The sequence below is a fragment of the Microbulbifer sp. SE14 genome, from assembly GCF_059834885.1.
In genome coordinates, this window is record NZ_JCBAJA010000023.1 from 1 (window position 1) to 57184 (window position 57184).

Sequence of the window (57184 nt, forward strand, 5' to 3'; positions counted from 1 at the left end):
ATAACCGTGATCTTGCCAAGCCGTTTAAATGGACAAAGGGCGCCGACACAATACTGGCCTCAGTGCAACGAGCCAAAAATATGTTACCTAATTAACCGCATGGTCCACTAGAGCACAGTAATTCTCGAGGTGCAGCTCAGGCGGGCCTATCGTTTGAATAGCAGCAACCATACTCGAGCTGCTCCGCCGCATCCGGCCGCCCTCCCGGCGTAAGGTCAAACAGAGTCCAGAGCGGCTCGACAGTGCCCAGGTGGCGCATATCCTGCCCCGGATCAGCCTGTTCGAATACCAGCTCTGATGCCCAGTGCAGCCGGATGGTCCCGTCGGGCCAGCGCTTGAATACGGTCAGGATCGGGACCTGCTGGCCGTCCGCGTCCTCGCCGCGATAGTCCCGCTTGAAGGTGTTGTCCGCAGCCGACAGCAGCCGGATGTGCTTCCACCCCCTGTCCCGCGCGAAGGCCGCGACCCGCTCGATCGGGGCCTTTGCGACCACGGCGAGGTTGCCGCCGAGCCCCTCGAAATGGGGCACAGTTCCCTCCCACATGTCGATAAGCGCGGTGCACGACGGGCAGGGCCCCTCGGCCAATGGAATTTGCGCCATGGCGCCCTCCGTCGGCCCCGGTCGCTTGTCCTGGATATGGCGGGGAAACATAAAGTGGTAGAGCAGCAGGGTATCCCCGTTGCGGAACAGTTCGGACAAGCGCACCTTTGAAGGCGCGCCCTTCTCGCCGATACAGTCGAATAGATAATCTTCGGGCACCTCGCCGCCAGGCGGTAGTGCCCTCAATTCGGCGGCGACGGCCTCCATCTCCCGTCGCAACTCTACCTCGCGCTGCAGCAGTGCATTGCGTGCGCTCCGGTATTCCGGCGACTCGTTAGGGAAAGTCACGCTCATAGTCTTTTCCTTGCGCTTCAGCTCTCACCCTGGACGGTTGTGACGCCCGGCACATCCGGCCCCAGTTCTCGGATATTCAGGTTAGCAAAATCCTGAACGGGCCAGGCACACCGGCATGCCACCTGATGACGAAGCGGAACTGATCATGGCCATATACGCGGATATCTAAATCAATGGCTATCAGATAGGCTTCTATGGTCAGATATACCCCTGTGGCCTTACTTCTGGATAGCCCGTCAGGTAGCCATATGAGTATTCACGTAACTCGCTTAACAACCAGTGATGCCGAACTCGCAACCAACACCGTCTCGGTCATGGCTCAAGTCTTTGGCGAGGGGACGGGAGCGCCTCAAAGCCATATCGAAAATCTGCTCGCAGGAGACAGTTTTTGGCTTTTGGCAGCAATTGACGGAGGCGAGCCAATTGGCGGCCTCACCGCTCATGTGCTTCCGATGACAAAGGAATCCGGCCGGGAGCTGTTTATTTACGACCTGGCCGTAAGCCCCTCCCATCAAAGACGGGGAATCGGACGTGAGCTGGTTCAGCATGCCTGCAGACTGGCCAGGGCCGAGGGCATTTCTGTCGCCTTCGTACCGGCAGACAATGAGGATCAGCATGCCCTCGATTTCTATGAAGCGATTGGCGGTGAAGCCCAGCCTGTTACCTTTTTTAACTTCGAACTCTAGGTACCCGTATTGTCAGGGATTCCTATCGTCAACCGGAAATCTTAAGAGGCCATATGGATATCAACTGGCAGGGTCTGATAACGGGGGCGATCACCGTCTTGGTCATTACCTATTTCACCAAGAAAGCGAGATTCGGAATAGAGGACGGACAGCTGAAATTCGGCCTGTTTATTAAAGGCCTAGGCCTTGCCTGCTTGATTTTTTCACTGGTACCGCTGGTTGTCCTGGTCACGGAGAACTACCAGGTTGAGAAGCCCGGGGAGACCGTTGCGCTTGTCGGGCTGGCCGTCGGCTTTGGGATTGGCGCCATCTATACCCTGGCGGAAGGCTTTCTCGTAAAAGGCCAATTCGACGATAAAGGCATCTACTTCTCCACGCCCTGGACGGGAGTGAAGAAAGAGGCCTGGCCGGATCTGGAGTCGGTAGCCTTTAACGGCTGGTGTTACTGGTATCTGCTCAGATTCAGGAGCGGAAAGATTATCCGGATCTCTTCCTATCTCGGTGGCTACGGCTATTTACTGGCTATGCTCCAGGAAATGGGGCACGACGTCTAGAAGGCGAAGGCAGCACTATGGCTGCCCTGAGCGTCAGATATTCCCCGCCACACCATTGGCAATCTGGAAGCCGATCCGCGCCGCCGTGCGTGCGGCGTGGTCCTCGATATCGAAGTAGGGATTGAACTCTGCCATATCGGCGAGACAGACCTTGTTCGATTCCAGCACCGTATCCAGCAGCGGCTCCAGCAGTTCCAGCGGCACGCCGCGGCCGGCGGGGGCGCTGACCGCGGGCATTACCGCGGCCGGCAGTACGTCCAGGCAGACAGTCAGGTAGACGAAGTCGACTCCGCCGATAAATTCGCGGATCTGCTGCTGCACCTTTTCCAGGTTCCAGCTGGTGATCTCGCGGTCGCGAATCACCCTGGCCCCCAGTTCGTCGGCGCGGCTGTAGAGGGCCGGGGTGTTGGCACTGTCGGCGGCGCCGACGCAGAGGTAGTTGAAGGGGCGGCCGTTGATCTCGCACTGTTCGGCGATCTGGTAAAAGGGCGTGCCCGAGGAGCCCTTGGGCGCGGGGATGCGCAGGTCCAGGTGGGCGTCGAAGTTGATGATGCCGAGGGTCTTGTCACGCTGCTGTTCGCGCATCCAGCGGGCCACGCCCTGGTAGCTGCCGAAGGCGATCTCGTGGCCGCCGCCGAGCACCAGCGGGAAGTGGCCGCCGGAGAGGAGTTCGGTAATGCGCGCGCCGAGCATCGACTGGGCGGATTCCAGGTCTTCCTTTTCGATCTTGACGTTGCCGGCGTCGTACAGGGGTGCGTCGAAGGTGGCGGGCAGGTTGGCCATGGCCAGGCGCAGTATGCGCGGGCCCTTGGCGGCGCCAATGCGGCCCTTGTTGCGGCGCACGCCCTCGTCGGAGACGAAGCCGAGAATCGCCAGGCCTGGTTCGCTGTCCAGCTGCAGCGGCGAGATGCGCTGGTGCCAGCGCTCGCCGGCCTTGCCGTCCTCGGTGTCGGTGCGGCCGCTCCACAGGCGCATATCAGCCAGCTGTAACATCTCTGCCTCCTACTGTTTTACCAGCGAAGAATATCTGTGCCGGTTTCAGCGCGCCCACTTCGTAGGCCAGCTGGTCGGGGGTATCCATCGGCCAGAGCGCCATGTCGGCGCGCAGGCCGGGGCGCAGCACGCCGCGGGAGCAGCAGAGCCCCAGGGCGCGCGCCGCCGAGCGGGTGACGCCGGCGAGGGCCTCGGCGGGGGTCAGGCCGAACAGGTTGCAGCCCATGTTCATCATCAGGCGCAGGGATGCGATGGGGCAGCTGCCCGGGTTCAGGTCGGTGGACAGGGCCATGGACACACCGGACGCGCGCAGCTTTTCCACCGGCGGTATCTGGGTCTCGCGCAGCGTGTAGAAGGCGCCGGGCAACAGTACCGCGACGGTGCCGCTCTCGGCCATGGCTGCCACATCGGCGTCGGTGATGTATTCGATATGGTCGACGGACAGGGCGCTGGCCCTGGCGGCCATGGCGGTGGCGCCGGTGCGCGCCAGTTGTTCCGCGTGCACCTTTACCGGCAGGTCGAGTTTTTTCGCGCAGTCGATGACCCGCTGGCACTGCTCGACGGAGAAGGCGATGGATTCGCAGAACATGTCCACGGCGTCGGCCAGCTGTTCCTTGGCCACCGCCGGCAGTATCTGCTCACACACCAGGTCGATATATTCGTCCGCGCGGCCGTCGTATTCCGGCGGCAGGGCGTGGGCGGCCAGGCAGGTGGTGGTGATTTCCACCGGGTGGTGCTGGGCCAGGCGGCGGGCGGTGCGCAGCTGTTTCAGTTCGGTGTCCAGGTCGAGGCCGTAGCCGGATTTGATCTCCACCGTGGTCACGCCCTCGGACATCAGGGCGCGCAGGCGCGGCTCGGCGGCGGCGTACAACTGCTCGGCACTGGCCGCGCGGGTGGCGCGCACCGTGGACAGGATGCCGCCGCCGGAGCGCGCCACTTCCTCGTAGCTCTCGCCGCCGAGGCGGCGGGCGAATTCAGACGCGCGGTGGCCGCCGTATACCAGGTGGGTGTGGCAGTCGATCAGGCCCGGGGTCAGCCACTGGCCCTCGCCATCCAGGGTCTTGTCCGCGGCGCAGTCCGGTAGCTCCCCGCGCGGGCCCAGCCAGACGATCTTGCCCCCGGTCACTGCCACGGCGGCGTCCTCCACGGCGCCGTAGCCCCCGCGGATCGAGGGGTCCATGGTGGCGGCGTGGATATTGGTAATCAGCAGGTCACAGCGTTCTGTCATAGATACTCTTTTCCCGACACCGGGGCGACCTTTCGGGTGCCGGCGGCGCGGTTTTCCTTTTTCTAACCATAGTCGCTCGGTCAATCGACCGGGCGGTTTCTAGATTTGGTGGGTTCGCCTCTACATGTCCGGTGCAGTGGATGGCGATGACCCGGCGCAACGGATCGCGATGGCTTGACAGTGATCGGCGGGGCGACCATAGTAGCCAAGTTCTTGTATATACAACCATATACAAGCTGATACAGCACTTTACCGAAGTCCATGAATACTGCAACTCCCAATACCGGCGAGCCCCGCTACGCGGCCATCAAGCGCCACATCCGCCACCAGATCGAGACCGGCAGCTGGCCGGTGCACTTTCGGGTGCCGTCTGAAAACGATCTCGCCCGGGAGTTCAGTGTCAGCCGCATGACCGCGCGCCGCGCCCTGACCGAGCTGACCGACGAGGGCGTGCTGATGCGCTCCCAGGGCCTGGGCACCTTCGTCGCCGAGCCAGTGCCGGCGGGCTCGCTGCTGGAGGTGCGCAATATTGCCGACGAGATCTCGGCCCGCGGCCACAGTTACAGCAATCGCATTCTATTGTTGCAGGAGTGCGAGGCCGCGGCCGATGTGGCCCGCGCGCTGGGCATGCCGGAGGGCGCGCGCGTCTTTCACTCGATCATAGTGCACTGCGACAACGAGCTGCCGATCCAGTGGGAGGAGCGCTTCACCAACCCGGCGCTGGCGCCCGACTACCTGCAGCAGGATTTCAGTGCGACCACCCCCAACGCCTACCTGTCCCGGGTGGCACCTCTGACCGAGGCGGATACCACCGTGGAGGCGATAGCGGCGGAGCCGGCGATCAGCGAGGCGCTGGCGATCGAAGTGAACAGCGCCTGCCTGCAGATCTGGCGGCGCACCAAGAGCAGCACCGGCACCGTGAGTTTTGCGCGGCTGGTGCATCCGGGGAATCGTTACAGGTTGGGTGCACAACTCAGGTTCTGACGAATTTGCATTCGCCCGACCCCGCTGCCGCCGGCTGGTTTTGTGCCGGCGGCGGCACGGGCGAACACAAGCTTCGCCCCTAGGGGGCAGATTTTCGCTGTAGGAGCGGCCGTTGGCTGCGATCGAGTTTTCCGGTTTCACCCGAGTCAGATCGCGGCCAACGGCGGACGGCCGCCCCGCCGCTCCTACAAAGTATAAGTTAACGCCTTCGAGAAAATATTTGCGAGGTAATTATGACCACCGATAAACGCCACGACCCCAGCCGCAAAATCGCCGCGCCCACCGGCACCCGGCTGAATGCCAAGAGCTGGCTCACCGAGGCGCCGCTGCGCATGCTGATGAACAACCTGCATCCGGACGTGGCCGAGCGTCCGGAAGACCTCGTGGTCTACGGCGGTATCGGCCGCGCCGCGCGGGACTGGGAGTGCTACGACAAGATCGTCGAGGTGCTGAAGCGCCTGGAGGACGACGAGACTCTGCTGGTGCAGTCCGGCAAGCCGGTGGGCGTGTTCAAGACCCACGCCGACGCGCCGCGGGTGCTGATCGCCAATTCCAACCTGGTGCCCCACTGGGCCAACTGGGAGCACTTCAACGAGCTGGATAAGAAGGGCCTGGCCATGTACGGGCAGATGACTGCCGGCTCCTGGATCTATATCGGTTCCCAGGGCATTGTGCAGGGCACCTACGAGACCTTCGCCGCGGTGGCGCGCCAGCATTTCGACGGCGAGTCCAACGGCCGCTGGATCCTGACCGGCGGTCTCGGCGGCATGGGCGGCGCCCAGCCGCTGGCGGCGACCATGGCCGGTTTCAGCATGATCGCGGTGGAGTGCGACGAGACCCGCATCGACTTCCGCCTGCGCACCGGCTATGTGGACAGGAAGGCCACCAGCCTCGACGAGGCGCTGCAGATCATCGAAGCGGCGAAAGAAAAGGGCGAGGCGGTTTCCGTCGGCCTGCTCGGCAACGCCGCGGATATTTTCCCGGAAATCGTCGCGCGCAATATCCTGCCCGACTCGGTCACCGACCAGACCTCCGCCCACGACCCGCTGAACGGCTACCTGCCTAAGGGCTGGACCCTGGCGCAGGCCGCCGAGATGCGCAAGTCCGATCCAGCGCTGGTGGTCAAGGAGGCGAAGAAATCCATGGCCATCCAGGTGGAGGCGATGCTGGAGCTGCAGAAGCGCGGCGCGGCCACCCTGGACTACGGCAACAATATCCGCCAGATGGCCTTCGAGGAGGGGGTGAAGAACGCCTTCGATTTCCCCGGCTTCGTGCCCGCCTATATCCGCCCGCTCTTCTGCGAGGGCGTGGGTCCTTTCCGCTGGGCGGCCCTGTCCGGCAACCCGGAGGATATCTACAAGACAGACGCAAAAGTTAAGGAACTGATTCCGGACAACCCGCAGCTGCACAACTGGCTGGACATGGCCCGCGAGCGCATCCAGTTCCAGGGGCTGCCGGCGCGCATCTGCTGGGTGGGCCTGAAGGACCGCGCGCGCCTGGCGCTGGCCTTCAACGAGATGGTCGCCAACGGCGAGCTGGAAGCGCCGGTAGTGATCGGCCGCGACCACCTGGACTCCGGCTCCGTGGCCAGCCCCAATCGCGAAACCGAATCCATGCTGGACGGCAGCGATGCGGTGTCCGACTGGCCGCTGCTGAACGCGCTGCTGAATACCGCCAGCGGCGCCACCTGGGTGTCCATCCACCACGGCGGCGGCGTGGGCATGGGCTTCTCCCAGCACGCCGGTGTGGTGATCGTCTGTGACGGCACAGAAGCGGCGCAGAAGCGCATCGCCCGCGTGCTGTGGAACGACCCGGCCACCGGTGTGATGCGGCATGCGGATGCGGGTTACGAGATTGCGAAGCAGTGCGCCAAGGAGCAGGGGCTGGACCTGCCGATGCTTTGATCGGGACTCGGGACTCGGGACTCGGGACTCGGGACTCGGGACTCGGGACTCGGGAAAAATCGTAGGGTGGATAAGCTTCAAGCGCATCCACCGGCCGATGCGGCGGATGCGCTTGAAGCTTATCCGCCCTACGGACATGGGAATATAAAGTTATTTCGGTGAAAGAATTTATGTACAAACTGGAAATCGATCCCGGCCAACTGAGCCTGGCCCAACTGCGCCGCGTCGCGCGCGAGCCGGTCACACTGTCACTGGCCAAAAGCGCCTACCCGGCCATCGAGGCCTCCGCCAAGACCGTCGCCCAGGTGCTGAGCGAGGGCCGCACCGTCTACGGCATCAACACCGGTTTCGGCCTGCTGGCCAACACCCGTATCGAGAAGAAGGACCTGGAAAACCTGCAGCGCGCCATTGTGCTCAGCCACGCCGCCGGCACCGGCAACTTTATGGATGCGGCCACCGTGCGCCTGCTGATGGTGCTGAAGATCAACTCCCTCGCGCGCGGCTTTTCCGGCGTGCGCGCCGAGCTGATCGAGGCGCTGATTGCGCTGGTCAACGCGGAGGTTTTCCCGGCCATCCCGGAGAAGGGATCGGTGGGCGCCTCCGGCGACCTGGCCCCGTTGGCGCATATGAGCGTGGTGCTGCTGGGCGAGGGCGAGGTGTTTATCGACGGTGTGCGCAAGCCCGCCAAAGAGGGCCTGAAAAAGGCCGGCCTGGAACCGATGACCCTGGCCCCGAAGGAGGGCCTGGCGCTGCTGAACGGCACCCAGGCCTCCACCGCCTTTGCGCTGCTGGGCATGTTTGCCGCGGAGGACCTGTTCGCCGGAGGTCTGGTGGCCGGCGCCCTCTCCCTGGAAGCGGCCAAGGGTTCGCGCCGCCCGTTCGATGATCGCATCCACGCGGCGCGCGGCCAGAAGGCGCAGCGCGAGGTGGCGGCAGCCTACCGCGAGCTGCTCGGCGATAGCAGCCAGATCGGCGAGTCGCACCAATTCTGCGAAAAGGTGCAGGACCCCTATTCCCTGCGCTGCCAGCCGCAGGTGATGGGCGCCTGCCTGCAGCAGATCCGCTTCGCCGCGGAGGTGCTGCTGTCGGAGGCCAACGGTGTGTCCGACAACCCGCTGGTGTTTACCGACGAGGAAAACCCGGAATACTCCGACATCATCTCCGGTGGCAACTTCCACGCCGAACCGGTGGCCATGGTGGCCGACAACCTGGCCTTGGCGCTGGCGGAAATCGGTGCGCTGTCCGAGCGTCGCATGGCGCTGCTGATCGACACCAACCTGTCCGGCCTGCCGCCCTTCCTGGTGGAGAACGGCGGGGTCAACTCCGGCTTTATGATCGCCCAGGTAACCTCCGCGGCACTGGCCAGCGAAAATAAATCCCTGGCCCACCCGGCCAGCGTCGACTCGCTGCCGACCTCCGCCAACCAGGAGGACCATGTGTCCATGGCCACCTTCGCCGGCCGCCGCCTGCGGGATATGGCCGACAACACCTGCGGCATTCTCGCGGTGGAACTGCTGGCCGCCTGCCAGGGCCTGGACTTCCGCGCACCGCTGAAGACCACGGACAGGCTGGAAGAGGCCAAGGGCATGCTGCGCCAGCGGGTGTCCTTCTACGACAAGGACCGCTACTTTGCGCCGGATATCGAGGAGGCCAAGCAGCTGCTGGCCAGCGCGGCCTACCTGAAGTTTGTGGACCCCCAACTGCTGCCCAGCTGTCACTGATCTCTAACTTTTCCAAAAAGGCGCCGCGTTCAACCGGCGCCTTTTCTTTTTGGACCTTCTCCTCCTGCGTTCGCTTTCCAAGCACCGGGCAGTGTGCAATGCTGCCCGCGGAGTAACGGATGTACACCGAAGAATAATGCAGGAATCAGCCATGAAAAAATCAATCGGATTTTTAGCGGTAATCTCACTCTTTGCACTGATCAGTGCCTGCGGTCCCAAGGGCGATTCGACAGCCGAAATCAAAAACGAAGAGACCCTAGCCGATAGCAAGCCGCAGCAGGTCGAGTTGATCGACCGACAGCTGCTGTTCGGCAACCCAGACCGTTTCCAGGGACGCCTCAGCCCGGACGGCAGCAAGATGAGTTTTCTTGCCCCGCTCAACGGGGTGATGAATGTATGGGTGGCCCCTGCCGGCGATATCGAGGCCGCCGAACCGGTCACCCGGGACACCGGACGCGGTATCCGAGTGCACTTCTGGGCGCTGGACAGCGAGCACCTGCTGTATACCCGCGACCAGAACGGTGACGAAAACTGGCACCTGTACAGCATCGACCTGGAGAGCAGGGAAATCGTCGACCTGTCCCCCTACGAGGGTGTGCAGGCGCAGATGGTGGCCCAGAGCGAGTCGCACCCGGGTATCGTGATCGCCGGTATGAACGATCGCGATGCGCGCTGGCACGATCTGTACAGGGTGAACCTGAAGACAGCCGAGCGGGAACTGATCCTGGAGAACGACGGCTTCGCCACCTTTTTCTTCGACAATGACCTGCAGCTGCGCCTGGCCACCGAGTCGACGCCGAGCGGCGGTTTCAATGTGTTCGAGTGGCGCGACGAGGAGTGGCTGCAACTGTTCGAGATCCCCGTCGAGGATACCTTCACTACTGAGATCCTCGGCTTCGATGCCGCCGACAGCGGTATCTATATGCTCGACAGCCGCGAGAGAGACAAGGCGGCGCTGGTGCACCTGGATCTGGAGTCCGGCGGTACCGAGCTGCTGGCGGAGTCCGAGCGGGCCGATATCTCCAAGGTATTTTTCCACCCGCGCAATCACGAACCCATCGCCTACGCGGTTAACGTGCACACTAAAAAGTGGACGGCGCTGAAAGAGGATTACGCGAACAATTTCGCCGCGCTGAATGCCAAGGTGGAGGGCGATTTCGAGATACTGGGCTCCACACTGGACGCCGCCAGATGGGTGCTGTACACGGACCGCGGCAACGCCTCTCCGGTCTACCAGGTGTTCCACAGCGGAGACAACAAGCTGGAGCAACTCTTCGCCACCAATCCGAAACTGGATGGCCTGCCGCTGGCAAAGATGTATTCGCAGACGATCCGCTCACGGGATGACAAGGAACTGGTCTCCTACCTGACCCTGCCGGTAAACGCCGATAAGGACGGCTCCGTGTCCGCGCCGGTGCCCATGGTGCTGCTGGTGCACGGCGGTCCCTGGGGGCGGGACAATTTCGGCTACTCCGGCACCGTGCAGTGGCTGGCCAACCGCGGCTACGCGGTGCTGCAGGTGAACTTCCGCGCGTCCACCGGCTTCGGCAAGGATTTCGTCAATGCCGGCAACGGCGAGTGGGCCGGTGCCATGCACGACGACCTGATCGACGCCGTCGACTGGGCCATCGAGAAGGGCATCACCACGGCGGACAGGGTCGCGATCATGGGCGGCAGCTACGGCGGCTATGCAACCCTGGTGGGCCTCACCTTTACACCGGAGAAATTCGCCTGCGGTGTGGACATTGTCGGTCCCTCCAACCTGAATACGCTGCTGGACTCGATTCCGCCCTACTGGGAGAGCTTCAGGAATACCCTGCACGCGGCGGTGGGCAATCCGGAGACGGAAGAGGGGCGGAAAATGCTCGCGGAGCGCTCGCCACTGAACCGCGCCAACAAGATAGTGAAGCCGCTGCTGATAGGCCAGGGCGCCAACGACCCGCGGGTGAAGCAGGCCGAGTCGGACCAGATAGTCGCGGCCATGAAGGAAAAGGACATACCGGTGACCTACATCCTCTACCCGGACGAGGGTCACGGCTTCCAGAAACCGGAAAACAAGCTCTCTTTTTTCGCCGCCTCCGAGGCCTTCCTGGCGGACTGTCTCGACGGTCGCTACCAGCCGATAGGCGAGGATCTGGCCGACTCCAGCATCCGGGTGGTGCACGGCGCAGACTTTGTGCCCGGCCTCGCCCAGGCACTGGATAAGGCGAAAGTCATCGCCACCAATATGGAATCCGCCGACTAGATTCCCCATTTCCCGGTGGCGCCGCCCGGCGCCACCGGTGCCTGCCTCCAGATACCCCGCCATTAAAAAGCCCGAGTTGAGGAAATTTGCGCCAAGCCTGCTAGGCTGATTATTAGACGTTTTACCCGCCAACAGGCGCGGAGGTCTGAATGAAACGGCTGCCCGAGAGGCTGCTGCTGTCCGGCGCCTGCTGCGCGCTGGTCGCCGCGGCCGCCCTGACGCTGCCGGCCTGCAACGGCAGCGGTTATACCGCCCGCAGCACCACCGTAACCGGCAGGGCCTACTACCGGGTCGGCGGACCCTACTATCACTGCCACCCCAATGGCGTCTGCCACAATGCGCGCCACCCCGACTACTACTGGAGCGGCGGCTACTACCGCCCCAGGCCGCCCTATTACTACTACCCGCCGGTAAGACCACGGCCCAGGCCCTACTGACGGGGCATGAATCCCAACCCCGGCGAGCGACACGCAAGTGCCGCAGGGAATGCCGTAATCAACGGAGCTTCCCTTAATCGGAGATTGCGTATGAACAGAGTCCTCAAAACCAGTCTGGTCGCCGCCACGGTCTGCACCGCCCTCACCCTGGGTGCCTGCGTGACCGATGGCTACTACGGGGGTGGCTACTACTCCACCTATCCCTATTCGCGTCCCTACGTCTATCCATCCAGCAGTGTCTACCTCTACTACTCGTCGCCGCGCTATTACCGCTACCGGTATCACCCGCGCTATCGCTACTACCGCTACGGTCGCCCCTACTATCGCAGTGACTACTATCGCTACCGCGGCCACCAGTACTACCGCGGCCGTCCCGGCTACTACGGCCGCCCGGGCTACCGCAGCCGCCCTCACTACCGCAGCCCGGGACGGTCGTATCACCGCCCCAGCGGCAGGCACCGCCCGGCCTATCGGCGCTGAGTAGCCACAGGCTCCCCCCTCCCCGCCGCTGACAGCGGCGGGGGTTTTCCCGTGAAGTCCTGGCGATGAACAGATTCCGTAGACACGGGGTGATTCTCGCCGCCGTTTGCGTCGCGATCGGACTGAGCGCCTGTACCAGCGGTGGTTATTACCATTCCACCGGACCCGCAGTTACCGGTGCGCGCCCCTACGCCTATCCCTCCAGCGGGACTTATTATTCCGGTGGCGGCGGACGCCATATCCCCAGCAGCAGGTACCGCGGGGAGGGGCGCGGCAGAAAACGATAGGCCCTGCTCTCATACCTTGGTCATACAGACCACCCCCGCCGCCGCTGTTAGCATTTTCGAAAATGAGCAGCGAAACCCTGCGATTTGCACCTGCCAACGCGTTGGATTTTGCAGAGCCGGATAACAGCCGCGGGAGTACTCAGTGCAGCGGGAACAGAAACAACCAGTCTTGATTACCGGATCCACCAGCGGCATTGGCCTGGCCATAGCCCACGGCATGGCCCGCGCCGGTCACGCGGTAATGTTGCACGGCCTGGTCGGGTCCGAACAGGGAGAGCAGCTGCGGCGGGAATTCCGCGCAGAATACGCTGTGGACTGCGGCTTCAGCGCGGCAAATATCGAATCCGAAGCCGGCTGTGCACAACTGGCGGCGGAGACCCGCGAGGCCATCGGCAACCCCGGTATCCTGGTCAACAACGCGGGGGTGCAGTTCACCGCCGAGGCCCACGAATTTCCCGCGGAGCAGTGGCACAAGATCCTGGCCATCAACCTGAGCGCGGCCTTTTTCCTCAGCCGCGACCTGCTGCCGGGCATGCGCGCCGGCAACTGGGGGCGCATCGTCAATATCTCCTCGGTGCACGGCCTGGTGGCCTCGGAACAAAAGGCCGCCTACTGCGCCGCCAAGCACGGCCTGGTCGGGCTGACCAAGGTGCTGGCGCTGGAAAATGCCGGTTTCGGTATCACCGCCAATGCCATCTGTCCGGGCTGGGTGGAGACACCGCTGATCCAGCCGCAGATAGAAACCATAGCGCGGGACGAGGGTATAGACCTGGAGGCGGCGCGGGCACAATTGATCGGTGCCAAGCAGCCGCTGGCCCGGGCAACCAAACCGCAGGCCATCGCCGAACTGGTGCTCTACCTGTGCGGCGACTTTGCCGGCACCATTACCGGCGCCGCCCTGCCGGTGGACGGGGGCTGGAGCGCGCAGTAACATCTCCGCACCCTTGATAATTTTTATAACAGGGTGTGAAGTGAACTACCGACTGCTGATTGCCGACGACCACCCCCTCTACCGCGACGCCCTGGCGACCACCCTGTCGCGCCACTTCCCGGAATGCGAACTGCTGCAGAGTGAAGACCTGCAGTCCACTCTGGAACAACTGCAGAATTCCACTATCGATTTACTGCTGCTGGACCTGAATATGCCCGGCAGCGAGGGCTTCAACGGCCTGGCGCAGATACGCAACGACCACCCGGCGGTGCCGGTGGTTGTGGTATCCGGCAGCGACAAAAATTCCGTAGTGCAACAGGCGGCCGGCTTCGGCGCCAGCGGCTTTCTGTCCAAGACCGCGATGCCGGAAGAAATACTGCAGTGCATCGAACAGGTGATGGCCGGCGAGCAGTGGTTCAACCCCGAGGCACTGCAGAGTGCCGAGGAGACGAATCTCGCCGAACGCCTGGGGCGGTTGACGCCGCAGCAGCTGCGCATTTTCCAGATGATCGCCCGGGGCATGCTGAACAAGCAGATCGCCTTCGAACTGGAAATCACCGAGCCCACGGTAAAGAGCCATGTGACCGCGATCCTGCGCAAGCTGGAGCTGCGAGATCGCAAGCAGTTGATTCGCGAGGCGCAGTCCCTGGTGGACATTTGATGTCGCCTGATTCGTAGGGTGGATAAGCGTCTAGCGCATCCACCTGTCGCCACCGCAAAATGGTGGATGCGCTTGACGCTTATCCACCCTACAGAAAATCTGGGAGTTTACAGAATACCGCGCACGAATTCGGCCAGATAGCGGTAGAATTTCTCGCAGGCCGCGGGTACCAGCGATTCCAGATTCAGGAATGCGTGCACCATATCCTCGAAATGCAGCATATCCACCGCGACGCCCGCCCCCCGCAGTTTTTCCAGATACTCGAACCCCTCGTCCCGCAGCGGGCAGAATTCGGCGGTGACCATCAGCGTCTTAGGCAGATTGCCGGAAAATTCGCCGTGCAGCGGTGATGCATCGCGGCGATTTTCCGCCCCCTGGAAGTAGTTGTCGAAATACCAGCCGATCTTTTCCTTCTCCAGCAGATAGCCGCTGCCATTTTCCTCGACAGACGCAGTCTGCATGGTGTAGTCGAGACTGGGATAGATCAGCACCTGGGCGGCAATCGCGTGGTGCTGGTGTTGCAGCAGCCTGGTGGCAGAGGCACAGAGGGCGCCGCCGCCGGAATCGCCCATCAGTATCCAGCGGTCCTCGTGGACCATGGATTTTTTTTCCAGCGCCGCGCCCAGCCCGTTAACTACAGAAAGCAGGTCCTGCAGCCCCGCCGGGTAGGGATTTTCCGGAGCCAGTCGGTAATCGACGGATACAACCATGCGATTACAGTTTGCGGCGATGCGCCGGCAGATGGGATCGTAGACGGTCACGCTGCCGGCCATATGGCCGCCGCCGTGGCAGTAGATAATGGCCGGGCCGGGCTCGATATTATCGGGACGATAGATGCGCACCGGCACCGCGTAGTGGTTGCCGGGAACCAGGGTTTCGCACACCGCCATCTCCGGTCCCGGCTCCACAAAGGCGCGCGTCAGGTTGGCCAGGCTCTCCCGCGCGCTGATCGGCGTCGGCTCGAAACCCGCCGCCTTCAATTGCGCCAGTTGTGCGTTGACGCCGGCGAGCCACTCGGCCAGTTTCGGATCAAGCTGCCGCATTCTCTACTCCGCTTTCAGTAGTCTCGGGCTTCCTGCCGCTCTCCGGCAACAGGAAGGAAAATACAAACAGGGACGCGGAACAGGCCACGGCGAAATAGGCCGCGTAGGCCGGCCGGCCGCTGAAATCCGCCAGCAGGCCGGCGCCGTACATCAGCGCCGTCTCCACGCCGTAGGAAATGGACCAGAACATCGCAAAGGTCACCGTGATGCGCGCCGGCGTCATGCCCGGCAGCTCCTGTGGCAGCGTCACCAGTGCGGTCATCGGCAGGAACATAAAGAAGCCGGCCAGCGCCGCGGCGGCGTAGGCGATAAACGGGTTGCGGCTCGCCAGCATCAGCGCGGCGAAGGTCACCAGCGCCAGGCCGGAGTAGCGCAGCACCGGCAGGCGCAGCGGGTAGCGCCTGGTCACCAGGATGCCGGCGACGGTGCCGACCATGCCGGCGAATATCATCACCGCCGAGAGGTGTTGGCTCGCCACCGCAAAGCCGTCGATCAGCGGGAATAGCGCGAAGACGGCGATATAGCAGAAGAGCACGCCGCAGTAGGCCAGCGGCAGCCACCAGTTGAAGCTCTCGCCCATGCCCTGGCGCAGGCCGTAGTTGTCACCGGCCTTGTCCCGCCCGCCCGACAGCGAGAAGTCCTCCGCCGACAGCCACCAGAGCAGCGCCAGCGCCGCCACCATCACGCCGTAGAGAGCGACCACCGACTGCCAGCCGCCCATCCAGGTCGCCAGCGCGCCGGTGGACAAGAGTGCGACCAGGTTGCCGGTATTGAAGGCCGCCGCGTTGACGCCGTTGATCAGCGGCCGCTCGTCCGCGGAAAAATAGTGCAGCACCACCGGGTTGAAATACACAATGGCCAGGGCGCCGCCGAGTCCCAGTGCCAGGCGCGACAGCAACCAGCCGCCGTAGTCCCCCGCCAGTGCGCCCAGGCCGCCGGCGGCGATCAGCAGTATCGCCAGCGCGAAGGCCCGCCTGACCCCGAGACGCATCAGCAGCATCGCCGCCGCCAGGTTGCCGGCGATCTTCGCCAGGGTGATGACGTTGCTGCCCCAGGTGGCATTGGCGAAACCGGCCTCGCCGAATGAGGACTGTATCTCCGGTGTCAGTATGGCCCCGGACACCCAGGAGGCGGCGAAGAGGGCGTAGGCGGTGAACATCAGGGCTTCGAGCAAATATTTTTTCATTTTTTTAGTTCGACATTTGAGTGTTAGGCATGCCTACCCTGCGTATCTCTACCTGTAGGAGCCTGCTTGCAGGCGATAAAGAGCGGAACTCCGTAGCCTTTCGCCTGCAAGCAGGCTCCTACAGCACAATTTTGCGAGTCCCGAGTCCCGAGTCCCGAGTCCCGAGTCCCGAGTCCCGAGTCCCGTAGGGTGCGCCGCGCGCACCGGCACCGCTATACGACCTTGGTCGCAGGCTCCTCTGAAACCAGCTGCTTCTGCCGCGCCTGCAGCAGCGCGCGCAGCGCCGCCGGGCGCAGGGGTTTCTGCAGGAACTGCCAGCCCTGGTACTGGGCGCGGTTCTTGACCAGGTCGGTGTTCTCGGCGGAGATGATCGCGCAGGGCACGGGTTCGCCCCAGCGGGACATCAGCTCCCCCGCCAGGCCTATGCCGTCGATGCTGTCGTCCAGGTGGAAGTCCATCAGCAGCAGGTCCGGCCGCGCCAGCCGCAGCGCCTGCTCGCGGTTGCGCGCACACTCGATGCGGCAGCCCCAGCCGCCGAGCAGCGCCTGCATCGCCTCCAGGATGGCGGGCTCGTTGTCGACGCAGACCACCCGCAGCTGCAGCGTCGCCGGCGACTTGGGCAACTGTGCCGGCGCCGGGGCTCTGCGCGCCTCCCGCTGCGCCCGCGACAGGCGCACGCGGAAGACACTGCCGCGCCCCGGTTGCGACCTCAGATCGATGGGCGAGTCCAGCAGGCGACACAGTCGCTCCACCGTGGCCAGGCCGAGGCCGTAGCCCTGTTCTCTATCAAAGTCCCTATCCACCCCGCCCAGGCGACAGAACTCACGGAAGATATTCCGCTGCTGCGACGACTCGATGCCGCAACCGGTATCCCAGACCTCCAGGGAGACACCGTCGCCCCTCCCGCGCGCGCCTATCAGCACGCCGCCGCTGCGGGTGTACTTGATCGCGTTGTCGAGGAGGTTCTGCACCACCCGGCGCAGCATTTTTTCGTCGCTCATTACCCAGAGGCAGGTGGGGCGATAGCGCAGCCGGATATTGCGGCTGCCCGCGGCGAGGCGCGCCTGCTCGACCACGTCGAAGAGCACCTTGTCCAGTTCGGTGGGGCGGATATTCGGGTGGATGTCGCCGGCGTCCATGCGCGCTATCTGCAGCATATCGGTAATCAGCTGCTCCGCCGCGGCCAGGGCGCTGTCGGCGCGGCTCAGCAGGCTGCGGCTGTCGCCGTCCAGCCTGCGCCCGCTGAGCGCATCGAGAAACAGGCGGCTGGCGTTCAGTGGCTGCACCAGGTCGTGGCTGGCGGCGGCGAGGAAGCGGGTCTTGCCGCGGCTGGCCGCCTGCAATTCGCTGTTCAGTGCCCGCAGCTCGATATTGAGGGTCTGCAATTCCTGCGTGCGCGCGGCGACCTTCTGCTCCAGGGAGTTTTTCACCTCGGTCAGTTCACCCAGGGCGCGCTGGTAATCGGACACATCGGTATAGGTGGTCACGAAGCCGCCGCCGGGCAGCGGGTTGCCGCGGATTTCCAGCACAGTGCCGTCGGTGCGGTGGCGCTGTACCCGGTAGGCGGTGCCGGCCCTCAGGTGTTCCACCCGTTTCTCCACATGCGTCTCCACCGAACCCGGGCCACACTCGCCGCGGCTGGCGTTGTAGCGCACCAGCTCCGCCACCGGCTGGCCGACGTAGATCATCGACGACGGATAGCGGAACAGCTCCACATAGCGCCGGTTCCAGGCCACCAGGTTGAGATTGGCATCCACCACCGAGATGCCCTGGTCGATATTGTCGATGCTGCTCTGCAGCAGCCCGCGCCCGAACTGGTAGATGGCCGAGGCCTGCTCCAGTGTCTGGGTGCTGGCGCCGGCGCTGCCCAGCTGGCGCACCAGCCGGCGCGCGCTGGTGGAGCCGACAATGCCGGCGAGAATTTTTTCCACCGCGCCGCGATAGTCTTTGCTGGACTCCTCCTCCAGGCTCGCCCCCTGCAAATTTTCAAAGGCCCGGGCCGCCGCGTCGCCACCGACGAAACGCGCCAGCAGTTCGCGCAGCTGTGCCTTGTCCACCGGCGCCTCCTCGACGCCGCGGCCCAGCGGGCGCCAGTAGTGCAGGGTCGCGGAAACCAGCAGCAGGACTGCGCCGTTCAGCCCCAATCCGAATACGCAGCTGATCGACAGCGCGCTCCACCGCAGATCCAGCCACTGCGCCAGCAGGTCCACGCGTCCCACCGCCGCCGGCAGCGCCGACAGGGCCCAGACCGCACTGCCTGCCGCGAGCCCGGCGATAACCCCGGCCGCGCGCAGGCGCAGCCACTGCTTCGGCCAGCAGACGGCGGCAATCATCGACGGCGCCAGCTGTGCCACCAGCGCCAAAGACAGCAGGCCGAAGGTACCCAGGCGCACCCCCGCGCCTATGGCCTCGTTGACCCCGAAGGCGGCGAGCATGATCAGCGCGATGATGCCGCGGCGCACCCGGCGCAGGTCGGAACCCAGCGCCCCACCGGCGGGGCGGCTTGCGATACGCTGCAGCCACCAGGGCACCACCATGGTGTTGGCGATCATCGTCGACAGGGCGATGGTGGCGATGATCACCATGCTGGAACCGGCGGACAGGCCGCCGATAAAGGCCAGCAGGGACAGCCACTCGGAACCGCCCTGCAGGGGTATACCGAGCACGAAGCGCTCGGGATTGTCGTAGGAGGCCGGTAGCCACAGCAGCCCGCCGTAGCCCACCACCAGAATCGCCACCGACAGGATGCCCAGGTAGAGAGGGATCAACTTCCGCACCGGGCCTATATCCCCCTCGCCGTCGCTCTCGATCATCAGGATATGGAACTGCCGCGGCAGGCAGAAGATGGCCGCCATGCCCAGTACCACCACGGCGAAGAAGCCGGTATCCGCCGGGCGCGCCTCGGCGAGCTGCGCCACCCGCTCGCTGGCCAGCGCGGCGCGGGCCAGGTCGGCGGCGCCGTCGAAAGCGCTGCCCAGCACAAACCAGGCCACCGCGACGAAGGCGCCTATCTTGATCAGCGCCTCGAAGGCCACCGCCAGCAGCATGCCGTTGCGGTGCACGCTGCTGTCGATATGGCGGGTGCCGAACAGCAGCGCAAACAGGCCGATGGTCGCGCTGACGATCGCGGTCACCACCGAGGAACTGGCGGAGGAATTAATAGCCCGACTGTCGGCAAGAAATAGGAAACTGTCCGCAACCGCGCGCAGTTGCAGCGCCAGATAGGGCAGTATCGCCACCACTGCGAGCACGGCCACCACCGCCGCCAGCCACTGGGAGCCGCCGAACTGGGCGCTGATAAAATCGGCGATGGAAGTGGAACCCTGCTGCTTGGACAGGCCCACGAAGCGCGCCAGCAGCGGCGCGCCAAATATCAGCATCAGGCTGGCGCCGACAAAAGTGGGCGGCAGCAGCCAGCCCTCCTCCACCGCCTGCGCCGGGGTGCCGAAAAACATCCAGGCGCTGGTGTAGGTACCGGCCAGTGCCAGCAGGAGCGGCTTCACCGGGCGGATGCGCCCCGCCGGCAGCCGGTCACCCCAGAAGGCGATGGCAAACAGCAGCAACAGATAGGCCAGGGCGACGGCGGCCAGGGTGGTCAGGCTAAACAAGAGACTGCACCTTCGTTATTCTTGTCGGTGACACAAACCATACCCCAGTGGCTGTTTTTTGTCCTCCATCCCGGGCCCTTCCGCCGTCATACCTTGGTCTAGCAGGCAAATGGACCCGGGGTCGATAGAGTGGCAGCTCCGAGACCTATAAAAACCATAAATTTGGTGATTGGAGAGAGCCATGACCAGAGCAATGAAATTCCACCCCCTGGCCGCCGGCGTGATGCTCGCCTGCGGCGCCAGCCTTACCTACGCCGAAACCGCCCTCGAGGAAGTGACCGTGACCGCGCAGAAGCGCGAGCAGTCGCTGCAGGAGGTGCCGGTGGCAGTGACCGCCTTCGGCGAGGACGCACTGATCGAAAACGGCGTGGCCGACCTGAGCGATATCCAGAAGCTGACCCCCAATACCACGCTGCAGGTCAGCCGCGGCACCAACTCCACATTGACCGCCTATATCCGCGGCATCGGCCAGCAGGATCCACTGTGGGGCTTCGAGCCGGGCGTGGGTATCTATGTGGACGACATCTATGTGGCGCGGCCCCAGGGCGCGGTGATGGATGTCTTCGATGTCGAGCGGATCGAAGTGCTGCGCGGCCCCCAGGGCACTCTCTATGGGAAAAATACGATCGGCGGTGCGGTGAAATATGTCACCAAGAAACTGACCGGTGACACCGAGTTTCGTATCCGCGGTGCGCTCGGTTCCTACAATCAGCGCGACCTGGTATTGAGCGGCCAGACAGGCCTGACCGACACCGCAGCTGTCGGCTTTGCGGTGGCCAGTTATCAGCGCGATGGCTATGGCGAAAACCTGGTTACCGGCGCCGACAACTACAATAAGGATATTCTGAGCGGGCGCGTCTCCCTGGAGCTGAACCCATCCGAGTCACTGTGGATTCGCCTGGCCGCCGATAGCACCCGGGACGATTCCAATGCGCGCTTCGGCTTCCTTATGGAAGATGCGCCGACCGGAAGCGAGACATCACCGGGCAGTGTCTACGACCATATGTCGAACATGCCTTCGGATAACTCGGTGGAAACGAGTGGCGTATCCCTGACTGCCGAATGGCAGGCCTCTGACAGCCTGACGATCAAATCCATAACCGCAAGCCGCTCTGGTGATACCGAAACCAACATCGACTTCGACAGTATCAACCGCCCGGATTTCGATGTGCCGGCCTATTACAAGGACGAGCAGTTCACCCAGGAAATCCAGCTGAGCTGGAGCGGCGACAGGGCCAACCTGGTTTCCGGCATCTACTACTACGACGGCACAGCCGAGGGTGGCTTCGACGCAGTCCTCGGGATGTTCGGCATTACGCAAAACGTCAGCGGCTCTGTGGATACCCAGAGCATTGCCGCCTACGCCAATTATGAGCTGGCACTGACAGACGCATTGAATGTGATGCTCGGCGGCCGCTATACCGTCGATGAAAAATCTGCAGAAGTGTTCAAGGGTAACTACCTGGGTGTCTACTCACCGATGTTTGCCGACCGCTACGACGGGACGCCGGCAGTTGATATGCCCTACGCCATATTGACCGACTACAGTAACAGCGACGAGTGGGGGCAGTTTTCGCCCAAAGCCGGGATAAACTACCAGATCGACAACGACACCATGGTATATGCAAGCTACAGCTCCGGCTTCAAGAGCGGTGGCTTCGACATGCGTGGCGATGCCAGCGTAAACCCGGAGACTGTAGAAGGTTATGATCCTGAAACCGTAGACACCTATGAGTTCGGTCTGAAAACCCAGTTGTTGAATAACCGCATCCGCCTCAATGCAGCGGCTTTCCATACCAACTACGACGACATGCAGGTCACCGTGCAGACATTCTCTGAGGCAACACAGAGCTTCTCCAGTGCCGTAATCAACGCGGGCCAGTCTGAAATCCAGGGCCTTGAACTGGAAATGTTGGCCAGCATTACCGACCGCCTGACGTCCAACATCGTGCTCGGCTATACCGATACCGATTACATAGAGGTCATCGATGCGGGGGTCAATATCGCCGACCAGTGGGGCGCCTTCCAGTACAGTCCGGCAAAGACCGCCCTCGGCCAGCTGAGCTACAGCATCGACGCCTTCGGGGGCGAACTGGCCCTGAACAGCTCGGTTTCCTATCGCAGCGAAATGCAGATTTACGCCGCCCCGGGCCCGCTGGATGTCGGCTCGGTAACCCTGTTCGATGCCGGCGCCACCTATTTCAGCGGTGACGGCAACTGGCAGCTGAGCCTGCAGGGCAAGAACCTGGCAGATGAGGAGTACCGAAACGCCGGCTATACCGCCTTTGGATGGGTGACCGGCTACTACGGCGCCCCGCGCACCATTGCCCTGTCCGGCAGCTACAACTTCTAACCGGGCCACACAGCCAGAATCTGTTGTTACGCCTTTTCTCCACGGGGCGCTCCTCGCCCTCGGCTCAGTGAGCTACGACTTGCCGCCGTTTATCAACGGCGGCTTTTTTATGTTTCTACCTCAAAAAATTTGAATAACAGGCGGGTATGACTGGAAGGTCATAGGATATGGCAAGCAGCTGAGGTTCGTTCGCGGCTGGCAGAGAAAGGATGAATTTTGTTCAGATTCTTGTAAGTTGTTCATCGTTCTATCGGTCGCTCGCAGCGATAATCGCGTTAAGTGCTGGCAATAAATGTGGGACGCAAATATCATCTGCTCTCTTCTGTAACGGAACATAACTTCATAACGAAAAGCATTTAGAGGAGCTTATGGGTAATCTCGGCAGGGCAGCCATATTGGGGATATGTACGACTATCGTCGCCTGTGGTGGCGGTGGGGGCTCGGATGACAACGACGGTCCGGCACCAGAAACCAGACTCAATCTCACCATTCAGGGAATGGTCGTTGAGGGGGGAGCAGCGGACATCGAAATCACCGTTGGGAGTGAGCGTTTTAACACCACTGCAGATAGCAGCGGCGCATATTCGCTGGAACTGAGCGTGGAAGAAACCCTGGCGGGAGCAATGGTCAAAGCCAGTGCCAAGTCTTCGAGCAACGGTCAGTTGCATTTTGTTTCCGTGCTGGGTGAAGCCGGCGTACTGGATGCGACTGCGGGTTCCGATGATACCCTTACCATGGATGAAAATTTCGCTGTCAATCTTTCCGCAATATCCACGGCAGTCTCAGCGCAATTGAAGAGTGCAAACGGCGGTGATATTTCCGATCAGGCAGCATTGGAATCTGCCGCGAAACTGATTGATTCCGAGGTCGTATTTTCCATAGCTACGTCCATAGCACTCGCGCTGGAATATCCGGATGATTCCAACCTGAGCTTGCCTTCAAGGTCCGCAGATACCTACGCCTTTGCCAGTGACCTGGAAATCTCCGCATCCCATGGAGTGAAGGTTAGATTGGTCAATCAGGACCTGTGGGACAGCACGCAAGCATCGATTGCCAACAACTCTAACTTAGTGTTGCAAGCCCCAGAAAGCCCAGATCTGGTGGCAGATACCTATTATTTCACCTCTCCTGAAACCAGTTTCACAGGCAGTTTCAACGGTAGCCGCCTGGTGCTGAACCCCGAAGGCGACGGCATCATGAGCGCCAGACTTGATGAGAGCATCTTTAACTGGACGCTGGGAGAGAGCGACGTAAGTTTCGATGGGCTGGAACTGGTATCCAGTGACGGATACTCTTGGGATTACGATCTAGGCAAGCAGGTTCACGAGCAAACAATTACCCGCATCCTAAAGCTCAGCTGGCTTTTCCGCGGTGAGCTGAGCGATCTCTTGCTACTCGATATCGAAAGTTACACTCATTATCCGGATGGCGAGTACCCGGACACATCGCCCGTCGCTTCGCTGACAACCGGCACGGCACTTAAGTCTGAGAACAGGGTCGGTGCCGCTGACATTCTGCAGTTGGGCGTGGACTACAGCGTATCCAGACCCATCACCCAAGGGGAGGTCAGTAACCCCGTAGACGGCACCGATGCCTCCCTGGATGTATCGGCCTCAAAGATCTCTTTCTCCGGCAATCCTGATCAGGGAGGCACAGCCTCAGTCACTGTTGAGTCCTACGATGGCGATGGGACACTGATCACCTCCGAGGAGAGTGCGAACTGGGTGATTGCCGCCGACGGCAGCCTGCAGATTACCTATGCCAATGGCGATAGCTCAAACCTGGTCTTTCTTTCCGAAAACCAGAAAATTGCCAGTGTCAACCTGAGAACAACCCAGAGCGCGGGCACCTTTACCCGGAGCGGCTATCTACTGCTCAAGGAGGAGCCCGCCTGGACTGCCCTGTCCGCCCCCGGGATTTATCGTTTCCCATTTTCCTTCTTCGAGCCTCTCAGTCATTTTTGGTTTGAAGTAAACGATGATGGCACGGCACTGACGGTTTCAACCTATGACTTCGATGAAAACGGTACCCTGGAAGACAGCGAGTACTCCGTTATGCCGGGCCTTTGGCAGATCAATGGCGAAGGCAATATGCTGATACGTCGCTATCACTCCGGCAGTGACTTCTGTACACCGGCCAGCTGGGATCCGGCAGACGACGACGAATGCGTGCTTTATCACGAACGCGAATGGAACCTGCACCAGATAGATAGCAACGATGGGTACTGGCTGCACCACTACCACCGGTTCTTCTATGACCCGTGGAGAGAGTTTCTGCCCGATCCCTCTGTCTCCGGACACATCTTTGATTTCGGCGCCATCGATAACCGTTCCCAGTACAAGACAAATACGCGCCCGGTGGAAATCCCGCTCGATTTACTGCCCTGACATCGCAACCTGACAGGAAAGGCCCGCGCAGCGGGCCTTTCTTGGCTCTTCCCGATGAACCCCTCTCTACCTGCAGTGCCCTTTAGGGCCGTTGTCGCCACTTCACACAAATTGGCGGCAAATACCTCACTCTGACAGCTGCTTCCTCTAGGCTGAAACAGAACGCGGTGCCAATTCGCGCCGTTTCTCACAAGTCATGAGGTACCTGCAGTGCAGAAATTTTGTCGTATTCTGCTAGCTGCGGCCTTGGCGACAGGAGTTGCCGGTTGTGCCACAACCGCGCCCGAGGGAGCTCCCAAAGCACTGACCCTGAACGGTCAGAAATTCCACTGTGTCGAACAGGAGCTGGAGACCAAGGTTCTGGTGCGTTGCGTGCGGGCCTCCTAGTGCAGTGCCGGCCGCGGCGCGGGCGAACACAAGGTTCGCCCCTAAAGGAGTCGGTTCACTCCACGCACACGATCCGCAGCGTGTCTGTACTGCCACCGATATCCTGGTGGTAACCGCGGGAGACCAGCACGAAGTCGCCAGCCTTTAACAGCCTGCGTTTCTTCAGGTGGTCTATCGCCTTGCTGTCGCGGGAGGGTCCGTCCAGGCCCTCCACGTCCATCAGTACCGGGTCGACGCCGCGGTAGAGGGCCACACGATTGCAGCTACTGCGGTGTCGGCAGAAGGCAAAAATGGGGATGTCCGAGCGCACCCGCGACATCAACAGCGCGGTGTTGCCGGTTTCGGTCTGGCAGATGATGGCTTTTATATCGCGGCAGTGGTTGGCGATGGTCATGGCAGCCATGGCGATGCAGGCGTCGCCGGCGGGGTAGTTTTCCTGCATTATCCTGGGCGGACGGCGCCTGGCGCGGTGCTTCTCGGCGCCGACGATCACCTCCGCCATATGCTCGACAGTCTCCACCGGGTAGTCGCCGGCGGCGGTTTCTGCGGACAGCATCACCGCGTCCGTGCCGTCCAGCACCGCGTTGGCCACGTCGCACACCTCGGCGCGGGTGGGGACGGGACTGGATATCATCGACTCCATCATCTGGGTGGCAGTGATGGCGACCCGGCTCAGGTGACGCGCGCGGCGGATCAGGTGTTTCTGCACCCCCATCAGCTGCGCATCGCCAATCTCCACCGCCAGGTCGCCGCGAGCCACCATGATGGCGTCGCTGGCCAGGATCAGTTCGTCCAGGTGCGCCTCGTCTGCAACCGCCTCGGCGCGCTCAATCTTGGCGACGATATGGGCGTTGCCGCCGGCGGCGCGCAGCAATTGGCGCGCCTTGTCGACATCGGCGGCGTCGCGGGGGAAGGACACCGCCAGATAGTCCAATTCCAGCTCGGCAGCCACCTTGATGTCCCTGCGGTCCTTCTGGGTCAGCGCCGGGGCGGTCAGCCCGCCGCCGAGCTTGTTGATGCCCTTGTTGTTGGACAGCCAGCCGCCCACCTGCACGCGGGTGTGTACGGCTCGGCCGTCGACTTTCTTCACCTGCAGGCGCAGGCGGCCGTCGTCCAGCAGTAGGATGTCGCCGCGGGAACAGTCCTCCGCCAGCTCTGCATAGTCCACCGATACCCCCTGCACATTGCCGCCACCCTCGGGCCAGTCCGGGTCCAGGGCGAAGCCGGCATCCTTTTCCAGGCGCACGCGTCCCTCGCTGAATCTGCCCACGCGAATCTTGGGCCCCTGCAGGTCCCCGAGCACTGCCACATGCCGCCCCTGGCGCTCGGCCTCCGCGCGCACCCGCTCGGCGCGGCGGCGGTGGTCGTCGGCAATACCGTGGGAGAAATTGAGGCGCACCATGTCGACGCCGGCGGCGATCAGCTTCTCGAGGATATCGGCCTTGTCGGTGGCGGGGCCCAGGGTGGCGACGATCTTGGTGCGTCTGAGCATCTCGGAAAGCATCCCTGCGGAAGCCGCCGGATGGGAGTTGGCGGCGGCCGTATTTCAACTCAAGCTTCAATATAGGTTCAAGCATAGCTTGTCGCCCGATTCCTCTCCCGCCAGGGCACAGCAACTAAGCTTTTTCTAGCGTTTTTTTGCAACCCGACACGCCGGGAAGAGGCAGGGAGCGACGCACCGATGAGCAAGTTCGTACAATTGTGGCTGCTGGGCGTGGCGCTGGTGATAGGCGGCTGCCTCGGTATCGGCACGGAGGAGGCACGGGTGGTCCAGTCGGCCGGCAGCCAGAACACCGTCTGCGGCCACAAATGGCAGCTGATGCGGCTCAGGATCAACGGCGGGGCCATCCCCATCGAGGAGACCGACCGCTTCACCTTCCTGTGCAACTTCGATGGCAATGTGATGGGCAGGAGCGGTATCAACACTTACCGCGGCGCCCTGCAGGTCACCGACAACGGGCAAATGCTGTGGGACACCTCCAGCTTCGCCTCCACCAAGATGGCCGGTCCCGAGCACCTGGTGCAGCAGGAAAACAGCTACCTGCGCGCGCTGGCCGGCACCCGCCAGGCCTTCACCAAAGCCGGCGGCGACCGCCTGATACTGCGCGATCCGTCGGGCGATATCTATATTGAATATGTCAAGGTCAAGCCATGAACCGGGCCGCAGACTGCGCGACGGTTTTGGTGTTAAATGTCACAAAAATAACGAGATCCACTCAATGCTGCGACGCCAAAAGGTATTTCTGTCACTCTTCCCGCTCTCACTGCTGCTGGCCCTGCCGGGTTGTGGCCAACTGAGCGAATCGGGACTGGCGGAGAGCGCGGAGCAACCTTCGGTCTGCGAGCACCAGTGGCTGCTGGAGAGCCTGTCGGTGGACGGGCGCGAACACCGCTCGGGCCTGCTGTGGAAAAAACTCTGGCGCGACCGCCCCTATTTCACCTGCGACAAACTCGGCTATGTGCGCGGCAGCACCGGCAGCAATCCCTACCTCGGGCGCTTCGCTCTCTCCGACAGTGGGCAAGTCGCCTGGCCGCAGGTACCGGCTGTCTCGCGTATGGGCGATGTCCGCGACAGCAGCGACCTGGAGAGGGACTACCTCAAGGCACTGCCGAAGACCGACAGCCTCACCATCGAGGGTAATTCGCTGATACTGCAGGGCGATACAACCCGGCTGGAGTTCAAACGGGCGGAAAACGGAGTCCGCTGAGCGCTGCCAAGCCCGGCACTTAAAAATTTCCTTAAGACCAATGAAAAATGGCGGCCAATTGGCCGCCGAGCATTAACAATCAAGAAGGGTAAAAATCCGCAAAGCGGATAGATGAGAGAAGATCAACGACGCCTCGGATTTACCGCTCGAACCCTAACGAGGCGGACAAGCATGTCGTTGTGATTGCATCCTAACTGTCAATCGTGACAAACAGATTACAGGGACACAGGAATATCGGCCTGTTTCCGACCCACAGGCCTCAACTTGATTTCTGCTGATCCCACTGGATAATGTGGCCGCCCACTATCGGTTGCGGCGTTGGTGCTGCTCCAGATTCTCCTGCCGCTTGCGCTCGCTCTTGCGCAGCAGTACATAGGTGGCGCCCAGGCCGCCGTGCTGTTTCTGCGCACTGTGGAAGGCCAGCACCTCATGTAGCTGCGGCAGCCAGCTGTTGACGCAGCTCTTCAACAGCGCCGGCTGCTTGCGCCCCTCTCCCTTGCCGTGGGTGATCAGGGCACAGCGCACGTCCGCCTCCACGCAGTCACGCACAAATTCCAGCACCGCGCGGCGCGCCATCTCCACCGTGTGGCGGTGCAGGTCCAGGCGCGCGTCCACCGGGTATTTGCCCAGGCGCAGGTTGCGGTAGACGCCGTTCTGCACGCCGTCGCGCTTGAACTCCAGCAGATCCCAGGGGTCCACCGGCTCGACGAATTCCCCGGACAGGGGATTCAGTTCCCTGGCAGTCTCCTGCACCGCGGCCTCGCGGCGCGCGCGCTGGTTCAGGCCCGCATCCTGGCGGTCTTTTTTCAACGCCACACGGCGTTCCTGCACCAGGGGCTTTACATCGCCGAGCTGGCCCAGGGCATCCTGAAAAAGATCGCTGTCGTTCACGGGCTAATACCTCTCTGCCTCTCCGCGGCGATTAATCCAAAAACAGGTCCACCGCCAGCTGGTCGGCCTTGGCGGGGTTGTGGGCGTAGTCGGTAAAGTCACTGACGCCGCGCTCGCCCAGTAGTTCCTCGTCGATCAGCTGGCGGCCGCTGAGCACATTGTTTTCCGTCACCAGGATTTCGTAGGCGGCATCGGCCATCACCGCCGGCTTGCGGCTCTGTTCGAACATCTCGCGGTTGCCCACCGCGAACTCTATCGCCGCGGTGGCCACCAGGGTGCGCGGCCACAGGGTGGTGACACTGACACCCGCCTCGCGCAGCTCCTCCGCCAGGCCCATGCTGAGGATGGTCATGCCGAACTTCGACAGCGCGTAGGGGGCGAAAGGCCCGAGCCATTTCGGCTGCAGGTTGATCGGCGGCGACAGGCTGAGTATATGGCCGTTGCCCGACTGCTTGAGGTAGGGCATCGCCAGGTGCGCGGTCAGGTAGACGGCGCGGCTGTTGATGCTCTGCATCAGGTCGTAGCGCTTGGGCGGGGTGGACTCGACGTTGGTCAGGTTGATGGCGCCGGCGTTGTTCACCACCGCGTCGATACCGCCGAATTTCTCCGCGGCCTGCGCCATCGCCTCTGCGACCAGCTTCTCCTCGCGCACGTCCACCTGCAGCGGTAGTGCCTTGCCGCCGGCGGCCTCCACTTCCTCCGCCACCGAATAGATGGTGCCGGGCAGCTTCGGGTGCGGCTCGGCGGACTTGGCGGCGATGACGATATTGGCCCCGTCGGCGGCGCACTTGAGCGCTATGGCGCGGCCTATGCCTCGGCTGGCACCGGTGATGACAATCGTCCTGCCCTGGAGGGCGCCGGTATTTTTGGTCAGGGTGATGATTTCTTCAGTCACGGAAGTTCTCCTTTACGCCGGGTCTCGCCGCCGAGCCGGGGAATGTTGGGGTTCGCGGAACTCACCCCAACTTAAAGGTCGTCGGCCACCACTGCGGGGGTGTAGATGTCCTTGAACACCTGGGGCATGCGCCTGGGCCTGCCGCTGGACAGTTCGATACACACCATCTGCCACTGGGCGCGCAGTACCAGCGCCTCGTCTGAGGCGCGGAACACCTGGAAGCGGCGGGTCATGTTCAGGCGACCGTCCACCCTGGTCAGCCAGGTACCGAACAGCAGCTCGTCGCCCTCCCTGGCCGCCAGTATATAGTCGTACTCGGCGTGACGAATGGCCATACCGCGGTCGAGACCCTGGTAATTGGTGACATCCAGCCCCAGTTCCACGCTGTGGGCCCAGCCGGCGCGCTCGCACCAGCGCACATACTCGGCGTTGTTGGCGTGGTGCAGGCCGTCCACATGCTCGGCCTGCACGGTGACCCTCCAGACGAAGGGCCGCGGTAAATCCCAATCCATTCAGAAACTGCGCCCGTCTACCTGCTTGATCGTCAACTCCGCCGGCTCCACGCCCTCCAGGCAGCGCACATTGATCGCGGCGATGGGGGAGCCGTCCGGCATCTGCCCGAAACCGAAGGGCTGGCAGCCGCAGCTGGGGCAGAACTGGTGTTTGATCTGGTGTTTGTTGAAGGTGTAGGTGGCCATGTCTGTTTCCGCTGACTTGAGCTTGACCTGGTCGCGGGGACTGAACCAGAGCAGGAAGCCCTTCTTGCTGCAGTGGGAGCAGTTGCACTCCATCACTTCATCGATCTGTCCTTCCACTTCAAATGCGATACGGCCGCAGTGGCAGCTTCCCTGGTAGTTCACGGTGGTTCTCCTGTTTGTGGGTGTGGCTCGAGCCTATGCGATCTGATAGGAAGGGACAAGCTTGGGGCCTGGTGCGCGCGGTGCATCCTACGGGACTCGGGAGAATACTCGACGGCCGATGCGAAGGCCCTGCTGCCGAGGGCCGCCACCCTCCAAACTGAAACTGAAGCACCAAAACGCGAAAAGGCCCCGATTGGGGCCCTTTCTCGCGATTCGCTCGGGTCGATCAGGCTTCGGCCTGCTCTTCCTTGGCGCCTTCCGCCTGCTTCTGCGCCTGGGCCAGGGCCGCGGCGAAGAGGGCGTCGAAGTTGATCGGCGGCAGCATCAGGGCCGGGAAGGAGCCCTTGGTCACCACGTTGTCCACCACTTCGCGGGCGTAGGGAAAGAGGATCTGCGGGCAGGCAGTGTTCAGTGCCTGGGCCAGCTGCTGGCCTTCCAGGCCCTTGATGGCGAAGAGGCCGGCCTGCTTCACCTCCACCAGGAAAGCGGTCTCTTCTTCCAGCTTCACGGTGATGGTCAGGGTCAGCGCCACTTCGTACAGATCTTCGTCGATCTTGGCGGTCTGGGTGTTCAACTCCTGGTTGACCTGGGGCTTCCACTGCTTCTTGAAGACCTCGGCGCCCATCGGGGTTTCGAAGGAGAGGTCTTTCAGGTAGATGCGCTGCATCGCGAATTGTACTTGCGGGGCCTCTGCGTTTGCCGCTGCGCCGTTCTGTTCTTCAGCCATGTTACTGCCTGTTCTTTATAAGTGGTTTGTTTCTGCCTTCCGTGAGAAAGACTCCCTGTATAAGCCTTTCAAATGGGGCCTTCGAATACCGTTTCAAGGCCGGGAAAACAAATTTACCGCCCAATTCTTTCCGGGGCCTGAATCAGGCATTTAAAAGCTTGTCCAGCTGGCCGCTGCGCGACAGCGCCATCAGCTCGTCGCAGCCGCCCACGTGGTAATCGCCGATCCAGATCTGCGGCACGGTGCGGCGACCGGCCTTTTCGGCCATCTCGGCGCGCAGCCGCGGATCGCTGTCCACTGGGATCTCGCGGTACTTTACGCCCTTGCTGTCCAGAAGCCGCTTGGCGGTCACGCAGTAGGGGCAGAAACGGGTGGTGTAGATAACAACTTCTTGCATAAACGGGTGCCGCTAACCTCGGCCTTGTTACTTCAGACTAGCCCTTGACCAGCGGCAGGTTCTGGTTGGCCCACTCGCTCATGCCGCCCTGCAGGCGCCGCACCTGGAAGCCCTGCTGTTTCAGCAGCCGGCCCACGGCACCGGCGTGCTGGCCCAGCTTGTCCGCCACGATCAGCGGCTTGTCCTTGAACGGGGACAGCTCGGCGATACGCTCCGCCACCTCGCCGTGGGGGATGTGCACCGCGTCGACGATATGGCCGGCGCTGAAGTCGCTGCGGTCGCGCACATCCAGGACCCGCGCGCCCTCGCTGTTGATCAGCCGCGTCACCTCGTGCACCGAGGCCGGGGTGCCGGCCTTGTAACGCTCGCTCAGCGCGAACGCGTAAAGCAATACCACCAGCAGGCTGACCAGCAGCCACTGTTCGCTCATAAAGACGAAAAAGTCCACTCCGCCCCCAAATCCGTGTTTGTTGTTGTGACCGGCGCCCTGGCGGCGCCCAATGCGGCGGGAGTATACACGATTGTGGCGAAATCTTAACCAAGTCTTTTAAAAGCAGGGCGCAGCGGGTCCGCCTATCCGCCCCGGTGGACGTGGTTAAAGGGTGCGCAAACAGGTTAAAATCCGCGTCCCCGTTTCAAACCACCGGCAGAGGAACACTTTCGCCATGGCCGCTGACCAATCCCCGCACAAACGTCCCCTGGTCCTGCTGATCCTGGACGGCTTCGGCCACAGCGACAATCCCGAGCACAACGCCATCCACGCGGCCAAATCGCCGGTGTGGGACCAACTCTGGAGCGAGCGCCCCAAGACCTTGATCCAGACCTCCGGCATGGCAGTGGGCCTGCCCGAGGGCCAGATGGGCAACTCGGAAGTGGGGCATATGACCCTGGGCGCCGGCCGGGTGGTCTACCAGAACTTCACCCGCATCAACAAGGCGATAGAGGATGGAGACTTCTTCCGCAACCCGGCCTACACCGCCGCGGTGGACAAGGCCGTCGCCAACGACGGCGCCGTGCATATCATGGGGCTGCTGTCCGAAGGCGGTGTGCACAGCCACGAGGACCATATAGTCGCGATGGTGACCCTGGCGGCCCAGCGCGGTGCCAGGGCCATCTATGTACACGCCTTCCTCGACGGCCGCGACACCCCACCGCGCAGCGCCGAGCCCTCCCTGGCGCGCCTGATGCAGGTGTGCGACTCCCTTGGCAATGCGCGCATTGCCAGCCTGGCCGGGCGCTACTTCGCCATGGACCGCGACCAGCGCTGGGATCGCACCCAGTCCGTCTACGACCTGTTGACCCAGGGCAAAGCGGAGTACGAAGCCGACGATGCCCCCGCCGGCCTGGCCGCCGCCTACGAGCGCGGCGAGAACGACGAATTCGTGGCACCGACCCTGATCGGCGAGGCAGCGCCAGTAAAGGACGGCGACGCCCTGATCTATATGAACTTCCGCCCGGACCGCGCCCGCCAACTGACCCGCGCCTTCACCGAAGCCGATTTCGACGGTTTCGAGCGCGCCGCCGAGCCCAAGCTGGCGGACTTCGTGATGACCACCGAGTACGCCGCGGATATCGAGGCCAGCTGCGCCTTCCCGCCGGAAAAGCTGGTGAACTCCTTCGGCGAATACCTGGCGGCCCGGGGCAAGACCCAGCTGCGCATTGCCGAGACCGAGAAGTACGCCCATGTGACCTTCTTCTTCAGCGGCGGCCGCGAGGAACCCTACGAGGGCGAGACCCGCGAATTGATCAAGTCGCCCAACGTGGCCACCTACGACCTGCAGCCGGAGATGAGCGCGCCGGAGGTGACCGACAAGCTGGTGGCGGCCATCGAGAGCGGCGACTACGACGCCATCATCTGCAACTACGCCAACGGCGATATGGTCGGCCACACCGGCGTCTTCGAGGCCGCGGTTGCGGCGGTGGAGGCCCTGGACAAGTGCATCGACCGCGTCACCAGGGCGACCCTGGCCGCCGGCGGCGAGGTGCTGATCACCGCCGACCACGGCAATGTGGAAGAGATGTTTGACGCCAACTCCGGCCAGGTCAGCACTCAGCACTCCACCCTGCCGGTGCCCTTCGTCTATGTCGGTGAGCGCAAATTGAGCCTGCGCGACGGCGGCAGCCTGGCGGACGTGGCGCCGACCATGCTAGCTTTGATGGACCTGCCGCAACCGGCGGAAATGACTGGCCAAAGCCTGGTGCAATTCGAGCAACGATGAAGAAGTTTGCAATAAACGTAGGATGGGCAAAGCGCAGGCAGAAGACTGCTCCATGCGTTTTCTGTAATTCCGCTGGGCGGCATTCCGCTGGGCGGCATCCCGCCATCCATGGCGGGCTTGTGTCCATCAAGCACGGCCTGATGGGCACACTCGCTACGCTCGTTTTGCCCATCCTACTCATGCTGTTGGTCCCGTCAGCGCTGGCGCAGACGGACGAGGAGCAGCAGGCGCGCCTCGCGGAGATCAAGCAGCGCATCGAGGCGCTGCAGGAAGAACTCAACCAGGTCCGCGGCGAGCGCGACCAGCTGCTCAAGGACCTGGAGAAGAACGAGAAGGACATCTCCGAGCTGCACAAGCGCATCGACAAGATCAAGCGCGATATGCAGAGTCGCGGGGAGAAGCTGCGGGAACTGAAAAAGGAACAGCAGCAGTTGGAGGAGTCGCGGCGAAGTATGCAGCGGCGGGTCGAGCAGGAAGTCGCCGCCGCATACCGACTCGGCAGACAGGAGCAGGTCAAACTGCTCCTGAACCAGCAAGACCCACAGCACATCGCCCGCCAACTCCGCTACCACCAATACTTCCTCCGTGAACGCAGCCGCGTCATCGACGACTACCTCGCCACCCTCGACTCCCTGCAGACCGTCAGCGCCGGTATCCAGCGCGAACGCGACACATTGGATGCAGAGCGCCGCCAACTGCAGGACAGGGAACAACAACTTGTCGGCGCGCAGCGCTCGCGCCAGTCCACCCTGGACAAGCTGGCCGCGCGCCTGGCGGACAAGAGCGGTGAACTGCAACAGCTGAAGGGCGACAGATCCCGCCTGCAGACACTGGTGGACGAAGTGGGCCGCGCCATAGCGTCCCTGGTGAGCCCCCAGGACCAGCAGCCCTTCGCCAGGCAGCGCGGGCGCATGCAGTGGCCGGCGAAGGGCCGCCGCGCCAATGCCTACGGCCAGCGCCGCGCCAACGGCATCACCTGGACCGGCATCACCATCCGCGCCGACGAGGGCGAACCGGTGCGCGCGATACACCGCGGCCGCGTGGTCTTCTCCGACTACCTGCGCGGGCAGGGCATGCTGATGATCCTGGATCACGGCGACGGCTATATGAGCCTCTACGCCCACAACCAGTCCCTGACCCGCAGCCTCGGCGAGTGGGTCGAGCGCGGCGATACCATCGCCCGGGTCGGCAACAGCGGCGGCCTGGCCCACAGCGGCGTCTACTTCGAGATACGCCACCGCGGCAAGCCGCAAGACCCCACAGTGTGGTGCCGCTCCTGATTATTCTGTGGGACGAACCTTGTGTTCGCCCTTAGCAGGGGAGGTGGTAAAACCCGGACGTCGACGCGAAGGCCCCACCACCGGAATTCTACCCGCCACCGGCCACCGACCAGCGCACACGGCTCGGTGGATACAGCCGCCAACTTGAAAACCCTGCCCCCCCCCGGGTCTACACTTTCGCAAAGAAGCGTAGAAATAAGGCAGAGGTTTCATCGATATGTTCACCCCCAAAGCGCTGACCACCTTTATCGGCGCGGCAGCCCTCACCGCCCTGCCCCTGATGGGCCTCAGCGAAGGCGATTCCACCGACGCCCCGGCCATCGAAACAGCCACTCGCCTGCCGCTGGAAGACCTGCGCAGCTTCGCCAAGGTGTTCGAGCAGATTCGCCAGGGCTATATCGAGGAGGTGGACGACAGCACCCTGCTGGAATACGCCATCAAGGGCATGCTGCAGGGACTGGACCCGCACTCCTCCTACCTGGATCGGGAATCCTTCGACGACCTGCAGGCCAACACTACCGGCGAATTTGCCGGCCTTGGCATAGAGGTGGGCATCGAGAATGATCACATCACCGTAGTCACGCCCATGGACGACACCCCGGCTGCCCGCGCCGGCCTGAAGGCGGGCGATGTCATCCTGCGCCTGTCGGGCAAATCCATGAAGGGCGTCAGCCTGGACGAGGCGGTGGAGCGTATGCGCGGCCCCAAAGGCAGCAGCGTCACCCTGACCATAGCGCGGAAGGGCTACAAGGAACCCTTCGACGTGACCCTGAAACGCGACACAGTGCGGGTGCGCAGCGTGCGCAGCAGGATGCTCGACGATGGCTACGGCTACCTGCGCATCAGCCAGTTCCAGCTGGATACCGGCACTGATGTGGCGCGGGAGATCCGCAAGCTGCAGAAGAAAGGGAAACTGAAGGGCCTGATCGTCGACCTGCGCAACAATCCGGGCGGCGTGCTGCAGTCATCGGTGGAAGTGGCCGACGCCTTCCTCGAAGAGGGCCTGGTGGTCTACACCGAGGGTCGCACCGAATCCGCCAACCTCAGCTACTCCGCCGAACCCGGTGACCTGACCGAGGGCGCACCGCTGGTGGTATTGATCAACGACGGTTCCGCCTCCGCCGCGGAAATCGTTGCCGGCGCCCTGCAGGATCACCGCCGCGCCGTGGTGATGGGGACCGACAGCTTCGGCAAGGGCTCGGTACAGACGGTGATCCCGATCAACAACGAGCGCGCGATCAAGCTGACCACCGCGCTCTACTATACGCCGAATGGCCGCTCCATCCAGGCCCAGGGCATCACACCGGATATCGTGGTCGAGCGGGTCAAGATCACCCGTCTGGAGGGAGCGCGCACCACCGAGGCGGACCTGGCCGGTCATCTGGGCAATGGCAACGGCGGCGAGGAGCGCAACGCTGCCGACCGCAAGCGGGAAAAGGAGGGCCGCGACGACTGGCTCGACCGCGACAACCAGATTTTCGAGGCACTCAATGTGCTCAAGGGACTGAATCTCTACGCCCAGAGGGACAGGGGATTGCGCGAGCGCGTCGCCCGCGCCAACTGAGTCCTACAACAAAATGTAGGGGCGAATCTTCGCCCACAAGGAAGTAGCGGCGAACCCCGTGTTCGCCCGAAAACCAGGCCGCGCGAGTTATGCCCGTGCACGGTTTTGGAAGGTAGTTATGCAGCAGTATCGCGCCGGCGAAAAGGAAGACCCCATCCCCCTGCGCTCCGACCGCTTCTACAAACTCGGAGACGATTGGTACTTCCAGGTGCGCGGCGGTGCCTGCTTCGGGCCCTACCCCTGCCGCGAAGAGGCCGAGCGCGCAGTTCGCTTTTACTTTTACCCACCGAAAGTCACCTACGGCAAGCAGAAGGGCGCGGTGATCCATCCGTTCGGCAGCCAGCGCGCCAAACACTGGCGCAGAAACCACAAGATCTGAACCAGTAGACATCCGTAGGTGTGCCGTGCGCACCAATGACGCGCGCGGTGCGTACGGCGCACCCTACAACCGCATCTCTATTCCGGCTTCCTGCATATAGGCCTTGGCCTCGGCAATCGTATATTCGCCGAAGTGGAAAATACTCGCCGCCAACACCGCATCGGCACCGCCCTGCAATACGCCGTCCACCAGGTGCTGCAGGTTGCCCACGCCGCCGGAGGCGATCACCGGCACCGGCACCGCGTCGGATACCGCGCGGGTCAGGGCCAGGTCGAAGCCGTTCTTGGTGCCGTCGCGATCCATGCTGGTCAACAGTATCTCGCCGGCGCCCAGGTCGGCCATCTTTTTCGCCCACTCGACCGCGTCTATGCCGGTGGGCTTGCGGCCGCCGTGGGTGAAGATTTCCCAGCTGTTGTCAGCCACCTGCTTTGCATCAATGGCGACGACGATGCACTGGCTGCCGAAGCGCTCGGCGGCCTCGCGCACGAATTCGGGATTCTTGACCGCGGCGGAATTGATCGCGGTCTTGTCTGCACCGGCGTTCAGCAGGTTGCGGATATCCTGCAATGTGCGCACGCCGCCGCCGACGGTCAACGGAATAAACACCTGGGAGGCCATCTTCTCCACCGTGTGCAGGGTGGTGTCGCGCTCCTCATGGGTGGCGGTGATATCCAGGAAGGTGATCTCGTCCGCGCCGGCTTCGTTGTAGCGGCGCGCGATCTCCACCGGGTCGCCGGCATCGCGGATATCGACGAAATTGACTCCCTTGACCACGCGGCCGGCGTCGACGTCCAGGCAGGGGATGATTCTCTTGGCCAGTCCCATCTTCTCGTCCCTTTTACTGCTTCCAGTCGTCGCAGAGCTGCTGCGCCTCGCGCAGGTTCAGCTTGTCCTCGTAAATGGCGCGGCCGGTGATGGCGCCGGCTATCTCTCCGGCCTCCAGCAGCTGCCTAATGTCCCCGATACTGCTGACGCCGCCGGAGGCGATGATCGGGATCTGCACCGCGCGCGCCATTTCCAGCGTGGCCGGGATGTTTACGCCCTGCATCATGCCGTCGCGGGCGATATCGGTGTAGACGATGGAGCTCACCCCGCAATCGGCAAACTGCTTCGCCAGCTCGGTGGCCTGAAGCTCGGACACCTCCGCCCAGCCTTCGGTGGCCACCAGGCCGTCCTTCGCATCCAGGCCGACGATGATATGGCCCTCGAATTCGCGACAGGCCTCCTTCACCAACTTCGGATTCTTGACCGCGGCGGTGCCGATGATGGCCCAGGTCACGCCCGCATCCAGGTACTTCTCCACGGTGTGCAGATCGCGGATGCCGCCGCCTATCTGCACCGGCAACTCCGGAAACTGTTTCGCAATCGTAGTGACCGCCTCATGGTTGACCGGGTTGCCGGCGAAGGCACCATTCAGGTCCACAAGGTGCAGCCGCTTCGCGCCCTCGTTGACCCAGTGCTGCGCGGTGGCCAGCGGGTCGTCGGAGAATACGGTGGCGTCGTCCATCTCGCCCTGGCGCAGGCGCACGCACTGGCCGTCCTTCAAGTCTATTGCGGGGATTACGATCATGGTCTGTCTTTCAATCGGCGGTGAATGTAAATCTTTGTGTAGGAGTGGCCACCCCGCCGCTCCTGCAGGGTGATGCTCAGGGCTTGCCGTTCCAGCCGACAAAATTTTTCAATAATTGTAGGCCGGCATTGGCACTTTTTTCCGGATGAAACTGGGTGGCGAAAATATTTTCCCGCGCGACCGCGGCGGCGAGGGACACGCCGTACTCCGCCTGTCCGGCGATATCGGCGTTATCCTCGGCGGGTACATAGTAGCTGTGCACGAAATAGAAACGGCTGCCGTCTTCTATCCCTGCCCACAGCGGATGCGCCCGCTTCTGCGCGACCCGGTTCCAGCCCATATGGGGGACTTTCAGCCTCTCGCCGTCTTCCTGCAAATCCTTGCCGAAAAACTTTACCGGCTGCGGGAAGATATCCAGGCAGTCGACGCCGTTGTTCTCCTCGGAGCGACGCATCATGATCTGCATGCCGACGCAGATGCCGAGCACCGGCAGGCCGGACTCGATGGCGTCTTTCAGCAGCGGCGCAAAGCCGGCCTCGACGAAGCCCGCCATGCAGTCACGGATGGCACCGACGCCCGGCACCAGCAAGCGGTCGGCGCCCTGGGCCTGTTCCGGCGAGCTGGCAAGCACCACTTCCTCACCCGGGGCAACTCTCTGCAGGGCACTGGCCACCGAGTGCAGGTTGCCCATGCCGTAGTCGAGAACCACTATCCTATGCATCAGAGCACACCCTTGGTGGAAGGCATGGTGCCTGCCATGCGCGGGTCCGGTGCCATCGCCATACGCAGGGCGCGGCCGAAGGCCTTGAACACCGTCTCCACCTGGTGGTGGGCATTGTGGCCGCGCAGGCAGTCGATATGCAGGGTCACCAGGGCGTGGTTCACGAAGCCCTGGAAAAATTCGTAGAAGAGCTCGGTATCGAAGTTGCCGATGCGCTTCTGGGTAAAGGGCACGTCCATGATCAGGCCGGGGCGGCCGGAGAAGTCCACCACCACCCGCGAGAGGGCCTCGTCCAGGGGCACATAGGCGTGGCCGTAGCGGGTCATGCCCTTCTTGTCGCCGACCGCCTCCGCAATCGCCTTGCCCAGGGTGATGCCGATATCCTCCACCGTGTGGTGGTCGTCGATATGTACATCGCCGTCGCAAGCGACATCCAGGTCGATCATGCCGTGGCGGGCTATCTGGTCGAGCATATGCTCGAGGAAGGGCACCCCGGTATCGAATTTGCCGCGGCCGTCGCCGTCCAGGTTGACGCTGACGGCGATCTTGGTCTCCAGGGTGTCGCGTTTGACGCTGGCCTTGCGCATGGAGGGGGAATCCTCAGTCTGTTTACAAATTGCGGGCGAATAGGATAGAAGGCGCGAATTATAGGACGAATGACCGCCCCTGTGGCCGGTTGGTGACAGATGAAACTTGATTAGTGGCCGGGAGCAAATATCATACGCCCCATGTTCAACCGCACCCGCCAAAGATCCCGCTTCTGGGCCAGCCTGTTGCTGCTGCTTGCACTGCTCGCAGCCCAGCCGCTGTGGGCGGAGCATATCCACCTGAACAACGGCCAGGTGGAGCTGTGCGACCTCTGCTTCAACCATATGCCCGCTGCCTTCGGCAGCGGCTTCCAGTTCGGCCAGCCAGCGCCGGTCATCCTCCACAATACCCGGTCCGCGCCGGTACCGCGCGACTGCCAGCCAGAGCGCCAGAGCGCCAGAGCGCCTCCTACCTCCCTGTCACTCCCGTAGACCACAACACCGATAAGTTTTTTAGGCGACGGCGGCCTGCTCGCTAATGCAGGCCCGCCGCCCGTGTGACAGGAATAAAAACCGATGAACAAGACCAGCAAACTGGCCCTGGCGATCGCCGGCGCCCTGACCGTGCCCGCCACCTACGCTGCCGAGGCACTGGAAGAAGTCAACGTAACCGTATCCCCGCTGGACAAGCCCGCCGACGCGGTGGCCGCGCCGGTATCCGTGCTGTCCGGCGAATCCCTGCGCGACGCCGCCTCCGCCACCCTGGGCCAGACCCTGGAGAGCCAGCCCGGCGTGGCCAACGCCTCCTTCGGCGGCGGCGTCGGCCTGCCGGTGATCCGCGGCCAGAGCGCCAACCGGGTCAAGGTGCTGAACGACAACCTGGACGTGGCCGATGCCTCCAACACCAGCTCCGACCACGCCGCCAGCATCGAGCCGCTGCTGGCAGAGCGCATCGAGATACTGCGCGGGCCCGCCGCCCTGCGCTACGGCAGCGGCGCCATCGGCGGCGTGGTCAATGTGATCGACGGCCGCATCCCCACCGAGGTACCCGGGGAACTCGAGGGCGCGCTGGAGATGCGCCACAACACCGGCAACAGCCAGGACGCCGGCGTCTTCCGCCTGTCCGGGGGTGCCGGCCGGGTGGCCTGGTACCTGGACGGCGTCTACCGCGACAGCGACGATACAGAAATCCCCGGCCTCGCCATCATCCACCGCGAGGAAGAGCACCACGAAGAGGAGCACGCCGGCGAGGAACACGCGCACGAAGAGGAAGAGTTCAACACCGACGGTTTCGTCGGCAACACCAACTCCCGCGCCCACAGCGGAAGCCTCGGCGTCTCCTGGATCACCGACAGCGGCTTTATCGGCCTGTCGGTAAACCAGCTCGAGAACAACTACGGCATTCCCCTGGGCGCCCATCAACACAACCACGGGGAAGAGGAGCACCACGAAGAGGAAGTTGCCGGCGAGGAGCACGAAGAGCACGGGCAAGGCGAGGAGCCGGAAGCCGTGCGTATCGACATGGCCCAGACCCGCTACGACCTCAAGGGCGAGCACCGCTTCGAGGGCGAATACTGGGACAAGCTGCGCGTACGCCTCGGCTACAACGACTATGAGCACACGGAGCTGGAAGCCCACGGAGACCACTTCCACGAGGGCACCCGCTTTACCAACAAAGCCTGGGAGAGCCGTATCGAAGTGACCCACGACGACGGTGGCGAGTGGCGCGGCGCTTACGGCCTGCAGCTGTCCGACAAAGACTTCGCGGCCATCGGCGACGAGGCCTTCGTACAACCGTCCAGGACCCGCAGTGTGGGCCTTTTCACCATGAAGGAACGCGAGTGGGGCAGCTGGCACCTGGATCTGGGCGGCCGCGCAGAACAGGTCTCGATCGATCCGGAGCAGGGGGAAACCCAGGACTTCAACCTGCTGGGCCTGAGCAGCACCCTGCAGTATTTCCTGGCTGAACACCAGCACCTGAGCCTCGGCGCCACCCACGCCGAGCGCGCACCAGTAGCCGAGGAGCTGTTTGCCGACGGCGCCCACCTGGCCGAGGCCCGCTACCTGGAAGGTGAGGAGGACCTCGACAAGGAGAAGTCCTTCAACCTGGAGCTGGGCTACCACCACCACAACGAGGAGGCCAGCGGCTGGCATGCCGCCCGCATCGAGGCCAACCTGTTTTACAACCGCGTGACTGACTATATCTACGCGGCCAACACCGGCGAGGAAAACCACGAGGAAGAGCTGACCGTCTACGGCTACACCAACCGCGATGCGGTCTTCTACGGTGCCGAGGCCTCCGTGCGCTTCCCCTTCGCCGGCGGCCACTACGTGGAACTCTTCGGTGACAGCGTGCGCGCCAGCTTCACCGGCGACCTCCACCTGCATCACGAGGAAGAGGGCGAAGGCGAAGACCATCACGACCACGCCCACGAGGAAGGCGAGGGCCGCGCATACAGTCGCGACGTGCCGCGCATGCCGCCGCTGCGCGTCGGTCTCGCCCTGGGCGGCGACTACGGCCAGTGGAACTGGGAATGGCGCACCACCAGGGCCTCCGCACAGGAACGCGCCGGCGCCTATGAGGAAGCCACCGACGGCTACACGCGTATGGACCTGACCGCGCGCTACAACCTCAAGTTTGGCGACACCGACATGGTGCTCTTCGCCAGCGGCCGCAACCTGCTGGACGAGGAGATCCGCAACTCCACCTCGCTGCTGCGCGACTACGCCCCGGAGATGGGCCGCAGCGTCGAGGCCGGCGTGCGGTTTATTTTCTAGACCACAACTGCTTCAATTGGCCCACCGAGTGCCCCCGCCCATCCGGGCGGGGGCCGAATCTCCTACAATACCCGGATAACTTCCACGCGGGAGGGCAATTGCCGGGAACACCGGACCCCGGTTCGGCATCTCAGGTATCAGTACACCCGGCAACCCTTCTGCGAATAACAGGGATATTTCACTCCATGGCCTGGATCAAGCGCACTTTTATTGCCCTTCTCGTCACCTTCCTGCTGCTCGCCGGCGCCGTCGCCTGGCTGCTGGCCGGCCTCGATGTCAACCAGTACAAGCCGCAGCTGGAGCAGTTGGCGGCCAAGCAGGGCATTGCCCTGAAACTGGACGGCGATATCGGCTGGCAGCTATGGCCGAATATCGCCCTCAAGCTGAAGGGCGTGCAACTGGCCCCGCTGCCGCAGCCGGAGCAACCGCTGGTGCGCGCAGACAGGATCGCCGTCGGCGTGGCGCTGATGCCTCTGCTGAAGAAGCGCATAGAGGCACAGGAAATTCTGCTGATGGGCCCGCAGATCGACCTCACCGTCGACGAACAGGGCCGCGGCAACTGGGAACTGCTGACCGAAGCCATGGAGGCGCAGAAGAAAGAAGAGGCCAAGCAGCCGCCCAAACTGGAGGTGCCCGCGGACAAGACCGGCCAGGACCTCAACCTGGCATTGGAAAAACTGCGCATCGAGGACGGCCGCCTCAGCTACAGGGACGCGGGCAACAAGACCGAATACACCGTGGAGCAGCTGCGCGTGGCCGCCGACAACCTGGTGCCCGGGGGCGAGCCGGGACAGGTGGAGGCCAGCGCCCAGATAAGCGGCAGTGCCCTCAAGCAGCCGGTGGAGCTGAGTCTCTCCAGCACCCTGGCCCTGGACGAGGGCCTGAACGGCCTGCGCCTGCAGCCACTGCAACTGGAACTGACCAGCGGCGAAGCCGCGGCCGAGGTCAACCTGCGCGGCCACGTACGCCGCGCCGCCGCCGGCCAGCCCTGGCAGATCCAGATGAACGTCAACACGGTTGCCGAGCCGTTGCGCCCCTGGCTGGCCGTCACCGGCACCGAACTGGTCACCCAGAGCGGCGCCGTGCTGCAGAAGCTGAGCCTGGAGACCAGCGTCGAGGGCACCGACAAGAAACTCGACCTGACCCCGCTGCAGCTGCAGCTGGACGACACCGTCTTCGCCGGCAGCGCCCAGCTGCGCAACGCCGAGATGCCGGGGCTGGACCTGACCCTGCGCGGCGGCGCCCTGGTGCTGGACGACTACCTGCCGCCGCCGTCGCCGGAGGCCGAGGAGCCTTCAACCGCGGCGCCGGCGGAACCAGTGCCACTGCCGCTGACCGCGATGCGCGGTTTCAACGCCAACCTGGACCTGTCCCTGGAACAGATCAAGGCGGTCGACCTGCAACTGGACAGGCCCCAACTGCAGCTGACCGTCGACAACGGACTCTACCAGCTGCAGAAACTCTCCGCCGACCTCTACGGCGGTGAACTCTCCAGCAACGGCCAGTTCAATGCCCGCGGCCAGTCCGCCGAGGCCAATATCAACGGCGGCCTCGCCAATGTGGAGATCTCCAAGGTGCAGCAGGCCCTCTTCCCCAGCGACAAGATGCAGCTGTCCGGCCGGACCAGCGTCAGCTGGGCCGCGCAGACCCGCGGCGCCGATACCGCCGAGCTGCAGAAGCAGCTGCGCGCCACCGTGCAGCTCTCCAGCGACCAGCTGTCCCTGGCCCCCTTCAACCTGGAGAAGGGCATGTGCCAGCTGGTCAGCTACGCCGAGAAGACCCCGCTGCCGGAACGGGAGTGGCCCGCCAGCACCCGCCTGCAGGACCTGCGCGCCAATATCACCATCGAGGGCGACAAGGCCAAGATCCAGGAGGTGCTGGCCGGTATTGAGAATATCGCCATGACCGGCGACGGCGAGATCGACCTCGAAAAGCAGGAGTTCGACTTCGCCCTGGGGCTGGCCCTGGTGGGCGAGCGCACCTCCGCCGACGGCTGCACCGTCAGGAACGACCGCTGGCGCAACCGCCCGCTGCCGCTTCGCTGCAAGGACAGCTTCGCCGACGCCGGCGTCGGCAGCTGCAAACCCGACAGCCGCCGCCTCGACGACCTGCTGCGCGAAGAACTCAAGTACAAGGCCGAGAAGAAATACGGCGAAAAGGTGGATAAAAAGGTCGAAGAACTGAAAGAGAAATTCAAGGGCCTGTTCAAGCGCGACTGAGTCCCTTTTTGGTACCTCACCATGTAGGAGCCTGCCTGCAGGCGAAAGCTACGAAGCTCTGTTCTTTTCACCTGGCGGATTTTTGCTCCTGCAAAATCTGCATTTCCGCTGGGCGGCACTCCGCCATCCGTGGCGGTCACAGCAAGCTCCTGCAAGCAAAACCGCTAGGATGGGCACAAATCGGCAGGGATTGCCGATTTGGACGCCGAAGGCGCCCGCGAAGCGGGCGAGCGCCAGGGACGGCGCGAGTCAAAGCGCAGCGTGCCCATCAACCCGTCTGAAGTTACCCAATGACCCCAAAACAATTCCAACAAGCCGTCCTCACCTGGTTCGACCGACACGGCCGCAAGGACCTCCCCTGGCAGCGGGACATCACCCCCTACCGCGTCTGGGTGTCGGAGATCATGCTGCAGCAGACCCAGGTCACCGCGGTGATCCCCTACTTCGAGCGCTTTATGGCCAGCTTCCCGACTCTGCAGAGCCTGGCCGGGGCGCCGCTGGATGAAGTGCTGGCGCACTGGAGCGGCCTCGGCTACTACGCCCGCGCGCGCAACCTGCACAAGTGCGCGCAAAAGGTAGTGAGTGATCACCAGGGCGAATTCCCCCGCGACGTCGAGGCCCTGGCCGAATTGCCGGGCATCGGCCGCTCCACCGCCGGCGCCATCGCCAGCATCAGCATGGGGCTGAAGGCGCCGATCCTCGACGGCAACGTCAAACGGGTGCTGGCCCGCTTCGAGGCCGTCGACGGCTGGCCCGGCCAGACCGCCGTCGCCAATCGGCTCTGGCAGCTGGCCGAGACCTACACCCCGGACGGGCGCGGCAACCACTACACCCAGGCGATGATGGACCTGGGCGCCACCCTCTGCACCAGAACCAGGCCCCGCTGCGACGACTGCCCCCTGGCCAAAGCCTGCAACGCCCGCGCCCAGGGCAACCCTCAGGACTACCCGGGCAGGAAGCCGCGCAAGGAGAAGCCGGTGCGCAGCGCCACCATGCTGCTGCTCGAGCACGACGGCGAGATTTTCCTGGAGCAACGCCCACCCAGCGGCATCTGGGGCGGCCTCTGGTGCCCGCCGCAACTGGACGAGGACGACGGCGGCGAGGCCAGCGCGCAGGAATGGCTGGCGGTGCGGGAGCTGCACGCCCAGCAGATCCAGGCGCTGCCGCAGCTGCGCCACACCTTCACTCACTTCCACCTGGATATAGCGCCGGTGTGGGTGCAGCTGGCGAAAGTCCCCACCCAGGTGGCGGAGAGGGGCTGCGGCTGGTATAAACTGCGCCGACTCAACCGCCCCCGCGCGGCACAGGAACTGGGATTGCCGGCCCCCATCGTCAAGCTGGCCAAACAGCTGCTGGCGCTACAGGCGCCGCTGCTGGCCCCCTGCACCGCCGACTGAACCGAGGAGATGTCCATGTCCAGAACCGTATTCTGCCGCAAATACCAACAGGAACTGGAAGGCCTGGATGCGCCCCCCTTCCCCGGCCCCAAGGGCCAGGACATCTTCGAAAACGTCTCCAAAAAGGCCTGGCAGGAATGGATGGCCCACCAGACCATGTTGATCAACGAGAAACGCCTCAACATGATGGAACCCTCCAGCCGCGCCTACCTGAGCGAGCAGATGCAGAAATTCTTGAGCGGCGAGGCCTACGACGAAGCCGAGGGCTTCGTGCCCCAGGCAGACAATGACGAAGGGAAAGACGACTAAAAAGTGAGCGCTCACTCACAGGAAAACTATTTAGCAATCAAAGGCTTGACTCAGCCCCGGGGAGCGGGTTTAATACGCGCCTCGCGACGCCGGGCAAGCCCGGAAACATCGCAAGCCCAGATAGCTCAGTCGGTAGAGCAGGGGATTGAAAATCCCCGTGTCGGTGGTTCGATTCCGCCTCTGGGCACCATCTCCAAACCCGCGTCAGCGCTAGCTTTCGCGGGTTTTTTCTTTCCCGAAACCGGTTCCCGTTTGACGCCAAAAATCGCCATAGTGCCCACCTGTGTCAACGCAAAATGTTTAGCTCCTGAAAGTGGCGACTTCTAGTCGATCATTTGTCTCTCAAGCACAGGCTACCCCCACAAAGACTTTGCGGCTCGGCTCCAGAACTTGCTGATTTTCATAGCACGCCGATCGTTTTTTTGACCGCAATAACATCGAAAATCAAAAATTCTATAAAGCGCTCTCTCATGGAGTAGAGAAGTAAAATCCACTTAACCCCTATATGCTATTCAACTTCTCACCGGGTACGCTGGTAAGCTGCACGGTATGAGGGGCCGATCCACGCATTCAGTGAACGCCGCTGTAGCTGTCGCCCCCTTGTCACTAAGTGGCAATAATTGCATCGACAAAGCCCTTCCTCCTTTTTTTAACAAAAATTGCCTCTATCCCCGCTTGCCCAAACGAACAGTGCGATGAACAGGGGCGCCTGGCCAAGGCACTCAATATTCACACCAATATCAGTCACCTGACCAACGAAAACAACTACCGTGTTTCCGCCATAGGGCCTGCTGGGAGAACCTCTGTTCCTGAATATTGAAGTCGGCGCGAATGCCGGCCTGGCGCCGGAAAGCGAGAGCCCGTTTAGCGACCGCGAGATGGAAGTCATAAGGCTGATGTCAAGTGGGCTTACCAGTGCGGAAATTGCCGAAGAACTGTGTATTTCGCCCAACACAGTAAAGAATCACCGGAAAAATATTCTGCACAAGTCCGATTGCAGGAACACGGGGCAGCTGATCAGCAAGTGTATAACCGAGGGGCTGCTATAGGAGTGCAGGAAAACTCCGCAAGAACCCGGAAAATAGCCCTAAAGGGCTATTGCTGACCGTGTCCGACAGGAGCATTTTTATCGGGAGCCTCAGATTCCCCGAAACAGTCCGGGGCTCAGCGGAACAGGGACATACCGCTTACTGATTAGCCGCGAATATCAGAGCGGGCATCTGTTCGGCTCATCTATTCCCGTCTCCCCATCTATTACATCTCATCATACGCCCGGTCAATAAATACTCGCTGCGGACGAATTGTGTTCGCAAAAAGTCAAAAAGTCATAAAGTGGCAAGCCTGATGTAAGTGAAATGACTTTCTTTCACTGCTCTGTGCCGCAAATCCTCTGATAAACTCCGCCCGACTTACACAAAAGCAATCGATTATTTGGGGATAATCATGATAAGAAAGCTACTCGTCGCAGCGGGTGTAGTGTTGCTCTCCGCCTGTTCAGCCACACCTTACGAAAACTTCGATCCGGCTGCCGTACAGGGCAAGACGACAATGAAAGTCGTGTCCCAGGTACAGCAGGAGGAGATAGTGAAGGAGTTTGTTCCCTCCAATGCCGGCGGGTCCGCCGGGGCGCAGTTTGGCCTGGTGGGTGCACTGGTAGGGGCGGCGGTGGATGCCTCTGTCAACAACTCCCGCGCCAAGGACGCCGAAGCCGCTGTAGAGCCCTTCCGCAACGCCACGCTGGATATCAACGTGCGCAGCATGCTCGAGCAGGCTTTCGCAGACAATATCGAGCGCCTGGACTGGGTGGCGGACAAGAAACTGGTGAGCGAGCAGTTCGAGTCGGATACCAAGATCAAAAACTACCTGGCCTCGCTGGACGAGGAACTGCTGCTGTTGATCAATACCAACTACAGCCTGAAGCCGAACGCCGAGGTCATCGAGTTCACCGCCAACTACTCGCTGTACAACAAGGCAGCTGCAGCCGGCGACAAGTCGACGCCCAAGCCGCTGTACAGCAATATTGCCAAGGTGCAGTCCTACCCACACAACGGCTCCGTCCGCCGCCTCACCGAGGAGGAGAAGCAGGCGGAAATCACTCGCCTGAAGGAAAAATACCCGACCGACGAATCTCTCTCCAAGTCGGTGATTCAGCGCAACCAGAAGAAGCTGGCCAAGGAAATCGCCAAGCTCGACACCAAGACGATCAAGATCCCCAGCCACAATCCCGCCGGCAGCGTTTGGCTGGATAACAACGACGAACTGCTGCGCGAGGAAATATCCGCGGCGCCGGCGCTGCTGGCGAAGATGATCGTCAACGACCTGGGCGGCCGGTACCCGCTGCCGATGGCCGCGGAAACTGACAGCAAGAAGAAACGGGAGACGCAGCTGCTGGAGGAGTTCGACAACGGCATGGTGATCACCCGCCAGCCCAACGGCATGTTGCTCTACAAGCACCGCAAAGCGCCGGTATACACCCTCTTCGGTGCAACGTTTTGAAAACCCGGATCCTGATCGCCTGCGGTCTGCTCGGCCTGGCCGGCTGTGCCACCCAGACCAAGCACTCGGTGCTCGGCCCGGAGCTGTTGCAGCCGGCGGCCCTGTCTGAACAGCCGGGAGGCAGCGCCTGTCCGCAGACCATCGCAGTTGTGGACAGGAGTGTGAAGTCCCGACCACTGAACGAACTGGGCAGCCGCGCGGTGCAATCCGCGGCCGAGGCGCTTCTCGACGATAGTGGGCCGGAGATCGTCGGCGACGGGGGAGAGGCGGAACTACAGGTGACGATCGACCGCGCCTACGTACACTCGCTGGCGACCTCCAAATCCGCGGTGGTGGTCCTTAGCGTCGCCCGCGCCGGCGCCGACAGCGCCACCATCTACCGGGGCAGCTCCGTCGGCGTCAACTGGTGGGGGACTCTGCGCGAGTATGAAGCCGGCGTGACGGAGGCACTGGAAGAGGCGTTAAAGCCACTGAAGGCGGAGCTCCAGCACGCCTGCACCGCGCAGACGCACACCTGACGTCCCGCGCGGAAACAGAAAAAACCGGCTCGATGCCGGGTTTTGCGTTTTGCGTTTTGCGCAGGCTGCCGCCCTCAGTTGGCCCGGTCGACAGCCATGGGCGCCGCCACTTGTTTTTCCACCTCCGCGCCGAACAGGGCGCCCACCAGGCACAGCGCGAAAGGTATCGCGGTGCCAGGTGCCTGGCTGGTGATCAGCTTGCGGTCGATCACCACTGCCTCGTCGCTCGGCTCTTTAACCTGCCCCCTCAGTTCCTTGCGAAAACCGCTGTGGCAGGTGGCGCGATAATCCGAAATCAGTCCGCGCCTGCCCAGGACAACTGCCGGTGAGGCGCAGATGGCGCCGAGCCAGCGGCCCGAATTCAGTTGATCGGCAATCAGCCCGGTCAGGGGATCGCTGTTGTACAGGTGCTCCGCGCCGGGCATGCCGCCGGGCAGGGCGATCAGGTCCCAGCGGTTGTCAGTGCACTCCTCGAGCAGGCAATCCGCCTCTATGGCGACGCCGCGGGAGGCGGTGATGTGCCGGCTCTGCATCACCGAGGCCAGGGTGACCTCTGCTTTCGCGCGGCGCAGTACATCGACGATGGTGACCGCTTCGATTTCCTCGGAGCCGTCGGCTATGGGAACCAGCACTTTCGCCATTGGAATCTCCTCGCAGGTACTCGCTATCTGCTCTTATTAGCCTAGAGCCATACAGACCAGAATAGGCGTATCACATTGGCGCCGAAGCTGTAGGCCGGCTCCTCTCCCGGATTGATGTCGGTGCCCTCGCCGTGCACCCGGACATCGCGGAAGTCGTCATAGTCGAACAGTATATGGTCCCAGTAGAGGTTGACGGTGTTCTTGCGGTCGAACAGGGACCAGCGGTCAGGCAGCACATAGGCGACGCCTATGCCGATCGAGGTGCTGGTGAAATCGCTCAGTTCCTTGTCCCGCGCGCGGAAGTTGGTGGCGTTCAGGTAGGGAAAGAGGTCGCTGTAGAAATCGGCCCCGCTCTGCCGGTAGAAGCGCAGCTTGCCCTCGAGTATCCACTGGTCCTTTTCCTCCAACGGGTGCGTGTAGCGGAACTCGATATTGTCGGCGACTATGCCCCAGCTGTCGGCGTAGTAGCGGTATTCGCCCTTCACCGCGGCGCGGTACGGCAGGCGGTACTTGGTGCGGATCGCCACGGCGTCGCTGTTGCGGGTAGCGGGATAGAGTTCCGGCTGGTAGCTGAAGCCGCTGCCGGAGGCCGGGTCCAGGTAGCGCACGCTGCGGTAGGGGTTGTTGAGGAAGCCCTCGTCGGCGACAGTCTCCACGCTCAGTTCGGCGATCAGTTTCTGGGTCAGTATCTGGTTCCAGCTCAGGGCGTAGCGGCGGTGTTCCGCCTGGGCGGCGAAATTTTCGTCGCCGTTGCGGAACACATCGTCGTTGCCGTAGCTGACGCGCAGGTCCAGGGTGCTGAGGTCGCCGAAGAAAGCCTGGCTGACACCTAGGGAGACTGTCTCCGCCTGGTAGTCGTTCTCCGAGCTGTTGGTGTAGCCGAGGCTGAGGGTGGCCTTGTCCACCAGGTAGTCGGCGCCGAGGGAGAATTCGTCGCGCTGCTCGGAGTAGCGGCTGGCGGTGGCCTGCACATCGATGGAGGCACCGGAGATCATGTCCACATAGTAGTTAGCGGACAGCGACAGGTTGTTGCCGACATTCTTGCGCACCAGTACCGAGGGGCCGTCGATGGTGACTCCGCCGCCGCTATAGGAGTGGTACATGGTGTCGGCGCGCTCTTCGGGCAGCACGGCCGCATTGGCAACCATTGAGCAAAGTGCCAGGATGCAGGCCAGGACGTGTTCGCCTGACAGGCTTTTTGCTCCTGCAAAACCTGCTTTTCCGCCATCCATGGCGGTCACAAACAGGCTCCTACAAACGCTGCCTTTAGCCAATTTGTCAGTTACAGCCACAGCCGCCTCCGCTTCCGCCTTCCGCGCCGCGGGCCGCCTCGCGGGCCTCGTAGACGTGATTCATATAGCCGGCCGCGACCGGATCCCGCTCGAAGCCCATGATCGGGTCGGCCAGGTAGTGGCGCTCGTAAGGGGCCACCCAGGGTGTTGCGGTGCAGCCGCTGAACAGCAGCGCGCCGCAGAGCAGGATCAGTGCGCGGATCATCCTAGAAACCGCAGTTGGGCGCAAAAAAGACAGGTAAAATATTGGTGCGAATAGTGAATTTAAAAATCGCGTGGTCACCTTACTGGTGATGAGTCGATACTTAAATTTGCTAGGCGCGCCAGGAGCTTGCCTTGACTTTCGTGATCCAACTGCGGTTTCTAGGATCATGACTTACTCCCGGATCAGTTCCTTGATGATTTTCTTGTAGGCGGCCTCGTCGCCGTCGCGGTAGCCGCGGTGGATATGGCGCACATTGCCGTCGCGGTCGATGAATACCGAACTGGGCATGGCGTCTATGCCGTATTTCTTGCTGACGTCGCCGGCGCTATCGAAAAGGATCGGGAAGTCCACCGGGATCTTGCCCAGCATCTTCTCCGCGTCGGCGCGCTCGGAATCCACGTTCACACCCCACACCTGGAAGCCGGCGGCCTCGTAGCGCGCGTGCAGCTCGTCCAGCAGCGGCATTTCCTTGCGGCAGGGGCCGCACCAGGAGGCCCAGAAGTTCAGCATTATCACGTCGCCGCGCTGCTCCGCCAGGCGCAGGTTGTCGCCCTTGTTGGAGGCCAGGGTGAAATCGAACGAGGGCTCGGCGGCCAGGGTCAAGTGTGAAGAGAGGATAAGGGTCAGGCCGGTCAGTAATCGAAATAGCATTTTTCTTCCTCTGATTATTTGACTTGTTGAATTCCGGTTGGTGCGCGCGGCGCACCCTACTAGAAGAAAACGGAGACTCCCAGCTGTGCGGACAGATTGTTTGTGGTCTGCGCCTCGCCGAAAATCTCGTGCTCGAACACGTGGTCGCGGAAATCCAGGCGCAGCGCCAGCCAGTCGCTGGCCAGCACCCGCGCGCCGACGCCGAAGTTGTAGGTAAAGTGCGCCTCGTCGGCGAAGGAGGTGTTGCCGACGCCGCCGATCAGGTAGAGGCTGCTGTTCAGCGCCCAATCGTCGAAAATAAAGTACTCGCCGGGAAACAGGTTCCAGCCCAGGGACAGGTTGTAATAGCTCAGCTGGCGCTGCTCGTCGGTCAGCAGCGGCGCCGAGCCGCTCAGGCGCTCGAAGCTGGACTCGCCCAGTTCCGTCTCGCCATAGGCGGCCTCCATAAAGATATCTTCGTTGATATGGTAGGCCAGCGCGCCGCCGTAGACGGTATTGGAGCCGAAGTCCTCCACATTGATCACGCCGCCGAATGCAGCGAACTCGATATTCTCACTGTCGATTTGTGCCTCGCGGATTTCGCGCCGCTCCAGATCCGGCGAGACTATTTCACCGAGTACAGCATCCCCGAGCACGTCGTCACCGCCCTGCGCCTGTGCACCGGCGGAAAATAAGAAAGCTGCAGCCACTGCGGCTACAGATAAACGTCGAATCCGAGCTTCCACTCGACTATCTCCTGATTTTCTTCCCGCGAGGTGAGCAGGTAGTGATTGGCGTACTCCGCCCTGAGGGCGAAGCGGCGGGACAGATAGGTTTTCACCCCCAAACCGGTCAGCATGGCGGTATCGCGGCGGTCCTCAGTGGCGACGATGGTGGCGTTGGGGGAAGTGATATTGATACCGGTGCCGAGCATAAAGTAGGGCGACAGCTTCCAGCGCGGAAACGGCTGGTGCAGCACCGCGACCTGGTAGGTCTGGCTGCCGGAAAAGTCTCCCACGGCCTGGGTCGCGCGCAGTTCGGCGGACAGGTTGGCGGTAAAGCGGTAGCCGAGGGTCGCACCTATGGAGCTGGCGCCGGCGAAGTCGCCGTAGGAAAAGCCCAGGTGGAAATGCTGCGAGCCCACATCGCTGAAATCCGGCAGCGGTACCCGCACCAGCTCGCCGTCCCCGCCGTAGATTTCCTGCAGGTCGGCGATGCGCACCCAGCCGCTCTTGTCCCTGTGCATGGCGACCTTGACCCAGTCGGTGCGCCGCTTCAGCAGCCACAGTTTTTCCCCGTACTCGGCCACGTGGAATATCGGGTAGCCGCGCCCGGGGCCTGTGTAGATGTTCACATAGGGGGTGCCGACGGTCACCAGCTCGGCGTCCTCGGGCGGGGATTCCGCAGCGGCCACACCACTGGATATCAGCAGCAGGGCGGCGCAGAAAAAATTAATACAGGAGCTAAAGGGCAACATGAATCAATTCACCGGTGCGGCAAAGGGATCGTTGTAGTACTGCGCACCGATATCCAGCCATTCGGAAATCAGCCTCAGCTCCGCCGGCTCCATGTATTCGGCGTGGGCCTCGCCTGCTTCGAACAGGTCGAAAAAGCGGCTGCCGTTGGCGGAGTCATCCATCAGCCGGTCGATGTCGACGGTAACCATAACCGGAATCGGGTTGCCGTCGCTATCCAGAATCGGGTTTCCGTCTTCGTCCGTCTCGAACACCGGGTTGCCGTTGTCGTCCCGCTCCTGCACCAGGATATTGTTCAGGGCGCCGTCCACCAATTCCTGGGTGGGGTTGTCGAACAGCAGCTCCACATAGGAGGTCATCCAGTCGGCGTTGGCAACGGATGCCGCCGAGGTCAGGTCCAGCTGCCCCGCCGGCACCCGCAGCATGCCGGCGGCGTCACGGCTGGAGTGGCAGGCGGTGCAGGTGCGGTCCTCGATCACCGCGCCGCTGGCGTCGGTGATCTGGCGCACACGCTCCCAGAGCGGCTGTATATGCACCGGGTAGTGGATGACGCTGCGGCAGTTGCCGCTCCAGTCGTCCAGGCAGGTGGCGGGGATCGGGATCGGCGTGGTCAGGTCGGCGTAGGGGATGCTGCTGCCCGGGTCCTTGGCGCGCAGGGCCGGGTCCGTCCACAGGTCACTGAAACTGATATCGCCCTCCAGCTGCGCCTCGCCGGCGATGCGCGCCAGCAGCTGCGCCATTGTCTCGCCCATCTCGGCCACCAGCGCCGGCTCTGTATTCGGGAAGGGGACGCCGGAAGTGGGGCTGCCGGCCCAGGCAGAGGCGGGCTCCCTGTCCGGGCGGCCGTGGGGCACCTCGCTGTCGCCGGTGTGGCAGCCGTTGCACTGGCGCACTTCGCCGGCGCGCAGCTGCAGCCAGCTGCGGTGGCGGCCGACGATGCGGCGGCCGTCGGCATCGACGACGGAAATGGCCAGCGGCATATCCGCCGGCAGCTTCACCCGCACGGAGCCGTCCGGCTGGATTTGCGTGTAGCCGAGAATCTCGCGCATGCCGTGGGCGCGGTTGCGGCCGAAGGCGGAGCGGTCGAAATCCAGGGTGTTGTCGTCGGGGATGCCCGCCGCCTTGACCACGCGCAGGTAGCGCGCCGGACGCAAGTCGGCACTGGTGATCGCCGGGTCCGCGAGGCTCGGGATACCCGCCCCGTCCTCTCCAACAAGAATATCCTCACCGTCGAAATCGTAGACGCTGCGGATATCCAAAATGCCGGCGCCCTCCTGCACCAGCTTATCGTCCAGGTCGACGCCGGGTACGGGCTCGGGAATATAGGCGGGCTCGGTGCGCGGCTCCAGGGTGACACCCTCGGAGATCATCTCGCCCTCCTCGGCGACCACGATCGGCAGTTGGGTGCCCTCCGCGTAGTCGTAGATCCACAGGCCGTATAGGGGATCCGCCGGCACCACTTCCTCCTGGGCCAGCCACTCGTCGGTGCAGGGGCGCGGCAGTCCGGTTTCCATTTCCAGCACCCGGCACTCGCTCCAACTGACGAGCAAGCGGCTGGTGCCGTCGTGGAAGGGCCAGGGGGAGGAGAAGAGGCCGTGGGGAGACAGGCTGCCGTCGGTGACGACTTCCTCCACCGAGATCGACGCCTGGCCCACCAGTTCGCCCTTGCCCTCGGGCAGGCTATAGGCTTCCGTATGCTCAACGCTGTCGATGGCCACCAGATCGCCGCCGTAGCTGATACCTTCCGGCGAGCGCAGGGTGACCAGCAAGCGGCCGTCGGGCATCTCGCGGGGTCTTACGAAGGCGGCGTCGGTCCGCTCGCCGTCGGCATTTTCCGTTCCGGTCTGCTGGCTGTGGTAGCCGTAGTGGAAGGCCAGGTCGGTGCCGTCCGGCTCGATGGTGTAGAGACTCAGGTTGTCGACGCCGCCCATATTGTCCCAGCGGTTGAACAGTATGCGGCCGTCGTTCAGTACCGTCGGGTGCAGGTCGTGGCTCTGGTTGAAGGAGATCTGCTTTATGCCGCTGCCATCCGCTTCCATCACGTGCAGCACCAGGGCCTCGTTTTGCAGGTCTTCCGCCAGGGATGAGAACTGCGGTTTGTTGTCGTCCAGCAGCAGGGCGCGGGAGCGGCGCTGGCGGCTTGAGGAGAAGACGATGCGACCGTCCGGCAGGAAGGCCGGGGCCACATCCTGGCCCTCCTCGGCGATCAGGTCCGATTCGATGACCCGCTTCAGTTCATTGCTGTCCAGGTCGTAGAGCCAGATATTCCAGGTGGGCTGCTCGTCGTCATCGGCGTCCTCGATTTCCGGCGCACGCATCGCGAAAAGCAGGCGCCGGCCGTCGGCGGAGGTGTTCAGGTCCTTGACGTCGTAATCGCCGACAAACAGCCCGGCGGTCAGCACCGTCTCCGCTGCACTGGGCGTGGCGCGCTCCTTCAGCACCAGTTCGGCGCCGGGATTGAAAGCAGCGGGGGAGTAGATATCGTCCTCGGCCAGGGCGCCGTCATCCTCGAAGGCCAACTGGCGGCGCACGAAGGCAACCGGATAGTCGACGACGACCGGATCCTCGGCCTGGTCTCCGCCGGCGGAGGAGCCGCCACCGCCGCCACTGCAGGCAGACAACAACAGCAGCAGCGCCGGCAGTGCACGCAAATGTTTCATTTTTATTTCTACCGGTCGTCGGCCCGGCCGCGCATTTCAGGCGGGCGCAAAACTGGCCTTGGCTTGGTGGAATCTCTCTGTGCGCGATATTTTTCCCGCGCAGCGGCATTCTCTCAAACCGCGCACAAAAATTTTGCCAACTGGACCGCACTTCTCATAGGCGGCGCTGGCAATAGCCGGCCCAACTCTTAGTATCTGGTGCCATCGCCTCCAGTGGTCACACTAACCCAAATAATTCGATGAAAACCCAACCGCTTCGACTGCGGGCGGCCCGGCCAGTTGCTGCGGGTGCCCTGCTGGGCGCCTGCCTCTGGGCCGGCCTCGCCAGCGCCTCCCCACAGGACCAGGCCCTGCAGATTCACAGCCGCCTGACCGGCGTCAAACCTACCGAGACAGTGCTGCTCGACATGGCCCAGGACATCGCCGACGGCGATCCCCAGGCCGCCGCCTACACGGCGATGCAGAACGACGCCTTTTACAATGTGACCCTGAAAAATCTCGCCACCCCCTGGACCAACCGCGATCGCGACGTCTTCGCGCCGCTGAACGATTACACGGCGACGGTAATCGGCATGGTGCGCGATGATATGGATTTCCGCCAGGTACTGTCTGGAAATATCCTCTACACGGGCGACGTCTCCGGCCTGCCGGCCTACAGCAACAGCAATAACGACCATTACGAGGCACTGGAGGCCGGCGGCTATTCGCTGAAGGATAACCTGGTACAGCGCAGCCAGTCGTCGCTCACCGGCCTGCCGGCGGAAGCGACCGCCGGCGTTATCACCACCCGCGGCGCGGCCAAATCCTTCTTTATCGCCGGCACCAATCGGGCCATGTTCCGCTTCACCCTGGTCAA

Annotated in this window: 52 protein-coding genes and 1 tRNA gene (1 of these 53 cut by a window edge); 28 read left to right on the plus strand and 25 right to left on the minus strand. The window is 62.8% G+C overall.

The genetic code is table 11. From position 1 onward, the window contains the following. Positions 1-136: 136 nt before the first annotated feature. A complete protein-coding gene (locus AC6R19_RS15650) occupies positions 137-895 on the minus strand; it encodes a DUF899 family protein (protein WP_500580774.1) in 759 nt (252 codons plus the stop codon). A 248-nt stretch (positions 896-1143) separates the two neighbouring features. On the opposite strand from AC6R19_RS15650, the gene AC6R19_RS15655 reads away from it, so the two are divergent. Beyond that, the gene (locus AC6R19_RS15655) at positions 1144-1581 is read left to right on the plus strand and encodes a GNAT family N-acetyltransferase (RefSeq protein WP_500580775.1); all 438 of its coding nucleotides are present in this window, start codon (positions 1144-1146) and stop codon (positions 1579-1581) included. A gap of 53 nt (positions 1582-1634) precedes the next feature. Beyond that, complete coding sequence (locus AC6R19_RS15660; protein ID WP_500580776.1) at positions 1635-2135, plus strand: hypothetical protein; 501 nt, start codon at positions 1635-1637, stop codon at positions 2133-2135. 33 nt (positions 2136-2168) lie between these two features. Here the strand turns inward: AC6R19_RS15660 and hutG are convergent, their stop codons facing one another. Then, positions 2169-3128 (minus strand): formimidoylglutamase, encoded by a 960-nt coding sequence (gene hutG / locus AC6R19_RS15665; protein WP_500580777.1) that lies wholly within the window; start codon positions 3126-3128, stop codon positions 2169-2171. Then, on the minus strand, positions 3112-4356 hold the full coding sequence (gene hutI / locus AC6R19_RS15670) for an imidazolonepropionase (RefSeq protein WP_500580778.1): 1245 nt from the start codon (positions 4354-4356) through the stop codon (positions 3112-3114). The genes hutG and hutI overlap by 17 nt, the downstream gene beginning before the upstream one ends. A 261-nt stretch (positions 4357-4617) precedes the next feature. Between hutI and hutC the strand changes: the two genes are divergently transcribed. From hutC to AC6R19_RS15710, 8 genes are all read left to right on the plus strand, one after another. Further along, positions 4618-5340 carry a histidine utilization transcriptional repressor HutC gene (gene hutC / locus AC6R19_RS15675; RefSeq protein ID WP_500580779.1) on the plus strand — a complete coding sequence of 241 codons (723 nt, stop codon included), beginning with the start codon at positions 4618-4620 and terminating at the stop codon, positions 5338-5340. A gap of 233 nt (positions 5341-5573) precedes the next feature. Beyond that, positions 5574-7244 carry a urocanate hydratase gene (gene hutU / locus AC6R19_RS15680; protein WP_500580780.1) on the plus strand — a complete coding sequence of 557 codons (1671 nt, stop codon included), beginning with the start codon at positions 5574-5576 and terminating at the stop codon, positions 7242-7244. 170 nt (positions 7245-7414) lie between these two features. Beyond that, positions 7415-8965, plus strand: coding sequence for a histidine ammonia-lyase (gene hutH / locus AC6R19_RS15685; RefSeq protein ID WP_500580781.1), 1551 nt, complete (start codon positions 7415-7417; stop codon positions 8963-8965). A 151-nt stretch (positions 8966-9116) separates the two neighbouring features. Further along, the gene (locus tag AC6R19_RS15690; RefSeq protein WP_500580782.1) at positions 9117-11210 is read left to right on the plus strand and encodes a S9 family peptidase; all 2094 of its coding nucleotides are present in this window, start codon (positions 9117-9119) and stop codon (positions 11208-11210) included. A gap of 149 nt (positions 11211-11359) precedes the next feature. After that, positions 11360-11647: a hypothetical protein gene (locus AC6R19_RS15695; RefSeq protein WP_500580783.1), complete on the plus strand. Its 288-nt coding sequence runs from the start codon at positions 11360-11362 to the stop codon at positions 11645-11647. Positions 11648-11737: 90 nt separating this feature from the next. Beyond that, on the plus strand, positions 11738-12127 hold the full coding sequence (locus tag AC6R19_RS15700; RefSeq protein WP_500580784.1) for a hypothetical protein: 390 nt from the start codon (positions 11738-11740) through the stop codon (positions 12125-12127). A gap of 429 nt (positions 12128-12556) precedes the next feature. After that, the gene (locus AC6R19_RS15705; RefSeq protein WP_500580785.1) at positions 12557-13345 is read left to right on the plus strand and encodes a 3-hydroxybutyrate dehydrogenase; all 789 of its coding nucleotides are present in this window, start codon (positions 12557-12559) and stop codon (positions 13343-13345) included. A 40-nt stretch (positions 13346-13385) separates the two neighbouring features. Beyond that, a complete protein-coding gene (locus AC6R19_RS15710; RefSeq protein ID WP_500580786.1) occupies positions 13386-14006 on the plus strand; it encodes a response regulator transcription factor in 621 nt (206 codons plus the stop codon). A gap of 107 nt (positions 14007-14113) precedes the next feature. Here the strand turns inward: AC6R19_RS15710 and AC6R19_RS15715 are convergent, their stop codons facing one another. From AC6R19_RS15715 to AC6R19_RS15725, 3 genes are all read right to left on the minus strand, one after another. Next, on the minus strand, positions 14114-15049 hold the full coding sequence (locus AC6R19_RS15715; RefSeq protein WP_500580787.1) for an alpha/beta hydrolase: 936 nt from the start codon (positions 15047-15049) through the stop codon (positions 14114-14116). Next, the gene (locus tag AC6R19_RS15720; RefSeq protein ID WP_500580788.1) at positions 15036-16235 is read right to left on the minus strand and encodes an MFS transporter; all 1200 of its coding nucleotides are present in this window, start codon (positions 16233-16235) and stop codon (positions 15036-15038) included. The genes AC6R19_RS15715 and AC6R19_RS15720 overlap by 14 nt, the downstream gene beginning before the upstream one ends. A 212-nt stretch (positions 16236-16447) precedes the next feature. Further along, the gene (locus tag AC6R19_RS15725) at positions 16448-19843 is read right to left on the minus strand and encodes a hybrid sensor histidine kinase/response regulator (RefSeq protein ID WP_500580789.1); all 3396 of its coding nucleotides are present in this window, start codon (positions 19841-19843) and stop codon (positions 16448-16450) included. 181 nt (positions 19844-20024) lie between these two features. On the opposite strand from AC6R19_RS15725, the gene AC6R19_RS15730 reads away from it, so the two are divergent. Further along, entirely contained in the window at positions 20025-22196 is a 2172-nt protein-coding gene (locus AC6R19_RS15730) for a TonB-dependent receptor (RefSeq protein ID WP_500580790.1), read from the plus strand. Between the two features lie 368 nt (positions 22197-22564). Further along, positions 22565-24583: a hypothetical protein gene (locus AC6R19_RS15735; RefSeq protein WP_500580791.1), complete on the plus strand. Its 2019-nt coding sequence runs from the start codon at positions 22565-22567 to the stop codon at positions 24581-24583. 442 nt (positions 24584-25025) lie between these two features. On the opposite strand, the gene pyk is transcribed toward AC6R19_RS15735, so the two are convergent. Then, positions 25026-26462, minus strand: coding sequence for a pyruvate kinase (pyk, locus tag AC6R19_RS15740; RefSeq protein ID WP_500580792.1), 1437 nt, complete (start codon positions 26460-26462; stop codon positions 25026-25028). Positions 26463-26651: 189 nt separating this feature from the next. On the opposite strand from pyk, the gene AC6R19_RS15745 reads away from it, so the two are divergent. Together AC6R19_RS15745 and AC6R19_RS15750 are read left to right on the plus strand one after the other, a co-directional pair. Further along, positions 26652-27125: an META domain-containing protein gene (locus AC6R19_RS15745; RefSeq protein WP_500580793.1), complete on the plus strand. Its 474-nt coding sequence runs from the start codon at positions 26652-26654 to the stop codon at positions 27123-27125. Positions 27126-27189: 64 nt separating this feature from the next. Then, on the plus strand, positions 27190-27678 hold the full coding sequence (locus AC6R19_RS15750) for an META domain-containing protein (protein WP_500580794.1): 489 nt from the start codon (positions 27190-27192) through the stop codon (positions 27676-27678). Between the two features lie 303 nt (positions 27679-27981). On the opposite strand, the gene smrA is transcribed toward AC6R19_RS15750, so the two are convergent. The 7 genes from smrA to AC6R19_RS15785 form a co-directional block, all read right to left on the minus strand. Beyond that, positions 27982-28569, minus strand: coding sequence for a DNA endonuclease SmrA (smrA, locus tag AC6R19_RS15755; RefSeq protein ID WP_500580795.1), 588 nt, complete (start codon positions 28567-28569; stop codon positions 27982-27984). 31 nt (positions 28570-28600) lie between these two features. Further along, positions 28601-29464 carry an SDR family oxidoreductase gene (locus AC6R19_RS15760; RefSeq protein WP_500580796.1) on the minus strand — a complete coding sequence of 288 codons (864 nt, stop codon included), beginning with the start codon at positions 29462-29464 and terminating at the stop codon, positions 28601-28603. A gap of 71 nt (positions 29465-29535) precedes the next feature. Next, the gene (locus tag AC6R19_RS15765; RefSeq protein ID WP_500580797.1) at positions 29536-29976 is read right to left on the minus strand and encodes an acyl-CoA thioesterase; all 441 of its coding nucleotides are present in this window, start codon (positions 29974-29976) and stop codon (positions 29536-29538) included. Continuing rightward, positions 29977-30324: a GFA family protein gene (locus AC6R19_RS15770; protein ID WP_500580798.1), complete on the minus strand. Its 348-nt coding sequence runs from the start codon at positions 30322-30324 to the stop codon at positions 29977-29979. A gap of 226 nt (positions 30325-30550) precedes the next feature. After that, on the minus strand, positions 30551-31051 hold the full coding sequence (gene secB, locus AC6R19_RS15775) for a protein-export chaperone SecB (protein ID WP_500580799.1): 501 nt from the start codon (positions 31049-31051) through the stop codon (positions 30551-30553). Positions 31052-31193: 142 nt separating this feature from the next. Beyond that, the gene (gene grxC, locus AC6R19_RS15780) at positions 31194-31448 is read right to left on the minus strand and encodes a glutaredoxin 3 (RefSeq protein ID WP_500580800.1); all 255 of its coding nucleotides are present in this window, start codon (positions 31446-31448) and stop codon (positions 31194-31196) included. A 37-nt stretch (positions 31449-31485) separates the two neighbouring features. Further along, positions 31486-31896, minus strand: a complete 411-nt coding sequence (locus tag AC6R19_RS15785; protein ID WP_500580801.1) for a rhodanese-like domain-containing protein — start codon at positions 31894-31896, stop codon at positions 31486-31488. A gap of 217 nt (positions 31897-32113) precedes the next feature. Here AC6R19_RS15785 and gpmI point away from each other — a divergent pair, with 217 nt between their 5' ends. The 4 genes from gpmI (at position 32114) to AC6R19_RS15805 (ending at position 36890) form a co-directional block, all read left to right on the plus strand. Further along, positions 32114-33667 carry a 2,3-bisphosphoglycerate-independent phosphoglycerate mutase gene (gene gpmI / locus AC6R19_RS15790; protein ID WP_500580802.1) on the plus strand — a complete coding sequence of 518 codons (1554 nt, stop codon included), beginning with the start codon at positions 32114-32116 and terminating at the stop codon, positions 33665-33667. Positions 33668-33786: 119 nt separating this feature from the next. Further along, positions 33787-34947: a murein hydrolase activator EnvC family protein gene (locus AC6R19_RS15795; RefSeq protein WP_500580803.1), complete on the plus strand. Its 1161-nt coding sequence runs from the start codon at positions 33787-33789 to the stop codon at positions 34945-34947. Between the two features lie 217 nt (positions 34948-35164). Continuing rightward, positions 35165-36511 carry a S41 family peptidase gene (locus AC6R19_RS15800; RefSeq protein WP_500580804.1) on the plus strand — a complete coding sequence of 449 codons (1347 nt, stop codon included), beginning with the start codon at positions 35165-35167 and terminating at the stop codon, positions 36509-36511. Positions 36512-36629: 118 nt separating this feature from the next. Then, positions 36630-36890: a DUF6316 family protein gene (locus AC6R19_RS15805; RefSeq protein WP_500580805.1), complete on the plus strand. Its 261-nt coding sequence runs from the start codon at positions 36630-36632 to the stop codon at positions 36888-36890. Between the two features lie 63 nt (positions 36891-36953). Here the strand turns inward: AC6R19_RS15805 and hisF are convergent, their stop codons facing one another. From hisF to hisB, 4 genes are all read right to left on the minus strand, one after another. Continuing rightward, positions 36954-37715 (minus strand): imidazole glycerol phosphate synthase subunit HisF, encoded by a 762-nt coding sequence (gene hisF, locus AC6R19_RS15810; protein ID WP_500580806.1) that lies wholly within the window; start codon positions 37713-37715, stop codon positions 36954-36956. Between the two features lie 13 nt (positions 37716-37728). Next, positions 37729-38460, minus strand: a complete 732-nt coding sequence (gene hisA / locus AC6R19_RS15815) for a 1-(5-phosphoribosyl)-5-[(5-phosphoribosylamino)methylideneamino]imidazole-4-carboxamide isomerase (protein WP_500580807.1) — start codon at positions 38458-38460, stop codon at positions 37729-37731. A 76-nt stretch (positions 38461-38536) separates the two neighbouring features. Further along, a complete protein-coding gene (gene hisH / locus AC6R19_RS15820) occupies positions 38537-39181 on the minus strand; it encodes an imidazole glycerol phosphate synthase subunit HisH (protein WP_500580808.1) in 645 nt (214 codons plus the stop codon). After that, entirely contained in the window at positions 39181-39768 is a 588-nt protein-coding gene (hisB, locus tag AC6R19_RS15825) for an imidazoleglycerol-phosphate dehydratase HisB (RefSeq protein ID WP_500580809.1), read from the minus strand. Before hisB ends, hisH begins: the two co-directional genes overlap by 1 nt. Before the next feature lie 141 nt (positions 39769-39909). Between hisB and AC6R19_RS15830 the strand changes: the two genes are divergently transcribed. From AC6R19_RS15830 to AC6R19_RS15870, 9 genes are all read left to right on the plus strand, one after another. Beyond that, positions 39910-40200 carry a hypothetical protein gene (locus AC6R19_RS15830; RefSeq protein WP_500580810.1) on the plus strand — a complete coding sequence of 97 codons (291 nt, stop codon included), beginning with the start codon at positions 39910-39912 and terminating at the stop codon, positions 40198-40200. A gap of 84 nt (positions 40201-40284) precedes the next feature. After that, the gene (locus AC6R19_RS15835; protein ID WP_500580811.1) at positions 40285-42486 is read left to right on the plus strand and encodes a TonB-dependent receptor; all 2202 of its coding nucleotides are present in this window, start codon (positions 40285-40287) and stop codon (positions 42484-42486) included. 185 nt (positions 42487-42671) lie between these two features. Further along, a complete protein-coding gene (locus tag AC6R19_RS15840) occupies positions 42672-44705 on the plus strand; it encodes an AsmA family protein (RefSeq protein WP_500580812.1) in 2034 nt (677 codons plus the stop codon). Between the two features lie 290 nt (positions 44706-44995). Further along, a complete protein-coding gene (mutY, locus tag AC6R19_RS15845) occupies positions 44996-46102 on the plus strand; it encodes an A/G-specific adenine glycosylase (protein WP_500580813.1) in 1107 nt (368 codons plus the stop codon). A 15-nt stretch (positions 46103-46117) separates the two neighbouring features. Then, positions 46118-46411 carry an oxidative damage protection protein gene (locus AC6R19_RS15850; RefSeq protein WP_500580814.1) on the plus strand — a complete coding sequence of 98 codons (294 nt, stop codon included), beginning with the start codon at positions 46118-46120 and terminating at the stop codon, positions 46409-46411. Positions 46412-46525: 114 nt separating this feature from the next. After that, positions 46526-46601 (plus strand) — tRNA-Phe (locus AC6R19_RS15855). Positions 46602-47250: 649 nt separating this feature from the next. Beyond that, positions 47251-47460 carry a response regulator transcription factor gene (locus AC6R19_RS15860; RefSeq protein WP_500580864.1) on the plus strand — a complete coding sequence of 70 codons (210 nt, stop codon included), beginning with the start codon at positions 47251-47253 and terminating at the stop codon, positions 47458-47460. Positions 47461-47854: 394 nt separating this feature from the next. After that, entirely contained in the window at positions 47855-48907 is a 1053-nt protein-coding gene (locus AC6R19_RS15865) for a hypothetical protein (protein ID WP_500580815.1), read from the plus strand. Beyond that, a complete protein-coding gene (locus tag AC6R19_RS15870; protein ID WP_500580816.1) occupies positions 48904-49425 on the plus strand; it encodes a YajG family lipoprotein in 522 nt (173 codons plus the stop codon). The genes AC6R19_RS15865 and AC6R19_RS15870 overlap by 4 nt, the downstream gene beginning before the upstream one ends. A 74-nt stretch (positions 49426-49499) precedes the next feature. Here AC6R19_RS15870 and AC6R19_RS15875 read toward each other — a convergent pair whose 3' ends face one another. The 7 genes from AC6R19_RS15875 to AC6R19_RS15905 form a co-directional block, all read right to left on the minus strand. Continuing rightward, positions 49500-50066 (minus strand): DJ-1 family glyoxalase III, encoded by a 567-nt coding sequence (locus tag AC6R19_RS15875; protein WP_500580817.1) that lies wholly within the window; start codon positions 50064-50066, stop codon positions 49500-49502. A gap of 41 nt (positions 50067-50107) precedes the next feature. Beyond that, positions 50108-51214: a DUF3570 domain-containing protein gene (locus AC6R19_RS15880; RefSeq protein WP_500580818.1), complete on the minus strand. Its 1107-nt coding sequence runs from the start codon at positions 51212-51214 to the stop codon at positions 50108-50110. A 130-nt stretch (positions 51215-51344) separates the two neighbouring features. After that, positions 51345-51563, minus strand: a complete 219-nt coding sequence (locus AC6R19_RS15885) for a DUF4266 domain-containing protein (RefSeq protein WP_500580819.1) — start codon at positions 51561-51563, stop codon at positions 51345-51347. A 171-nt stretch (positions 51564-51734) separates the two neighbouring features. Beyond that, positions 51735-52214, minus strand: coding sequence for a TlpA disulfide reductase family protein (locus AC6R19_RS15890; protein ID WP_500580820.1), 480 nt, complete (start codon positions 52212-52214; stop codon positions 51735-51737). A gap of 59 nt (positions 52215-52273) precedes the next feature. After that, positions 52274-52903 carry an outer membrane beta-barrel domain-containing protein gene (locus AC6R19_RS15895; RefSeq protein ID WP_500580821.1) on the minus strand — a complete coding sequence of 210 codons (630 nt, stop codon included), beginning with the start codon at positions 52901-52903 and terminating at the stop codon, positions 52274-52276. Positions 52904-52908: 5 nt separating this feature from the next. Next, the gene (locus tag AC6R19_RS15900) at positions 52909-53670 is read right to left on the minus strand and encodes an outer membrane beta-barrel protein (protein ID WP_500580822.1); all 762 of its coding nucleotides are present in this window, start codon (positions 53668-53670) and stop codon (positions 52909-52911) included. 3 nt (positions 53671-53673) lie between these two features. Beyond that, positions 53674-56328, minus strand: a complete 2655-nt coding sequence (locus AC6R19_RS15905; RefSeq protein WP_500580823.1) for an HzsA-related protein — start codon at positions 56326-56328, stop codon at positions 53674-53676. Positions 56329-56567: 239 nt separating this feature from the next. On the opposite strand from AC6R19_RS15905, the gene AC6R19_RS15910 reads away from it, so the two are divergent. Further along, on the plus strand, positions 56568-57184 hold the 5' portion of the coding sequence (locus AC6R19_RS15910) for a hypothetical protein (protein ID WP_500580824.1). The gene runs 610 nt beyond the window's last position; the window shows 617 of its 1227 coding nt (coding positions 1-617); its start codon is at positions 56568-56570; the stop codon falls past the right edge of the window.

What these genes read in the sequence shown, in the direction of transcription:
- AC6R19_RS15650 (WP_500580774.1), bottom strand. Translation starts at nt 895, where the DNA reads ATGAGCGTGACTTTCCCTAACGAGTCGCCGGAATACCGGAGCGCACGC.
- AC6R19_RS15655 (WP_500580775.1), top strand. Translation starts at nt 1,144, where the DNA reads ATGAGTATTCACGTAACTCGCTTAACAACCAGTGATGCCGAACTCGCA.
- AC6R19_RS15660 (WP_500580776.1), top strand. Translation starts at nt 1,635, where the DNA reads ATGGATATCAACTGGCAGGGTCTGATAACGGGGGCGATCACCGTCTTG.
- hutG (WP_500580777.1), bottom strand. Translation starts at nt 3,128, where the DNA reads ATGTTACAGCTGGCTGATATGCGCCTGTGGAGCGGCCGCACCGACACC.
- hutI (WP_500580778.1), bottom strand. Translation starts at nt 4,356, where the DNA reads ATGACAGAACGCTGTGACCTGCTGATTACCAATATCCACGCCGCCACC.
- hutC (WP_500580779.1), top strand. Translation starts at nt 4,618, where the DNA reads ATGAATACTGCAACTCCCAATACCGGCGAGCCCCGCTACGCGGCCATC.
- hutU (WP_500580780.1), top strand. Translation starts at nt 5,574, where the DNA reads ATGACCACCGATAAACGCCACGACCCCAGCCGCAAAATCGCCGCGCCC.
- hutH (WP_500580781.1), top strand. Translation starts at nt 7,415, where the DNA reads ATGTACAAACTGGAAATCGATCCCGGCCAACTGAGCCTGGCCCAACTG.
- AC6R19_RS15690 (WP_500580782.1), top strand. Translation starts at nt 9,117, where the DNA reads ATGAAAAAATCAATCGGATTTTTAGCGGTAATCTCACTCTTTGCACTG.
- AC6R19_RS15695 (WP_500580783.1), top strand. Translation starts at nt 11,360, where the DNA reads ATGAAACGGCTGCCCGAGAGGCTGCTGCTGTCCGGCGCCTGCTGCGCG.
- AC6R19_RS15700 (WP_500580784.1), top strand. Translation starts at nt 11,738, where the DNA reads ATGAACAGAGTCCTCAAAACCAGTCTGGTCGCCGCCACGGTCTGCACC.
- AC6R19_RS15715 (WP_500580787.1), bottom strand. Translation starts at nt 15,049, where the DNA reads ATGCGGCAGCTTGATCCGAAACTGGCCGAGTGGCTCGCCGGCGTCAAC.
- AC6R19_RS15720 (WP_500580788.1), bottom strand. Translation starts at nt 16,235, where the DNA reads ATGAAAAAATATTTGCTCGAAGCCCTGATGTTCACCGCCTACGCCCTC.
- AC6R19_RS15730 (WP_500580790.1), top strand. Translation starts at nt 20,025, where the DNA reads ATGACCAGAGCAATGAAATTCCACCCCCTGGCCGCCGGCGTGATGCTC.
- AC6R19_RS15735 (WP_500580791.1), top strand. Translation starts at nt 22,565, where the DNA reads ATGGGTAATCTCGGCAGGGCAGCCATATTGGGGATATGTACGACTATC.
- pyk (WP_500580792.1), bottom strand. Translation starts at nt 26,462, where the DNA reads ATGCTCAGACGCACCAAGATCGTCGCCACCCTGGGCCCCGCCACCGAC.
- AC6R19_RS15745 (WP_500580793.1), top strand. Translation starts at nt 26,652, where the DNA reads ATGAGCAAGTTCGTACAATTGTGGCTGCTGGGCGTGGCGCTGGTGATA.
- AC6R19_RS15750 (WP_500580794.1), top strand. Translation starts at nt 27,190, where the DNA reads ATGCTGCGACGCCAAAAGGTATTTCTGTCACTCTTCCCGCTCTCACTG.
- AC6R19_RS15765 (WP_500580797.1), bottom strand. Translation starts at nt 29,976, where the DNA reads ATGGATTGGGATTTACCGCGGCCCTTCGTCTGGAGGGTCACCGTGCAG.
- secB (WP_500580799.1), bottom strand. Translation starts at nt 31,051, where the DNA reads ATGGCTGAAGAACAGAACGGCGCAGCGGCAAACGCAGAGGCCCCGCAA.
- grxC (WP_500580800.1), bottom strand. Translation starts at nt 31,448, where the DNA reads ATGCAAGAAGTTGTTATCTACACCACCCGTTTCTGCCCCTACTGCGTG.
- gpmI (WP_500580802.1), top strand. Translation starts at nt 32,114, where the DNA reads ATGGCCGCTGACCAATCCCCGCACAAACGTCCCCTGGTCCTGCTGATC.
- AC6R19_RS15800 (WP_500580804.1), top strand. Translation starts at nt 35,165, where the DNA reads ATGTTCACCCCCAAAGCGCTGACCACCTTTATCGGCGCGGCAGCCCTC.
- AC6R19_RS15805 (WP_500580805.1), top strand. Translation starts at nt 36,630, where the DNA reads ATGCAGCAGTATCGCGCCGGCGAAAAGGAAGACCCCATCCCCCTGCGC.
- hisF (WP_500580806.1), bottom strand. Translation starts at nt 37,715, where the DNA reads ATGGGACTGGCCAAGAGAATCATCCCCTGCCTGGACGTCGACGCCGGC.
- hisA (WP_500580807.1), bottom strand. Translation starts at nt 38,460, where the DNA reads ATGATCGTAATCCCCGCAATAGACTTGAAGGACGGCCAGTGCGTGCGC.
- hisH (WP_500580808.1), bottom strand. Translation starts at nt 39,181, where the DNA reads ATGCATAGGATAGTGGTTCTCGACTACGGCATGGGCAACCTGCACTCG.
- hisB (WP_500580809.1), bottom strand. Translation starts at nt 39,768, where the DNA reads ATGCGCAAGGCCAGCGTCAAACGCGACACCCTGGAGACCAAGATCGCC.
- AC6R19_RS15830 (WP_500580810.1), top strand. Translation starts at nt 39,910, where the DNA reads ATGTTCAACCGCACCCGCCAAAGATCCCGCTTCTGGGCCAGCCTGTTG.
- AC6R19_RS15835 (WP_500580811.1), top strand. Translation starts at nt 40,285, where the DNA reads ATGAACAAGACCAGCAAACTGGCCCTGGCGATCGCCGGCGCCCTGACC.
- AC6R19_RS15840 (WP_500580812.1), top strand. Translation starts at nt 42,672, where the DNA reads ATGGCCTGGATCAAGCGCACTTTTATTGCCCTTCTCGTCACCTTCCTG.
- mutY (WP_500580813.1), top strand. Translation starts at nt 44,996, where the DNA reads ATGACCCCAAAACAATTCCAACAAGCCGTCCTCACCTGGTTCGACCGA.
- AC6R19_RS15850 (WP_500580814.1), top strand. Translation starts at nt 46,118, where the DNA reads ATGTCCAGAACCGTATTCTGCCGCAAATACCAACAGGAACTGGAAGGC.
- AC6R19_RS15865 (WP_500580815.1), top strand. Translation starts at nt 47,855, where the DNA reads ATGATAAGAAAGCTACTCGTCGCAGCGGGTGTAGTGTTGCTCTCCGCC.
- AC6R19_RS15875 (WP_500580817.1), bottom strand. Translation starts at nt 50,066, where the DNA reads ATGGCGAAAGTGCTGGTTCCCATAGCCGACGGCTCCGAGGAAATCGAA.
- AC6R19_RS15880 (WP_500580818.1), bottom strand. Translation starts at nt 51,214, where the DNA reads ATGGTTGCCAATGCGGCCGTGCTGCCCGAAGAGCGCGCCGACACCATG.
- AC6R19_RS15885 (WP_500580819.1), bottom strand. Translation starts at nt 51,563, where the DNA reads ATGATCCGCGCACTGATCCTGCTCTGCGGCGCGCTGCTGTTCAGCGGC.
- AC6R19_RS15890 (WP_500580820.1), bottom strand. Translation starts at nt 52,214, where the DNA reads ATGCTATTTCGATTACTGACCGGCCTGACCCTTATCCTCTCTTCACAC.
- AC6R19_RS15900 (WP_500580822.1), bottom strand. Translation starts at nt 53,670, where the DNA reads ATGTTGCCCTTTAGCTCCTGTATTAATTTTTTCTGCGCCGCCCTGCTG.
- AC6R19_RS15905 (WP_500580823.1), bottom strand. Translation starts at nt 56,328, where the DNA reads ATGAAACATTTGCGTGCACTGCCGGCGCTGCTGCTGTTGTTGTCTGCC.